Source organism: Rossellomorea marisflavi (assembly GCF_022170785.1).
In the GTDB taxonomy this organism is placed as follows: Bacteria; Bacillota; Bacilli; order Bacillales; family Bacillaceae_B; genus Rossellomorea; species Rossellomorea marisflavi_B.
This window is the reverse complement of the sequence record NZ_CP081870.1, coordinates 2199227-2256897: the sequence shown is the minus strand read 5'-3', so window position 1 is coordinate 2256897 and position 57671 is coordinate 2199227. Positions and strand designations below refer to the sequence as shown.

General features: G+C 45.6%; 60 protein-coding genes and 1 pseudogene (2 of these 61 running past the window's edge). 21 read left to right on the top strand and 40 right to left on the bottom strand.

From position 1 onward, the window contains the following. Positions 1-395, top strand: partial view of a glucose 1-dehydrogenase gene (locus tag K6T23_RS11790; RefSeq protein ID WP_056536419.1) — the 3' portion only. 391 nt of this gene lie to the left of the window's left edge; 395 of the gene's 786 nt are visible here — the last part of the coding sequence; the start codon falls outside the window, past its left edge; it ends in the stop codon at positions 393-395. A gap of 150 nt (positions 396-545) precedes the next feature. Here K6T23_RS11790 and K6T23_RS11785 read toward each other — a convergent pair whose 3' ends face one another. Beyond that, the gene (locus tag K6T23_RS11785; RefSeq protein ID WP_056536422.1) at positions 546-761 is read right to left on the bottom strand and encodes an IDEAL domain-containing protein; all 216 of its coding nucleotides are present in this window, start codon (positions 759-761) and stop codon (positions 546-548) included. A gap of 293 nt (positions 762-1054) precedes the next feature. On the opposite strand from K6T23_RS11785, the gene K6T23_RS11780 reads away from it, so the two are divergent. Further along, entirely contained in the window at positions 1055-1825 is a 771-nt protein-coding gene (locus K6T23_RS11780) for a PAS domain S-box protein (RefSeq protein ID WP_056536425.1), read from the top strand. 144 nt (positions 1826-1969) lie between these two features. On the opposite strand, the gene K6T23_RS11775 is transcribed toward K6T23_RS11780, so the two are convergent. Both K6T23_RS11775 and K6T23_RS11770 read right to left on the bottom strand, forming a co-directional pair. After that, on the bottom strand, positions 1970-2746 hold the full coding sequence (locus K6T23_RS11775; RefSeq protein ID WP_056536428.1) for a YibE/F family protein: 777 nt from the start codon (positions 2744-2746) through the stop codon (positions 1970-1972). Continuing rightward, complete coding sequence (locus K6T23_RS11770) at positions 2746-3867, bottom strand: YibE/F family protein (protein ID WP_238281125.1); 1122 nt, start codon at positions 3865-3867, stop codon at positions 2746-2748. The genes K6T23_RS11775 and K6T23_RS11770 overlap by 1 nt, the downstream gene beginning before the upstream one ends. A gap of 274 nt (positions 3868-4141) precedes the next feature. Here K6T23_RS11770 and K6T23_RS11765 point away from each other — a divergent pair, with 274 nt between their 5' ends. The 3 genes from K6T23_RS11765 to K6T23_RS11755 are packed head-to-tail and all read left to right on the top strand — an operon-like array spanning position 4142 to position 6135. Then, positions 4142-4300, top strand: coding sequence for a hypothetical protein (locus K6T23_RS11765; protein WP_164468452.1), 159 nt, complete (start codon positions 4142-4144; stop codon positions 4298-4300). Beyond that, positions 4297-5055, top strand: coding sequence for a YdcF family protein (locus K6T23_RS11760; protein WP_148984285.1), 759 nt, complete (start codon positions 4297-4299; stop codon positions 5053-5055). Before K6T23_RS11765 ends, K6T23_RS11760 begins: the two co-directional genes overlap by 4 nt. A 21-nt stretch (positions 5056-5076) precedes the next feature. Then, complete coding sequence (locus K6T23_RS11755; RefSeq protein ID WP_056536434.1) at positions 5077-6135, top strand: DmpA family aminopeptidase; 1059 nt, start codon at positions 5077-5079, stop codon at positions 6133-6135. Here the strand turns inward: K6T23_RS11755 and K6T23_RS11750 are convergent. Then, on the bottom strand, positions 6132-6617 hold the full coding sequence (locus K6T23_RS11750; RefSeq protein WP_056536436.1) for a hypothetical protein: 486 nt from the start codon (positions 6615-6617) through the stop codon (positions 6132-6134). The genes K6T23_RS11755 and K6T23_RS11750 overlap by 4 nt on opposite strands. 96 nt (positions 6618-6713) lie before the next feature. Between K6T23_RS11750 and K6T23_RS11745 the strand changes: the two genes are divergently transcribed. Next, the gene (locus K6T23_RS11745; RefSeq protein WP_156450645.1) at positions 6714-6869 is read left to right on the top strand and encodes a hypothetical protein; all 156 of its coding nucleotides are present in this window, start codon (positions 6714-6716) and stop codon (positions 6867-6869) included. 206 nt (positions 6870-7075) lie between these two features. On the opposite strand, the gene K6T23_RS11740 is transcribed toward K6T23_RS11745, so the two are convergent. Further along, a complete protein-coding gene (locus tag K6T23_RS11740; protein WP_238281124.1) occupies positions 7076-8530 on the bottom strand; it encodes a DHA2 family efflux MFS transporter permease subunit in 1455 nt (484 codons plus the stop codon). After that, positions 8527-9123 carry a TetR/AcrR family transcriptional regulator gene (locus K6T23_RS11735; RefSeq protein WP_056536441.1) on the bottom strand — a complete coding sequence of 199 codons (597 nt, stop codon included), beginning with the start codon at positions 9121-9123 and terminating at the stop codon, positions 8527-8529. The genes K6T23_RS11740 and K6T23_RS11735 overlap by 4 nt, the downstream gene beginning before the upstream one ends. A gap of 164 nt (positions 9124-9287) precedes the next feature. Between K6T23_RS11735 and K6T23_RS11730 the strand changes: the two genes are divergently transcribed. The 4 genes from K6T23_RS11730 to K6T23_RS11715 all read left to right on the top strand — a co-directional run bounded on the left by K6T23_RS11730 (position 9288) and on the right by K6T23_RS11715 (position 13478). Continuing rightward, positions 9288-10220 (top strand): aldo/keto reductase, encoded by a 933-nt coding sequence (locus K6T23_RS11730; RefSeq protein WP_238281123.1) that lies wholly within the window; start codon positions 9288-9290, stop codon positions 10218-10220. Between the two features lie 218 nt (positions 10221-10438). Next, a complete protein-coding gene (locus K6T23_RS11725; protein WP_238281122.1) occupies positions 10439-12568 on the top strand; it encodes a peptidoglycan D,D-transpeptidase FtsI family protein in 2130 nt (709 codons plus the stop codon). 159 nt (positions 12569-12727) lie between these two features. Next, complete coding sequence (locus K6T23_RS11720; protein ID WP_056536448.1) at positions 12728-13141, top strand: hypothetical protein; 414 nt, start codon at positions 12728-12730, stop codon at positions 13139-13141. Between the two features lie 106 nt (positions 13142-13247). Continuing rightward, positions 13248-13478 carry a hypothetical protein gene (locus tag K6T23_RS11715; RefSeq protein ID WP_056536451.1) on the top strand — a complete coding sequence of 77 codons (231 nt, stop codon included), beginning with the start codon at positions 13248-13250 and terminating at the stop codon, positions 13476-13478. A gap of 40 nt (positions 13479-13518) precedes the next feature. On the opposite strand, the gene K6T23_RS11710 is transcribed toward K6T23_RS11715, so the two are convergent. Continuing rightward, complete coding sequence (locus K6T23_RS11710; RefSeq protein ID WP_053427020.1) at positions 13519-14394, bottom strand: TetR/AcrR family transcriptional regulator; 876 nt, start codon at positions 14392-14394, stop codon at positions 13519-13521. 178 nt (positions 14395-14572) lie between these two features. Between K6T23_RS11710 and K6T23_RS11705 the strand changes: the two genes are divergently transcribed. Then, positions 14573-16111 (top strand): DHA2 family efflux MFS transporter permease subunit, encoded by a 1539-nt coding sequence (locus tag K6T23_RS11705; RefSeq protein WP_056536453.1) that lies wholly within the window; start codon positions 14573-14575, stop codon positions 16109-16111. Between the two features lie 136 nt (positions 16112-16247). Here the strand turns inward: K6T23_RS11705 and K6T23_RS11700 are convergent, their stop codons facing one another. The 3 genes from K6T23_RS11700 to K6T23_RS11690 form a co-directional block, all read right to left on the bottom strand. Next, on the bottom strand, positions 16248-16418 hold the full coding sequence (locus tag K6T23_RS11700) for a CsbD family protein (RefSeq protein WP_053427022.1): 171 nt from the start codon (positions 16416-16418) through the stop codon (positions 16248-16250). 422 nt (positions 16419-16840) lie between these two features. Next, positions 16841-17020, bottom strand: coding sequence for a hypothetical protein (locus K6T23_RS11695; RefSeq protein ID WP_056536456.1), 180 nt, complete (start codon positions 17018-17020; stop codon positions 16841-16843). Positions 17021-17242: 222 nt separating this feature from the next. Next, entirely contained in the window at positions 17243-17626 is a 384-nt protein-coding gene (locus tag K6T23_RS11690) for a VOC family protein (RefSeq protein WP_238281121.1), read from the bottom strand. Positions 17627-17736: 110 nt separating this feature from the next. Here K6T23_RS11690 and K6T23_RS11685 point away from each other — a divergent pair, with 110 nt between their 5' ends. The 3 genes from K6T23_RS11685 to K6T23_RS11675 all read left to right on the top strand — a co-directional run bounded on the left by K6T23_RS11685 (position 17737) and on the right by K6T23_RS11675 (position 20181). Beyond that, positions 17737-18213 (top strand): NUDIX hydrolase, encoded by a 477-nt coding sequence (locus K6T23_RS11685; protein ID WP_238281120.1) that lies wholly within the window; start codon positions 17737-17739, stop codon positions 18211-18213. 3 nt (positions 18214-18216) lie between these two features. Then, entirely contained in the window at positions 18217-18789 is a 573-nt protein-coding gene (locus K6T23_RS11680; RefSeq protein ID WP_238284421.1) for a DUF4256 domain-containing protein, read from the top strand. A 117-nt stretch (positions 18790-18906) separates the two neighbouring features. Continuing rightward, positions 18907-20181 carry a hemolysin family protein gene (locus K6T23_RS11675; RefSeq protein WP_148984278.1) on the top strand — a complete coding sequence of 425 codons (1275 nt, stop codon included), beginning with the start codon at positions 18907-18909 and terminating at the stop codon, positions 20179-20181. Positions 20182-21242: 1061 nt separating this feature from the next. Here the strand turns inward: K6T23_RS11675 and K6T23_RS11670 are convergent. From K6T23_RS11670 to K6T23_RS11660, 3 genes are all read right to left on the bottom strand, one after another. Beyond that, on the bottom strand, positions 21243-21713 hold the full coding sequence (locus K6T23_RS11670; RefSeq protein WP_238284420.1) for a staygreen family protein: 471 nt from the start codon (positions 21711-21713) through the stop codon (positions 21243-21245). A 76-nt stretch (positions 21714-21789) separates the two neighbouring features. Beyond that, positions 21790-22551: a hypothetical protein gene (locus K6T23_RS11665; RefSeq protein ID WP_148984277.1), complete on the bottom strand. Its 762-nt coding sequence runs from the start codon at positions 22549-22551 to the stop codon at positions 21790-21792. Between the two features lie 99 nt (positions 22552-22650). Continuing rightward, complete coding sequence (locus K6T23_RS11660) at positions 22651-23541, bottom strand: DMT family transporter (RefSeq protein ID WP_148984276.1); 891 nt, start codon at positions 23539-23541, stop codon at positions 22651-22653. 130 nt (positions 23542-23671) lie between these two features. Here K6T23_RS11660 and K6T23_RS11655 point away from each other — a divergent pair, with 130 nt between their 5' ends. Next, complete coding sequence (locus tag K6T23_RS11655; protein WP_238281119.1) at positions 23672-25048, top strand: aminotransferase-like domain-containing protein; 1377 nt, start codon at positions 23672-23674, stop codon at positions 25046-25048. A 72-nt stretch (positions 25049-25120) separates the two neighbouring features. Here K6T23_RS11655 and K6T23_RS11650 read toward each other — a convergent pair whose 3' ends face one another. The 5 genes from K6T23_RS11650 to K6T23_RS11630 all read right to left on the bottom strand — a co-directional run bounded on the left by K6T23_RS11650 (position 25121) and on the right by K6T23_RS11630 (position 33209). Beyond that, positions 25121-26542, bottom strand: a complete 1422-nt coding sequence (locus tag K6T23_RS11650) for an alanine/glycine:cation symporter family protein (RefSeq protein ID WP_238281118.1) — start codon at positions 26540-26542, stop codon at positions 25121-25123. Positions 26543-26819: 277 nt separating this feature from the next. Then, positions 26820-29252, bottom strand: coding sequence for a DNA topoisomerase IV subunit A (gene parC / locus K6T23_RS11645; RefSeq protein ID WP_238281117.1), 2433 nt, complete (start codon positions 29250-29252; stop codon positions 26820-26822). Then, positions 29252-31231, bottom strand: a complete 1980-nt coding sequence (gene parE, locus K6T23_RS11640) for a DNA topoisomerase IV subunit B (protein ID WP_162244133.1) — start codon at positions 31229-31231, stop codon at positions 29252-29254. The genes parC and parE overlap by 1 nt, the downstream gene beginning before the upstream one ends. Positions 31232-31450: 219 nt before the next feature. Continuing rightward, a complete protein-coding gene (locus tag K6T23_RS11635) occupies positions 31451-31858 on the bottom strand; it encodes a CoA-binding protein (RefSeq protein ID WP_056536490.1) in 408 nt (135 codons plus the stop codon). Between the two features lie 76 nt (positions 31859-31934). Next, positions 31935-33209: a purine/pyrimidine permease gene (locus K6T23_RS11630; RefSeq protein WP_148984272.1), complete on the bottom strand. Its 1275-nt coding sequence runs from the start codon at positions 33207-33209 to the stop codon at positions 31935-31937. Between the two features lie 197 nt (positions 33210-33406). Here K6T23_RS11630 and plsY point away from each other — a divergent pair, with 197 nt between their 5' ends. The 3 genes from plsY (at position 33407) to K6T23_RS11615 (ending at position 35684) form a co-directional block, all read left to right on the top strand. Next, positions 33407-33991, top strand: a complete 585-nt coding sequence (plsY, locus tag K6T23_RS11625) for a glycerol-3-phosphate 1-O-acyltransferase PlsY (RefSeq protein ID WP_056536496.1) — start codon at positions 33407-33409, stop codon at positions 33989-33991. Between the two features lie 142 nt (positions 33992-34133). Then, positions 34134-35288, top strand: coding sequence for a CapA family protein (locus tag K6T23_RS11620; RefSeq protein WP_238281113.1), 1155 nt, complete (start codon positions 34134-34136; stop codon positions 35286-35288). 102 nt (positions 35289-35390) lie between these two features. Next, positions 35391-35684, top strand: a complete 294-nt coding sequence (locus K6T23_RS11615; protein ID WP_148984270.1) for a HesB/YadR/YfhF family protein — start codon at positions 35391-35393, stop codon at positions 35682-35684. A gap of 33 nt (positions 35685-35717) precedes the next feature. Here the strand turns inward: K6T23_RS11615 and K6T23_RS11610 are convergent, their stop codons facing one another. The 7 genes from K6T23_RS11610 to acnA all read right to left on the bottom strand — a co-directional run bounded on the left by K6T23_RS11610 (position 35718) and on the right by acnA (position 40652). After that, the gene (locus K6T23_RS11610; protein WP_056536499.1) at positions 35718-36023 is read right to left on the bottom strand and encodes a hypothetical protein; all 306 of its coding nucleotides are present in this window, start codon (positions 36021-36023) and stop codon (positions 35718-35720) included. A 5-nt stretch (positions 36024-36028) separates the two neighbouring features. Next, positions 36029-36451 carry an acyl-CoA thioesterase gene (locus K6T23_RS11605; RefSeq protein WP_238281111.1) on the bottom strand — a complete coding sequence of 141 codons (423 nt, stop codon included), beginning with the start codon at positions 36449-36451 and terminating at the stop codon, positions 36029-36031. 109 nt (positions 36452-36560) lie between these two features. Beyond that, complete coding sequence (tlp, locus tag K6T23_RS11600; protein WP_079516114.1) at positions 36561-36770, bottom strand: small acid-soluble spore protein Tlp; 210 nt, start codon at positions 36768-36770, stop codon at positions 36561-36563. 22 nt (positions 36771-36792) lie between these two features. Next, complete coding sequence (locus tag K6T23_RS11595; RefSeq protein ID WP_053427041.1) at positions 36793-36936, bottom strand: acid-soluble spore protein N; 144 nt, start codon at positions 36934-36936, stop codon at positions 36793-36795. Positions 36937-37031: 95 nt separating this feature from the next. Further along, positions 37032-37178 (bottom strand): FbpB family small basic protein, encoded by a 147-nt coding sequence (locus K6T23_RS11590; protein WP_079516113.1) that lies wholly within the window; start codon positions 37176-37178, stop codon positions 37032-37034. A gap of 79 nt (positions 37179-37257) precedes the next feature. Further along, the gene (locus K6T23_RS11585) at positions 37258-37830 is read right to left on the bottom strand and encodes a peroxiredoxin family protein (protein WP_238281109.1); all 573 of its coding nucleotides are present in this window, start codon (positions 37828-37830) and stop codon (positions 37258-37260) included. Positions 37831-37940: 110 nt separating this feature from the next. Then, positions 37941-40652, bottom strand: a complete 2712-nt coding sequence (gene acnA, locus K6T23_RS11580) for an aconitate hydratase AcnA (protein ID WP_079516112.1) — start codon at positions 40650-40652, stop codon at positions 37941-37943. 518 nt (positions 40653-41170) lie between these two features. On the opposite strand from acnA, the gene K6T23_RS11575 reads away from it, so the two are divergent. Together K6T23_RS11575 and K6T23_RS11570 are read left to right on the top strand one after the other, a co-directional pair. Further along, positions 41171-41308, top strand: coding sequence for a small acid-soluble spore protein P (locus K6T23_RS11575; protein WP_063191536.1), 138 nt, complete (start codon positions 41171-41173; stop codon positions 41306-41308). Between the two features lie 103 nt (positions 41309-41411). Further along, on the top strand, positions 41412-41810 hold the full coding sequence (locus K6T23_RS11570) for a hypothetical protein (RefSeq protein ID WP_056536507.1): 399 nt from the start codon (positions 41412-41414) through the stop codon (positions 41808-41810). Between the two features lie 7 nt (positions 41811-41817). On the opposite strand, the gene K6T23_RS11565 is transcribed toward K6T23_RS11570, so the two are convergent. From K6T23_RS11565 to K6T23_RS11540, 6 genes and pseudogenes are all read right to left on the bottom strand, one after another. Continuing rightward, entirely contained in the window at positions 41818-43983 is a 2166-nt protein-coding gene (locus K6T23_RS11565) for a DEAD/DEAH box helicase (protein ID WP_238281107.1), read from the bottom strand. 77 nt (positions 43984-44060) lie between these two features. Further along, positions 44061-44690 (bottom strand): lytic transglycosylase domain-containing protein, encoded by a 630-nt coding sequence (locus tag K6T23_RS11560; RefSeq protein ID WP_079516110.1) that lies wholly within the window; start codon positions 44688-44690, stop codon positions 44061-44063. Positions 44691-44834: 144 nt separating this feature from the next. After that, a pseudogene (locus K6T23_RS11555) lies at positions 44835-44915 on the bottom strand (YjcZ family sporulation protein); the annotation flags it as partial. A 245-nt stretch (positions 44916-45160) separates the two neighbouring features. Beyond that, positions 45161-46741, bottom strand: coding sequence for a glycine betaine uptake BCCT transporter (locus K6T23_RS11550; protein ID WP_079516108.1), 1581 nt, complete (start codon positions 46739-46741; stop codon positions 45161-45163). A gap of 316 nt (positions 46742-47057) precedes the next feature. Further along, positions 47058-47636, bottom strand: coding sequence for a 3D domain-containing protein (locus K6T23_RS11545; RefSeq protein ID WP_056536514.1), 579 nt, complete (start codon positions 47634-47636; stop codon positions 47058-47060). Between the two features lie 225 nt (positions 47637-47861). Further along, on the bottom strand, positions 47862-48689 hold the full coding sequence (locus K6T23_RS11540) for a 3D domain-containing protein (RefSeq protein WP_079516106.1): 828 nt from the start codon (positions 48687-48689) through the stop codon (positions 47862-47864). Positions 48690-48936: 247 nt separating this feature from the next. Between K6T23_RS11540 and K6T23_RS11535 the strand changes: the two genes are divergently transcribed. Continuing rightward, a complete protein-coding gene (locus tag K6T23_RS11535; RefSeq protein ID WP_162838948.1) occupies positions 48937-49086 on the top strand; it encodes a DUF8096 family protein in 150 nt (49 codons plus the stop codon). A 44-nt stretch (positions 49087-49130) separates the two neighbouring features. Here the strand turns inward: K6T23_RS11535 and map are convergent, their stop codons facing one another. From map to K6T23_RS11490, 9 genes are all read right to left on the bottom strand, one after another. After that, positions 49131-49877 (bottom strand): type I methionyl aminopeptidase, encoded by a 747-nt coding sequence (gene map / locus K6T23_RS11530; RefSeq protein ID WP_053427049.1) that lies wholly within the window; start codon positions 49875-49877, stop codon positions 49131-49133. Between the two features lie 76 nt (positions 49878-49953). Next, entirely contained in the window at positions 49954-50640 is a 687-nt protein-coding gene (locus K6T23_RS11525) for an LrgB family protein (protein ID WP_222929121.1), read from the bottom strand. Beyond that, positions 50624-51001: a CidA/LrgA family protein gene (locus tag K6T23_RS11520; RefSeq protein WP_238281105.1), complete on the bottom strand. Its 378-nt coding sequence runs from the start codon at positions 50999-51001 to the stop codon at positions 50624-50626. The genes K6T23_RS11525 and K6T23_RS11520 overlap by 17 nt, the downstream gene beginning before the upstream one ends. 94 nt (positions 51002-51095) lie before the next feature. Continuing rightward, positions 51096-51755 (bottom strand): type 1 glutamine amidotransferase domain-containing protein, encoded by a 660-nt coding sequence (locus K6T23_RS11515; RefSeq protein ID WP_309300049.1) that lies wholly within the window; start codon positions 51753-51755, stop codon positions 51096-51098. Between the two features lie 113 nt (positions 51756-51868). Further along, positions 51869-54034, bottom strand: coding sequence for a DNA topoisomerase III (locus tag K6T23_RS11510; RefSeq protein ID WP_238281104.1), 2166 nt, complete (start codon positions 54032-54034; stop codon positions 51869-51871). Between the two features lie 97 nt (positions 54035-54131). After that, positions 54132-55226, bottom strand: coding sequence for a M24 family metallopeptidase (locus K6T23_RS11505; RefSeq protein WP_238281103.1), 1095 nt, complete (start codon positions 55224-55226; stop codon positions 54132-54134). 127 nt (positions 55227-55353) lie between these two features. After that, complete coding sequence (locus K6T23_RS11500; protein WP_079516101.1) at positions 55354-55785, bottom strand: DUF4064 domain-containing protein; 432 nt, start codon at positions 55783-55785, stop codon at positions 55354-55356. Between the two features lie 173 nt (positions 55786-55958). Continuing rightward, positions 55959-56798 (bottom strand): oxidoreductase, encoded by an 840-nt coding sequence (locus tag K6T23_RS11495; protein ID WP_238281102.1) that lies wholly within the window; start codon positions 56796-56798, stop codon positions 55959-55961. A gap of 218 nt (positions 56799-57016) precedes the next feature. Beyond that, on the bottom strand, positions 57017-57671 hold the 3' end of the coding sequence (locus tag K6T23_RS11490; protein ID WP_079516099.1) for a glycerol-3-phosphate dehydrogenase/oxidase. The gene runs 1007 nt beyond the window's last position; the window shows 655 of its 1662 coding nt (coding positions 1008-1662); its start codon lies beyond the right edge, outside the window — the gene reads right to left on this strand; the stop codon is at positions 57017-57019.

Here is a 57671-nt window from a genome sequence, read left to right as displayed (position 1 = left end):
GGGTTGAAAATGACATCAAAGGGAACGTCATCAACATGTCTTCTGTTCATGAGATGATTCCTTGGCCGTTATTCGTCCACTATGCAGCAAGTAAAGGCGGCATGAAACTGATGACAGAAACACTCGCTCTTGAATATGCTCCAAAGGGTATCCGCGTTAACAATATTGGACCAGGTGCCATGGATACTCCGATCAATGCAGAGAAATTCAATGATCCAGAGCAGCGTGCAGACGTTGAAAGCATGATACCGATGGGCTACATCGGTAAACCGGAAGAAGTATCATCCGTAGCGGCCTTCCTCGCTTCTGAGCAAGCAAGCTATGTGACCGGTGTAACACTGTTCGTCGACGGTGGAATGACAAAATACCCTTCTTTCCAAGCTGGAAGAGGCTAAATAGTAAAAATCCGAAACCTCCCTATTATATGGGGAGGTTTCGGATTTTTGTTTACACCCATAACAGCAATGGTATCGAAAAAAGGGAAAAAAGCAGCAAAGGGGCAATCTCATATGAGATTGCCCCTTATTAATGACGCGGGATGTATACTACATTGTATAACCGTATTGTCGATGGAGTTGATTTAATTCTTTACACAAACGTAGAAAATCGTCTTTGTTTTTCTCGCATAGCGCACGGTCAATTTCCTGTTCAATCTTCTCTTTACGGAAATTCAGCAGAGCCTCGTCCAGGATCATTTCAGCTAGTAAAGAGTGGATACTGCTTTCATCAGACTGCGGTGAGTTCAACAAATGCCTCTTCATGACTATCAGCTCCTTGACCTTTTTTCTATTATACAATAATTTTACATAATATTCAAACAAATTGATTCATATTCTATATAAGCTTAAAAAAGCCCATATCATCAATCACGCCCCTGTTCAGGGTCACGCTTTTAATATGAGCCCGGGAGGCATGGCTACACCTCCCATCATTTATACTACGATATGAAACGCGTTTCATAGCAAGCACCTTCATAATAAAATGAGAAACCGAGGGAACTTCCTTGCGTGGTCTTACGATAACCTGTATCGTTGAGGAAAAAGGAGTGAGGAACGTGAGTGAAGCCATATCCACTATAGACTATCGAGAGGTCATCGAATATTCACTCGAGCCTGTCATCATCCATACAGATTATCAGATCCTGTATATCAACCGTGCAGCAGAATCGTTCTTCAGGACGACGAAGGAAGGGGTTATCGGTCTGAGTCCCCTTGATATATTCCAGGATTCATCGAGGGAGGCAATAAAAGAACGGATCCAGTCTGCCTATAGCAAACCGGCTGAGGTCATTGAAGAGCTTCTTTATCGTATGGACGGTACCACGGTCGAAGCTGAACTGTATTGCCACCCTGTCACTGTGGCAGGCAAACAGGCAATTCAGTCCTACATACGCGATATAGGATGGAAACGCGAAGCCAATCAAAGGCAGGTTGAGTTGATCAAGGAAATCAATGAACTATCTGCGACTATCGTCCCCTTGCTTGATGATATCGCCATCCTTCCGATAACAGGAAAGATTGATCATGATAAAGCAGTGGCCCTGTTGGATCTCATTCCGGTAAAAGTCAGGGAGCAGCAGATTACACACCTGATCATCGATTTCTCCGGTATGTATTCTGTGGATAATCTTGTGATTGACACGCTGTTTAAAGTTCATTATGTATTGGGACTTCTTGGGGTCGGCACATTCATAACGGGACTGCGCCCCGAGCTCGTACTCGAAGCATTGAACCTGGATATCGATCTTTCAAGCCTGCCTGTTACAGGGAGCGTCAAAGAAGCCTTGGATATCCTGGAAGTCAAGCATGAGGTCCAGACGTCGTGAATCTGTGATAATCAAACTATAATATGATTAAATCAAATTATATAGGGAATACTGATAGTACATCTTGCTCAAACACATAGCAAAGCCCCGTGCATATACGGGGCTTTTTTTTATGAAGATGATGTTTAGGGAACACTCATTCATTCAATAGGATCTATTCCTACCTAGCTTCTTTTTATCAAGGAAATAAGCCGTTAAGGCAGCAGTGATGGGAATGGCAAGGGCCATGCCGATGGCAGAGGAGCCTATGAAGATCATTTCAGAGCTGAACACTTTCGAATTGACGATCTCACCCAGTGAGTACTTCAAATCCTTGAACCATAGTAAGAGGCCCATATATCCTCCAAAGAAGGCAAAGAATAGCGTATTCGCGCTTGTCCCTAGAATATCACGACCGATACTCATCCCAGATGCAAAAAGAGAACGGCGATCAATATCCGGATTATGATGCTTTATTTCCTGCATGGGAGAGGATATGGCAATGGTCAGATCGATGATGGCTCCGATCGTGCTCATGAGGATCATGGCTGCACCGATCTTGACGAAGTCCACCCCTACATAAAGAGAGTATGGTGCAAGTTCTTCAATTTCTTCTTCCCCGAACCCCTGAATCATCGCCTGATTTGTAAACAAAAGGATAAAGACGAGAAGGATGCAAGTGGTCACAATGGTAGCAAGGAAAGCAGTGATCGTCTTGGTTCCCCATCTGCTGATGTAGAATAACGTGATGGAACTGATCAGTGCGGAAGCAAATAAGGTGATGACGACAGGATTGGCTCCCGGGTTGTTCATGATGATGATTGAAAGGATCAGCACGGTGAAATTGAGAAAAAGGGCAACAAAGGATCGCGCCCCTTTTTTACCTCCCACAGCCGTCATGAGTATAAAGAGAATGACAGCAAGGATGAATTGAACAGTCATTATACGGCCCTCCTCTTATTGACAAAATAGATGGAGACGGCTATCCCGATGGGTATTGCAAGGACGATGCCAATCCCACCCGTCAGGGCACGGGCAAGCTCCAAAGAGAGATTCATCGACAAAGTGAAACCAAGCGGTGAGGCATTCTTGAAATAGAGAATCAGCATGGGCATAGCACCGCTGATATAGACAAAAAACATGATATTTGTCATCGTCCCCATGATGTCCCGTCCGATTTCCAAGCCAGCATCTTTTAATGCCTTTGTACTGATTGAAGGATTCTTTTCATAGAGGGTGAAAATGGATGAAGAAAGAGTAATGGCCACATCCATGATGGCACCTAGACAGCCCACAAGTATCCCAGCCATAAATACGGTCTCGGTCGGCCTGGTCAGAAACTGCATCTCCTCATAACGGAGCCCGTTTGCTGCTGTAGATTTGATGACAATGAAACTGATGACCAAGGTCACAAACGTGGCGACCAGCGTGGAAATGACCGCGGCATAGGTTTTCCGGTTAAACCCGTTTACCAACAGGAGCGAGATGGAACTGAACAGGACGACAGCCAAACCGCAAGCTGCAAGCAATCCGATCCGGTCATTGCTCAAATAGATATCAAGAGCGAATGAAAGGATGACGGCATTGATGCAAAGGGTTCCGAGAGAATAGAACCCTTGGCGCTTTCCGACCAGGACCATTAGGAAAATGAAAACCCATGCGATGATGATGAGGGATGTGTCACGCTTTACGTCATCTATGGACCCCTTTAATTGACCCTGTCCATCTGGATTGTTGATAGAGACAAACAAGTCATTTCCCGGTTTGTATTCTTGATCATACGCCTTGGAGGTCGAGAACGTATTGCTTAAGAGAATGTCTTTTCCTTTCTCTGGACCGTTCTTCACCGTTGCATGGACTTCCTGTTCATGCAGCCTATCTTTGTTCCCATTGGTGTCGGTGATATCCCGTGTACCGGTCACTTTCACATCGGTCACTTCCGCAATCGGTCGATCATAATAGTTTTCATTATGGTGTACAAAGTAGATGGACGTAACGCATAGTACAATTAAAGCAATGTAGAGTATCCACTTTTTTAGGTTGATTTGTTTTTTACGATTCATATTTCCTTCATCACTCCTGAGTTGAAAAGACGTCTATTATTATTCCACAACTTCTTTTTTCAAGCAAAGAAACATTCAGCGCTTGTAGGAAAGGGGGGAAAATGGACCTTACCCAACGGAGCTTTCGTCTATAGTCTGCCTGGGGACGGTAGATAAAGACTAGTCTACTTGTGACCGCGTTATCTGCTTGACAGACGTATAAATAATCATTGTCACATTGTAAGTGATTTGAAATAATGGATAGAGTTGAATGAGTGTTAGGGAGTGATGAATCGTGAGTAACAGATGGTATGGCTTCATTCTGCTAATTGTTGGAGTCTATTCTTTTTTTTCAGAGGAACTGGTGACATTTATTATGCTGTCCCTGATTCTGATCAGTTTGAATAATATCAATCATACGTTGAAAAAGCGTCAAAGCGGCCCTGAAGAATGAAGATGGCGGAGTTCAAGAATAAAAGGGCCCTGTTGATCTTGGCTCTTCTAGGCACTGTCATGGCGTTCCTGTTTTTCCGTGTGACGTTCGGCTTGTTATTCATACTGATAAATGGACTGATCATCTATGTATTGGTTGTTCTATGTTTACGTAAACGATTGTGGGCCTATCGCTTGATTGGTGCTGCCTATCTTATTTTTGTAGGAACTTTTGCAGGGGTTGAGGGGTACATCTTAAAAGAAGCTGACGAAACAGGGAACCTTTCAGACGACTATGGTGCGGTCCTGATCCTCGGTGCCGGATTAAAAGGAGAAGAACCTTCCAAAACGCTCCTGTCCCGCCTTGCTACAGGGGTAGAGATCCTGAAGATGCGGGAAGATCTTCCTGTAGTTGTATCTGGAGGACAAGGTCCGGGAGAGTCCATCAGTGAGGCAGAGGCCATGGGTCGTTATTTGGTTGGCCACGGAATTGATGAAAGCCGGATCATATTTGAAGATGCATCCACCAATACATATGAGAATATGCTGTATTCCCGGCGCGTCCTGGAAGATAGAGGATTGAAGGAGGGGAAAGTCTTGATCGTGACCAATGACTTTCACCTAGCCAGATCCAAAATACTTGCCCGGGATGTGGGACTTGATGCTACAGGGTATGCAGCTCCGACGCCATGGTTTGTGAGGGCCAACTATTACATACGTGAATATTTCGCCATGGTCAAAACATTCCTGCTCGGAAGAGGTACGTTGGATAGATAAATCACAAGGAGGAAGACTGACATGACGAGACGAATCCGGGACTACGGAGTCAAAATCGGGAGGATGCAAACCGGTGAAGACAATTCCATCACCGATGTAAAGGGAGTGACAGTCGGCCATACGACAATTGATGATGGACCTCATCAAACCGGTGTCACAGCCATCCTGCCCCATCATGGCTCACTTTTCAAAGACAAGCTTATAGCCTCTTCCCATGTGATCAATGGCTTTGGTAAAAGCATGGGGTTGATCCAGATCAATGAACTGGGCACACTAGAAACGCCGATCATCCTGACGAACACACTGAGTATCGGAGTAGCGGCTGATGCCCTGATTGATTACATGCTTGAACACAATCCTGAGATTGGCAGAACGACAGGGACGGTGAATCCGATCGTTTGTGAATGCAATGATATGCTGCTGAATGACGTCAGGGGCAAGGTGGTTCGGAAGGAGCATGTTCTCAATGCCATACATAATGCTGAAGAACAAGTAGAGGAAGGCAGTGTTGGAGCAGGGAGGGGTATGCTCTGCTATTCGTTGAAAGGAGGAATAGGTACTTCTTCTAGAATGATCCCCCTCGATCATGGTACCTACACCCTTGGCGTACTCGTACTCTCAAACTTTGGGATATTAAGCGATCTTAAGGTAGGAGGAAATCCTGTAGGGGAAAAGTTGAAACAGGCCATCCTTCAGGAGCGTGATGAAAGGGATAAAGGATCCATCATCATTGTAGTAGCAACGGATTTGCCCGTCTCTGAAAGGCAGCTGCATCGGATCATCAAACGATCCGTTACCGGTTTATCTCGCACAGGATCCATCATCACTACGGGGAGTGGCGAGGTGGTCATCGGCTTCTCCACCCACACCACCATTCCTCATCATCCAAGCGGAAAGCTTTTATCCATTCCGGTCATCCATGAAGAGGATATGGACATTGCATTCAGGGCTGTCGGGGAAGCAACAGAAGAGGCTGTCCTCAATTCCCTTGTTGCGGCTACCCATGTCATCGGTCGTGACGGGAACGAAAGACCTGCATTCAAGGATCTGATTAATAAATACGACATTCCGTTGGTTTAGTGTTGCTTCCGTATGATCCTGAGATGAATGGGCAGGATGAATCTGAATACGATCAGGTAGAAAATCGGCGATATGTAAAGAATGAGGGGAGACACCACTTTCATATATCCGACATACTCCATGCCAGCCTGTATGAGAAAAGATAACAAAGTGAACAAAATCGAATGTCTCCAACGTTTTTCATAAGGTGTCAGGTTCAGGTAAAGAATGGCGAGAGACGTAGGAACGAGTGTATAGCTAAGTACCTCGCCGATGCCTGTTATCTTCGCATCTCCCAGATCGACCCAGTCAAGGACCCTCATGACCAACACATCTGAAAGCCATGCAGCTAATCCGACGACGCCGAATGTTATATATAGTTCCACCCAAGATATCAATCGTTTCGGCTGAATCAACATGCATAGAGCCAATATCAGGCTGACAGTGAGGGGGAACCACAGCCCTTCGGCACCAAAATCCAGTCTGTGGATGATTTTTTCCATAATGATAGCAACTCCTTGAATCTTAGTGAGTTAGGGTACTATCGTATAGTATGATGAAAGGCCCTTCATCTTATCCGTCTGAAAGGAGGAAGGAAGATGACATTCAGCACCATTTCCATTCTGCTCGTGATCGGTCTCATTTTGATGGCATTGGGGGCTTGGCGTCACAGCATAGGGATCATCGTTCTGTCAATGATTCCATTTTTCATCGGATTATGGGGCATTTATTCCGTTTTTCTTAGCGGGATGTAAGCACTAGGGGGTGGTAGAGTGGGGACTTTAGGCATCCTAACATTATGTATGAGCATAGCGGGTCTCGTTGCCTTTGCCAACATGATTGTCTTATCAATACGATTGTCAAAGGTACAGGGGGACCTGGAGAGATTGAGAGAAAAAATGAAATAAAAAAGGTGCACGACTTCTTCTGAAGTCTGTGCACCTTTTCTGTTATGAAGAGCTCAGCTCATGGGGTGATCGACTTTCACCCGCTTGACGAACAGTCCGACGATGAATCCGACAACTGCGGCGATAATGGCAAATAGGAATGCATTTTGTACACCTGAAGTGAATGCAAGAAGCGGGGTCAACGGATTTGAGAGATCCGCACCGCCTTCCATGTAAGATTTCACGCCAGAAGAAAGAATCGAGATTGCAACAGCCGTTCCGATGGCACCGGCAACTTGTTGAAGGGTGTTCATGATGGCCGTGCCATCAGGATAAAGCTCAGGTGGCAGTTGATTCAACCCATTTGTCTGGGCGGGCATCATGATCATGGATACACCGATCATGAGCAGGATGTGCATCCCGACAATGAAGTAGGAAGACGTATCAAGGTCCACTGTATAGAAACCGACAAGTGATGCGATGACGATGGCAAGGCCAGGTATGACTAGCCATTTAGGACCGAAGCGGTCGAACAGGCTTCCCATGATCGGGGATAGCAGTCCATTGATGATCCCACCCGGCAATAAGAGAAGACCGGCGGCAAATGTCGTCATGGCAAGTGACGTTTGCAAGTATAGTGGAAGCAGGATCATGGATGACAGAATGACCATCATGCAGATCAATACAAGCAGCAATCCGACAACGAACATTGGGTATTTGAACGTCTTCAGGTTCAGCATCGGCTGAGCCATGGTGCGTTGTCTTAGACAGAAGACGATAAGGCCGATGACTCCGGCGGCAATGGAAATGATGACGACAGGTTCACTCCAACCTCCGCCTTCCCCAGCTGAACTGAAACCATACACGACTCCTCCGAATCCGATCGTAGAAAGGATGATGGATAAAATATCGATTTTTGGTCTGGTCGGTGTCGATACATTTTGCATGAAGAAAATACCGAAAACCAGTGCAACCAACAGGAATGGCAGGGATATCCAGAAAATCCAGTGCCATGTCAGGGATTCAAGGATCAATCCGGACAGCGTAGGACCTACCGCCGGTGCAAACATGATGACGAGTCCCATGAGCCCCATGATCTTACCGCGCTTGTGTGGCGGAACAATCAAGAGAATGGTATTAAACATTAGCGGAAGCATCAGAGCGGTACCCATTGCCTGCACGACGCGTGCCACCATCAGGAAACCGAAGTTCGGGGCGATGGCTGCAATGAAGGTCCCGATGATCGAGAAGACCAGTGAGACGACAAACAGCTGTCTCGTCGTGAACCATTGCAGGATCAGTCCGGAGACAGGTACCAAAATCCCAAGAGTGAGAAGGTAACCCGTTGTTAGCCATTGGGCGGTTGTTTCATGAATGCCAAAATCTTGGATCAAATTGCTCAATGCCATGTTCAGTGCCGTTTCACTGAAGAGGCCGATAAATCCGGCGATAAGAAATGATGTGAGGATCGGAAGAACCTTAAAGGGTCCCTCGCTTGATGTAGATGTGTTCGATTGACTATGACTCATATATGATTGTCCTCCTGTACTGAATTCTCTCTATGAAGTAGGATAGGTAGTTGCTCAGCAATGATGCGAAGAGTATCTCCGTTTCCGGCAATCAACGAAATGGTGGTCGCACCTTCTAGTAGCGCATTGATTGTAATGGCAAGTGTCCCTGCTGCTTTTTCGGGATACCCCCTTGAAATCAATGCATCGGCATAAAGCTCCTGCCATTCTTTAAAAGCAAGTTCACATGTAGATCGCAACTCTTCATGGGTAGCCGCTGTTTCGGAAGCAAGTGTCCCGATCTTAAGCCATTCCGTGTCGTTATCAGAATCGTAAAAGTCAGCGATATTAAGGATATGTCGTCGAAAGGCTTCGGATGCATCTTTATCCTGTTGAAGATCCAATTTTGTCTGTTCGACAATATGTTCTTTTACGAGCTTGATCGCTTCTTGGGCAATCTGCTCTTTCCCGTTCGGAAAATGGTAGTACAGAGAACCTTTCGGTGTCCCGCTTACTTCGATGATCTGATTGATACCGGTGCCGTGATAGCCCTGTTTTTGAAATAGCTGTGCTGCCGTTTCAAGAATCAGCCGTTTTGTAGGATTATTCTTCATTAAACGCTCACCTTTACTAAAAATTATAGAGATTGGTCTACATAAATATACTCAATCTTCCCTTCTGTAGTCAATCAAAAGAACCCAAATGTTTAATTTCGTCTTTTGAAAGGGAAAATGGAGGAGTGTATCATCAAGTGATTGAACTAAAGGAGTGAAGCAAGATGGAAAATAAGGTGAACCTGGGACATTCAGATGTGAAAGTCTTTCCCATTGGACTTGGAACCAATGCAGTGGGAGGGCATAATTTGTTCCCTCATCTTGATGAAGAAGAGGGGAAAAAAGTTGTCCGGACAGCTCTCGATCATGGAGTGAACCTGCTCGACACTGCATTTATCTATGGGCCTGAGCGGTCGGAGCAGTTGGTCGGAGAAGTTATCAAAGACTATAAGAGAGAGGACTTGGCCATCGCGACAAAAGCCGCCCATCAGCTGGACGGAGAGGGAAATGTCACCATCACCAACTCGCCCGCGTTTCTCAAACAGTCTGTCGATGATGCTTTGAAACGACTGCAAACAGATTATATTGACCTATTCTATATCCATTTCCCTGATGAAGATACGCCAAAGGATGAAGCAGTCGGTGCATTGAAAGAAATGAAGGATCAAGGAAAGATCCGGGCGATCGGTGTTTCGAATTTCGACCTTGGTCAGCTGAAAGAAGCGAACAAGGACGGTCATGTGGACGTACTGCAAGCTGAGTACAATCTCTTGAAACGATCAGCCGAGAAAGAACTGCTTCCTTATACAGATCAGCTTGGGATCACATTCATTCCGTATTTCCCCCTCGAAGCGGGGCTTCTAACGGGCAAATACAAGGAGTCTGACACGTTTGGGGATCTGCGAAAGGATATGCCGAACTTCCAGGGCAGCACGTTTACGTCCAATCTTCAAAAGGTCGACGAGCTAAGAAAGCTTGCTGATGAAAAAGGTGTGGAAATCAGCCAGGTCGTCCTAGCCTGGTATTTTTCCCGGCCATCCCTTGATGTGTTGATTCCTGGTGCGAAGAGAAGTGGTCAAGTCGTACGGAATCTCAAAACAGGGGACGTGACCCTTTCAGATAGCGAAATAGCGTTCATCGATCGGGTATTTTCCTGATTTACACATGACCCGGCAGCCCCTATAGCTGCCGGGTTTATCATTTTTTATGAGCTGACGATCTCTTACATCCCTTATATGATTCGAAGTTAAGGCTAGAAAAATAGAGAAATTTTCTATACACTAGATAATGTTACGTTTTTCACATAAAGGAAGTGTCGTAGAAAGTGAGAAAAAACAGCAAGAAATCCAAGAAAAAAAGGATCGTCCCCATGAGGATGAACCTGTTGTTCCTTTCAGTGTTCTTATTGTTTTCCCTGCTCGAGATGAGACTGGGTTTCGTGCAGATCGTCCACGGTGAAAACTATAAGAACGAAGTGGAACGCACGGAGGATGTTGTCGTCAAGACGAGTGTTCCACGCGGTAAGATTTATGACCGGTACGGGAATGTCATCGTTGACAACGTTCCGCTCAATGCCATTACATATACAAGGACAAGTACGACTTCTATCGATGAAATGATCGAAGTGGCTACTAACTTATCCAAGTACATCACGATGGATACGAAAGGCGTGACCGTTCGCGACAAAAAGGACTACTGGATCACCAAGCATCCGAAAAAGGCGGAAGCTCTCGTCGCAAAGAATGAAGTTCAGAAGCTTCAAGCTGATGAGGAACTGTCCACGGACGACGTGAATGATAAGGTCTACAAGATGCAGTTGGACCGCATCACGGATATGGAACTTGATTCCCTGACAAAGAAAGACCTTCAGATCATCTCGATCTATCGTCAGTTTGCCGGAGGGTATGCCCTGAACCCGCAAATCGTCAAAAACGAAAATGTCACGACTGAAGAGTTCTCTAAAGTCAGCGAACACTTGAGTGAACTTCCGGGAGTGAATACAACAACCGACTGGAAGCGGGCCTATGTATTCGACGATACGCTCAGGACCATCTTGGGGAATGTATCTTCATCTAAGGAAGGACTCCCGAAGAATCTGATCGATGCGTACCTCGCCGAAGGATACAACCGCAATGACCGAGTTGGGAAGAGTTATGTTGAACTGCAATACGAGGATGTTCTCCAAGGACAGAAGGAACAGATCCAGGACATCACGAAGAATGGAAGCGTCATTGATTCCAAACTCGTGCAGTCTGGTCATAGCGGGAAAGATGTTGTCCTGACGATCGACATGGACCTGCAACGGGAAGTGGAGAAGATCATTGAGGACGAGTTGTCCAAGCAGGTTGCCCACAGGGACGTGTCACCGAACCTTGACCGGGCTTTCGTGGTGATGATGAATCCCAACACGGGTGAAGTCCTTTCCATGGCAGGAAAACAATATGTAAAGAATAGCGAGACGGGGAAATACGAGCTTCAAGATGCCGCTCTCGGGACGTTCACCTCTTCCTATGAAGTAGGCTCAGCTGTTAAGGGTGCGACCGTCCTGACAGGGTATATGACAGGGAATCTGACCCCTGGAGAGACTCTGATCGATGAACCCCTTCATATCAAAGGGACACCCGTGAAGTCATCATGGTTCAACAAATACGGCCAAATGCCGATTGATGACCGATTCGCTCTCAGGATCTCCTCGAACTCCTATATGTGGAAAGTGGCTCTCAGAGTTGCCGGCGCAGAATATGTTCCGAATGAACCAATCGTGAATAACCCTCAGGCATTCTCTGTATTCCGTAACCACTTCGCCCAGTTCGGATTGGGTGTACAAACGGGACTGGATCTTCCTGGTGAATCATCTGGATTGAAAGGGACAGCAACAGATCCAGGTTTCCTGCTGGATTATGCGATTGGTCAGTTTGATACGTATACTACGATGCAGCTTGCTCAATATGTATCCACAATCGCCAATGGTGGATACCGTATAGAGCCTCATGTGATGAAAGAGATCAGGGAACCCTCTGAAGATAAGAAGCGGCTGGGATCCATCGTATATGAAGATGAGCCGAAAGTGTTAAATCGGATAGATGCCACATCAGCTCAGATCAACCATGTGCAGCTTGGATTCCACGATGTATACCATCTTCCGAGAGGGACTGCGTATACCGAGTTCAACAGCGCTCCATACGATGCGTCCGGAAAATCAGGGACCGCTGAAACGTATGTGAATGGTCAATTGAACTACAATACAACAATCATCGGATATGCACCTTCTGATAACCCTGAAGTGTCGTATGCCGTTGTCATCCCTTATTCACATATCCAAGCAAGCGGGGTAGTGGATCCCTACTTGGATAAAAAGATCGGGAAACGCGTGATGGATAAATATTTCGAACTGAAAAAAGAACGTGCAAAATCCTCCGACAACACGAATGCCGTGAATAAGAAGATTGAAAATGCCGCCGATGCTGAAAAGCAGACAAAACAAGTTAGAAAAGAAAGCAACTGATAATGGACCCCTTTCATGTGAAAGGGGTTTTTTTCAATCATACTTCTCACCTTTATAATCTTTACAAACTCTTCATGGAATCCTTACACACAAGGAGCTTGGCATCCGTTATAGTAAAGGTATGAAAGATAAGGACATTATCAATTGGAGGGATTCATCATGACCCATCTGACCGAATTGATCAACCACCACATCGTTACAGCGGAAGTGCTTTATAAGGATTGGAAAAAATCCAGGGATGTCATCGATCATCAAGTCGAACAGTTGGAATTTTTATCTCTCAAATATTATCCTGCATGTGAATGGTACTTCCAACACGATTATCCTTTCAAGCACCCTTCCATTGAAGCAGAAGCCTATTTCGGACCGATCCTTGGATATGATGAACAAAAAAATGATCTGTACGTATACCACGTCATGGATTTGAATGTAAAACGCATCAATCTCGATACAAACATAAAATCCGTTGTGTCATTTACAGAGCTGGTGAATGAAGGCTTTTATGAAGATGCATGCACTGGATTCAGTCATATCGAAGTTCTCACGGATTTTCAACTTGATCATCAATTGTAGAAGCCTTGGAGCCACGATGCCCCGGGCTTTTTTTATGCCTGCGTCCCGGGCCGAAAAAACACTGTGAAACTGTTCTGAATAGGATGGAGGAGAGAGGAGGGAACACATGCCCAGCATGGAATCCAAAGGTCCTTATTACGGGCAGGCGACGGCTCCCGATGCATCCTACGCCTATGGCCCGTTTTCCCTTGCTTCGTTCTATCCACCTGTCCCAAGACGGCCAGGCGCACCCGTTTTGACACCAAAGGGAGTGGGCTATGGTTGCTACACAGGACCAGGTCGATATGGAACGGTATTAGGTCAGGGAACCCCGTTTTTTTACGTCAGCTTGGCATAAAGAAAGCCATGCAGGATCAAACCTGCATGGCTTTTTGCATTTAATCAAAAAACGAGTGGATAAGAAGATTCAATTTGTCTAGAGCTTCCTGAGGGAATCGGTCATTTTGGCGTAATGTGTCCATCGCACTCTCGACAAGGAAGCGGCGGGGCTTCGGATGATGGAGCATTTCATCACGAATGAATTCAAGGAGCTCTGTATATCTAGGCGTATCACATAGCGGCTGCTGCTTCATGGAGAGGATGGCATGGTGGAGTTCTTTCTGGAAATCAGGATCCTGATCCCGGAAGTCTGGCATCCATTGATCGATCAACTCATAATCGAAGAGCTGCTCTCTGGACTCGGCGGCTTCCTCTACGACCCGGACAATGCGGTTGACGCTATACTGGACTACAGAATGCAGATTGGCATCGGACCCTTCGAAGGCGAAGGAATGATATTTGAGGTTCTGGTGAAGAATACCAATGAACATAATCGTACAATCGAGCAGATACGTCTTATTCTCCTCGCCGAACAAATCAATGAACCGCTGATAATACCAACGGAGCATGCGCAGCTGGCCGCGATGGAAGAACTCCTTCAAATCCTCATCATGGAGAACGACCACTTCATCGAATAACGTCAATAGCTTGTTCGAGCGGTTCGTTGCCACCTGTAGTTCGATCTGTTGGATGAATATATCGAGATCATCGGCACTCTGTCCGATGAGGAGATCGTTCCTCTCTTTTTCCAGCTTGATATATATGGATTTGAACAGTTCCATCAATAATTCATTCTTGGATGAAAAATAGTTATAGAATGTACCTTTGGAAATACCGCTGTAATTCAGGATATCCTGTATGCTCGTGGCCAGGAAACCTTTTTCGATAAAGAGCTGATGAGACATTTTTATCACGTGCAACTTACGGTCTTTCATACAATCATCCTTTATACATAAACTACCTGTCTAATTGTAATAGTACCGCAAATACACGGGTTCTACAAACCCTTACGCAACCCGGAATTTTATGATTGCAAATTATAAACCAGTGGTATATGATGTACTTTGTGAAACAGAAGTCTAATTAATTAGACCCGTAGTACAGGAGGAGAAAATGGAACAGAAAATTAATGCAACAGGTAAACGCCCCCCTTATGGAATCATTGCCATTTTAATGATTGGAGCTTTTATCACGTTTCTAAACAATACACTATTAAACATTGCACTGCCATCTATCATGAAGGATATGGAGGTACAACCGTCCACCGTCCAATGGCTGGCAACAGGCTTTATGCTTGTGAACGGGATCTTGATTCCCGCAACAGCATTCCTGATTCAGAAATATTCCGTACGACGCCTGTTCCTCGCAGCCATGCTGCTCTTCACAGCAGGTACGGTACTTGCAGGTACTGCTGAGATCTTCCCGGTACTGCTCGGCGGAAGGATGCTTCAAGCATCAGGTTCTGCCATCATGATGCCGCTACTCATGAACGTCATGCTCGTAAGCTTCCCGGTTGAGAAAAGGGGAGCGGCTATGGGTGTGTTCGGATTGATCCTCATGTTTGCTCCGGCAATCGGTCCAACTCTATCCGGGTGGATCATCGAGCACTATGACTGGAGGATGCTCTTCCACTTCATCACACCGATTGCTGTCGTCGTACTGCTGATCGGATTCTTCAGACTCAAGGATAAAAAAGAGAAGCTTGCCATGAGATTGGATCTTTTCTCATTGCTACTATCAAGTATCGGATTCGGTGGAATCCTATACGGCTTCAGTTCTGCAGGGGACAAAGGCTGGGATAGCCCATATGTATATGGATCGATTGCCATCGGGGTGATTTCCCTTGTCATCTTCATCATCAAGCAATCACGTCAAGAACGTCCAATGTTGAACTTTAAAGTGTATCGCTACCCGATGTTCGCCCTATCTTCAGCGATTGCCATGGTCGTCAATATGGCGTTGTTCTCCGGAATGATCTTGTTGCCGATCTATGTACAGACACTTCGGGGTATTTCACCGATGGATGCCGGACTTCTTCTGTTGCCGGGTGCCATCATCATGGCGATCATGTCACCGATCACCGGTCGTCTCTTCGATAAATTCGGTGGACGGATCCTTGCCATGACAGGTTTGACGATTACAGTGATCACGACCTATGCATTCAGCAAATTGACACTTGATACTACGTACACCCATTTGATCATCCTTTATTCCGTGCGTATGCTTGGAATGTCAATGGTCATGATGCCTGTATCCACAAATGGGTTGAATCAGCTTCCCGCACGCTATTATCCTCACGGTACAGCGATGAACAATACGCTGAACCAAGTGGCAGGTGCCATCGGTACGGCCTTGTTGGTGACAGTCATGTCCACACGTACCACGACACACGGGGAAGAGCTTGCCGCTGAAGCCCTTCAGAAGGCAACAAGTGGTCAACCGACGGCTGCAGCCATGGCCGAAATGAAAGCCCAAATCGGTATGCAGGCGATGCTCGAAGGAATCAATGATGCATTCCTCGTTGCCACCTTCATTGCCGGTGTAGCATTGATCCTTTCGTTCTTCATCAAACGTGCCACACCGTCTCCGGATCCGGAGGGGGCACCTCAGACGAACGAACCGAAAGCAACAACGAAGCTTGCTGAAAATTGATTTAAAAACCGGTGAACCTTTTGGTTCATCGGTTTTTTGTTGGATTTTGGAATGAGGGAAGGGAAGGAGAGGGCGCTGATGCGTAAAAAAGACTAAAGGGAACCTCCAAATGGAAGTTCCCTTTATGTATGTCTGCTTATTTTTTGAAGGATTCCTTCATATCACCATACGCTTCCTTCGCTTTCCCTTTCCCTTTTTCCATGCGGCCTTTTGTTTCAAGGGATTTATCATCTGTTGCTTTCCCCATTTGCTTTTTAGCTTCACCTTTGTCCTGTTCTACGTTTCCTTTTACTTGATCTTTATTCATGTCGATTACCTCCTTAATAAGATACATCTTATTTACCCCTTTTTTTAGATCTAAACCCTATTGATTGAAATTCTATCCGGGATCATGGCAAGAGTCATCTTGAAATGAAGATAGGAGTTGAAAAGGAGTTGTGATACACATAAAGCGCCGTAACCAGTACATATCACCGCTATTCGTTTCCGCCTTCTTACCCCAGTGTGGACGAGTGCCATCAGTGTATCTGTATATCCTTATATGTCCGAAAGCGCCCTTGAGCTAAGGTATTTTCCATTGACACGGATCCAGTGCAAGATGTTTCCCCGCTTCTCCGATAAACGCCGGGGATTCCGATGCAAGGAAGTGGGGATCGGTCGAAGAACCTTCCCGCCAGTTTTATACCTACGCTCTGAACAATTCATGCATGGCTTCAGAGCGAAGAAAGCTTAGAGAGAGAGGGCAGTGTTATTATAACCAGCCAGGTCTGTGGTGAGGCTGTAATAAAGGCTTCCTCTGTATCCATAGTCTTTCACGTCCGTGATTTCCACAATTGAACGGTTCCTCTTCATGAGCGGGACCGCATGGGCAAGTGTGATGAAATGGACATAAACGGCCTGTTTTTGCATTTAAAGCCTTTAGAGAGATCATGCTGCGTTATTTATTTGAAATTAATGTAAAAAATGTCATAAATAATGATTATTTTTAGCCTGAAACTGGGGAAAGTGCCGTTTTTACGGGGGAGGGAACATTTGTTCTGTGACGAGAAGAACAATCGAGAAGGGTGCCATGTTGCTTTTGCTTTGATAGAAAAGGATAGCTTGCTGACTGTCCCCATCCCCCTATGTAGGCTATTCGTCTATGTAGGTAGAGAGTTCAATCAGGTTGTTGTCCGGGTCACGTATGTAGATGGAACAGATGGGGCCAAGAGCGCCGGTTCTTGTCACGGGACCTTCTTCGATGGTTATTCCAAGGGCGGTGAGATGCTTTAGGAGGGAGTCTGGATCCAGACTGGTGATGAAGCACCAATCAGCACTACCGGGTGTCGGTTGGTCTGCTTTAGGCTCAAATTCATGTTTGTATTCGTGCAAGTTGATTTTCTGGCTACCAAACGTCAATGCTTTCCGGCCATTTCCGAACGTCATTTCCTCCATCCCCAATACCTCTGTGTAGAACCGAAGAGAATCTACTATACTTTTTACTGTCAGAACAACGTGATCCAATCGCTCACTCATAGTCGATCATCCTTTCTCTAGTAGATGAAGGCACTTTGACATGGCCTACACCAAAACGCTTTATTATCCAGTATAATATATAAATACGAGCAATATGAAGGGGGTATTGAATGGAGCATGTTAAAGAACTTCGAAAACGAGTTGGACACAGACCTCTTATCCTGGCAGGGTCGGTGGTGATCATTCTGAATCATCGCAAGGAAATTCTCCTTCAGCAAAGAACGGACGGCGACTGGGGGCTTCCGGGTGGACTGCTGGAACTTGGTGAAAGCTTGGAGGCAGCGGCGGTCAGGGAAGTAAAGGAAGAAACCGGATTGGAAATCGGGCAGCTCCAGCTGCTTGGAATCCACTCTGGGGAAGACTACTATTTCAAACTGGCAAATCAGGACGAGCTGTATTCTGTAACCGCCGTATACGAAGCGGGTGACGTGAGGGGAAGGATGGAGAAGGACGGAAGTGAATCCATCGATCTCAGGTATTTTTCACTTCAAAACCTCCCGATAGGACTTACCGATGAATATCTCAGCTACATAACACCCTATCTTGACCGTCTGCTTGCGGACAAAAATATGAACATGGAGGAATGAATGATGACAGAATCCACAAATGAACACAAGCACCTTTCTCATGAAGAGGTTGATAAGCTGATAATTACATTGAAGGATCGCTTCCATACCCATATGCACCGGCACGAAGGGATCGAATGGGAAGAGGTCGAGCAAGCCCTGAGGGAAAGGCCAGAAAAACTATGGTCATTGAATCAGATGGAGCAAACGTCGGGAGAACCAGATGTGATTGGAATTGAAGAGGGGGGCAGCTACGTGTTTTGCGATTGTTCAAAGGAAAGCCCAAAAGGACGGAGAAGTACTTGTTATGACCTAAAGGCACTTGAGTCGAGGAAGAAGCACAAGCCTGAGCACAATGCCATGGATTTGGCTGCTTTCATGGGAATCGACCTACTGACCGAGGATCAATATCGCTCCATTCAAAAGCTAGATGAATTCGACCTGAAGACGTCGAGTTGGATTCAGACTCCCCAGGATATAAGGAACCTTGGAGGAGCTTTATTCTGCGATCGTCGATACGGCAAGGTATTCGTTTATCACAATGGAGCAGAATCCTATTATGCTGCTAGGGGCTTCCGTGGCATCCTCTATATATGAGGGAGCGGCTTCACTAGTCAAATTACTGTACATGAAGTAAACCGATACGTATAATATGCCCTGAAGTTCATCCGAGGAGGATGAAAACGACTGATCCACTAGGAGAGTGAACGTTTTTTGGACGAATTACCTGTTTTATCAATTGTTATACTCATTGTGTTGATCATGCTTTCTGCCTTTTTTTCATCAGCAGAAACGGCTTTCTCAAGTGTCAACAAAATACGATTGAAAAACTTTGCTGACGAAGGAGTCAAGGGGAGTATAAAAGCCTATAAGATCGCAGAAGACTTCGACCGGGCCCTTTCCACCATCCTCGTTGGAAACAATATCGTAAATATCGGAGCCGCGAGTATATCGGCAAAACTTGCTAACGACCTTATCGGAGGGAACGCCGGGATATTGGTCAGTACGTTTGGAATGACGTTTTTGATTTTGACGTTTGGAGAAATCCTTCCAAAATCGCTGGCAAAAGAGCATGCAGAGCGGTATTCTCTGTCAATCTCAGGGATTCTTTATCTGCTGATCGTACTATTGACGCCTGTCAACTTTGTATTCATCAAACTGAAGGATGCTGTTTCGAAGATGTTTTCAAAGGGAGAAGGTCTGCCTTCGGTCACGGAAGATGAGTTGAAAGTGATGCTCGATATCGGTCAGGAAGAAGGCGTGATCGATTCTGAAGAGCGGGAGTTGATCAATCGATCCATGGAATTCGATGATATTGCTGTCACCGAAGTCCTCACGCCTCGCGTGAAGGTGAAAGCGGTGGACATCAATCAGCCGATTGAGGAAATCAAAGAACTCTTCTTTGAAGAACGCTTTTCACGAATTCCCGTGTATGACGGAGATATCGACACAATCGTCGGTATTCTTTCGGAGAAGGAGTTTTTCACCCATTTGCTTAAATACGGCGATGTCAGTGTAAAAGAGTTGATCCGGGATCCCAAGTTCGTTTTTGAAACAACCAAAATTTCTTCGCTGCTTCCAAAGCTTCAGAAGGAGAAGGTCCATTTAGCAATTGTTGTAGATGAATTCGGCGGGACGACGGGTATCATTACGCTAGAAGACATCCTTGAGGAAATCGTCGGTGAAATCTATGATGAACAAGATGAAGAAATCCAGCTCGTGACAAAAATATCTGAGCACGCATACAGCTTTGATCCACAGTTCCCGATCGATCAATTCTCCACCCTTTTCGAACTCGACGAACCAGAGACCACCTATCATACGCTAGGGGGTTGGGTAGCTGAAAGGTTTGGAGAAATACCGGCAGTAGGGAACCAATTCTCATATGAAAAGCTTACCGTCGTTATAGAAGACGTAGAAAATCGTAGAATAAAAAAATTAAAGGTAGAAGTGAACGAGATTTCCGAAGAAGAAACACATACAGATTGATTGATGATCTCGGCTCCCACCTCATAACACCCTTCGGCCATTACTGCTTAGCCAGTGGTGGCCGAAGGGTGTTTTTTACGTGAAGGGGAAAGGAATGATCCTCTTTTCAGTCATATAAAATATGTAATTAAGTCAAATAAAGGAAAAACAGAGCAGGGAGGAGAATAGTACATAACAAGTCATTAAATGAAGGAGTTTACGTGGCTCTTTGAACGATGCAATATAGGAGGAAAGCAAGATGGCTGATTCACCTCAACGATCAGAAAACGAAGGACAGTCACTTGAAGATTTTTTATACTTTATTGTCTTTACAATCGCTGTAGCGTTCATTCCTTGGATTAATTCGATAGTCGAAATCGTATGGATCCGGGTCATAATAGGAATTCTTTATGTTGTCATTTTGCTTCGAGTAGTCAAGGTTTTGACCAGCTATGGGATAAAACATGGTTTAAACCGGAAGTACACATTTTTTCCGCATTATATGATTTATATCGTGATTTATTTTGTGATCAAATACTGGTTAATAGAATAATACCTTATCGATCTTATTGTTTCTCGCATGGTAAAGGTTCATGGTGGATACAGTATTACATTCAATCACAGTCTAAGGACTTTATTTTTGAGATGAAATCCAGAACGGTATCAGGCATCTGCAGTATATGGTCAGTATAAGTGGGGGTGGTTGGGTAAGAGTCAGTCTTACTTTTTCTAGTTTACATAATATTTATTATAGGAAGTTGATTGGTTTTCGTTATTTCGGTCTCGTATCATAAGTATACTTATTTCAGTGAGACATAATAAAAATTTTGAAGTTCCGCTATTGAACCGTTTTTAGCGTTTATTGATGGCATTACTCAATGTTTATTACGTGACCATTATTCACAACGTTATCATGGAGTTTCTGACTCATCTTATCAAAATTTCTTTAAACAATCGCACCTGCTAGCATATTTTCTGATAACCATCGATTGTGGTTGCATCACTGTTGACATTTAAAGTTAAAACTAACGACAACAACGAATAATTCCCACTTCCTTCTAAAATGCAAAAAAGCATAAAGATCAGGAATCCTTATGCTCAGATTGCCATACATATTGTCTGGGAGTCCCAAAATAAACCATTTGATCATACTCCGGGAAAACCGATTCAAAATGGATCGTGATGGGTGCATCCAATAGCCATGGATGGTACGTGAAAAATCCAGCATCACCATTCACGATGGCTGCTAATGCGGTTCCCATCTCCCTTTTGAAGATCATGTAGCGAACCTGCGCCATCTGCCGGTCGAATTCCCCGCCGGTGATGTAAACGCGTCCGTTGAGCCGGTATTGCCCCTCCTCCCTCACCCACTCTGTCAATACTTCATCCCTCATATAGGGATTGATAGCTGACATATCGTATTCACAGCCGATCGTCACAAATAGCTCTCCCGTTGAATCTGAATGAGTTATTGTATATCGCCTGTGATCAATGGGTGCAAAAATGGATGCAGGCGGGCTGTATGTGACATGCAGACGTCCTGGATCGATCATATTCACAGCATAAGCCTCCTTGTGGATTGTTGGGCTCACTTACCTTCAGAATATGACGAATGGGCTTGTAGGGTGCCTAGCGATCCGTTTTCCATACAATCTTCATCAGGTTCCAGTTCCCATCTTCGTAATACCAATAGGAGGTGGCCGTACCGACCCCATCTGCACGGTAGGCTCCGCTGATCTGCTGATATCCTTTCAGCCCTTTTCCCTTCTTACCCCGTATCTTGGTTGGTTCAAAAAAGGCAATCGGTGCAACCATGAGCTCCGTAGGTTCATTCAGGATTCCTTTTGTAAAGATGCCAAGCCGCTCGTAATCATCTTTCCGATCCGAAAGGTCTACTGTATACGACTGCTGTGTGTCAGGGAAGGAAATGACTCCTTTATATTGATCTTCAAAATGTGCATCAATCGTAATTCCGGAGGGAAGATCCAATTCCTGAACCTTTCCTCCTTTCGCCGTATGAAGGGCATTCTCATACAACCCTCCACTTCCTCCAGTCGCCGCCCGGTATAAAAGATCTTTGACTCCGTCATGATTGAGATCAGCAAACGTTATTTCCGGTTCGTAGCCTCCCTCATAATCGATTCTGAGTTTACTGCCTTCTGATGGTGTGATCGTGGCCCATATTTGTTTTAAGAACAGCGCATCCGGCTCAAATGGGATGGCATTCAGTTTGATGATATCCCGTTTACCGTCTCCCGTTACATCTTTTTTGTAGGTTTTGATTGTCATGGTCTCCGTTTGAGGAGGGTCAGTCAGGCTGTTCCCTGCAATCGCATGCAGAGACATCAGGAAAAAGGCCCCGAATGCAAAAAGCAATTCTTTTTTCATCATTCATTCGCTCCCCGCTATTTATATTCCTTAGTATTTTCTCTCAATGCAGGGAAACTATGCGAACGATACAGAGCCTCTTTGGTCGGTAAAAGAATGAATTTATGAAGAGCGCGGCTTTATACCATTCACCGGTGCATCTTTTCCGATTGTGACGCATAGGACCACGATGATGGCAAAGGCGATGGTCAACCAGGTGACGGGTTCTCCTAAAAAAAGAAATGAAAATCCAATCATGAAGAAGGGCTGTGCATATTGGATTTGCCCTACTTTTGCTATGCCGCCCAAGGACATGCCCCCATACCATGCGACATACGCAAGGAATTGACTGATCACTCCAAGATAGAACAAGCTCAACCACGCCAATAGTGGTGCCTTCAGCATATCAACATGTACATTCAAGACTACTGGTATAAGAAAGAATGGTGCACCGATCAGAATGGCCCATGCAATCACCTGCCAGCTGCCCAGTTCCTTTGCAAGTTTTCCTCCCTCCGCATAACTCAACCCCAATATTACGACTGCAGACAATAGTGCCATATCCCCCATCTGGACGTGCCCAAAACCCAGATGGACTGCATAGAGGATGACGGTGGCGGCAGCAATCAAGCTGGCCGTCCAGTAACGTCTTGAAGGCTTCTCCCCTCCTCGCCAAATGGCGAATCCTGCAGTAGCGAGTGGTAATAGAGCGAGCTCGACAGCTCCGTGGGATACAGGCAACGATTTCATTGCGAATGTGGTCAATAGGGGAAAAGCCAGGACAGCACCTGCCGCTACAATCACTAAACTGGTTATGTGCTCTTTGGCAGGCAACGCCTGCTTCTTAAATGCAAAAAGAAGGCAGATTATGACCGCCGCTATGATCGTCCTCCCCAGTCCCACAATGGTTTGACCAAAATACGGAACCGCAAATCGGGTAGCAGGCAGCGTCAAACTGAAGGCAACGACCCCTATTAAGCCAAGAAGCATTCCCTTATTAAATGGATATTTCATCTTCATTCTCCTTCCCAAGTCCTTTGTAGTCCTTCATAATGCTAAGTACAAATGATTGTAATCCGCTTTGCTTATTTTTCATATGATGGAATTAGTCAACTGTCCTGGGACAGATGGGAGAAGCCGCAGCATGTCAGCGACAAAGTACATACACATCGTAGATTGGGTGATGCATGAATTGGACCAAAACCGGTTGCATTCTGGTATGAAACTACCATCGGTACGGTCCCTTGCCACTCAATTTCAATGCAGCAAGAATACGGTCGTCAAAGCATTAGAAGTGTTGAAACAAGGGCATATCCTGTATGCCAAGGAGAAAAGCGGTTATTTTGTTGTCGATGACTACAAGAAGCCGAATACGTCAAATGGCCAGATTGATTTTTTATCGGCTGGCCCCGATCCCGACGTACTGCCTTATGAAGATTTCCAGCACTGCATGAACCAAGCCATTGACCGTTATAAAGAGCAGTTGTTCACCTATAATGATGTCAAAGGGCTCCCTTCATTGAGGAATGAGCTCGTACGCTATCTGCAAAATATGCAAATATTCACCAAGACCGATCATATTGTTGTCACCAGTGGTTCTCAACAAGCCTTGCATATACTATCTTTGATGCCTTTTCCGAACGGGAAGAAGACGATTCTCATTGAAGAACCTACCTATTTCGGGATGATCGATGTTCTCACGCTCCACCAGATCCCGACCATCGGAATCGGCCTATCTAAGGATGGAATCGATTTCGAAGAACTTGAAAGAACGTTTAAAACAGGAGATATTAAATTCTTTTATACCGTACCTCGCTGCCATAATCCCCTGGGTCATCAGTATACGAATGCAGAAAAGAGAAAAATTGTGGCCCTCGCCAAAAAATACGATGTGTATATTGTTGAAGATGATTACTTAGGGGAACTCGATTCCGATCCAAAAGCCGATCCGCTCTATGCACATGATCAGAATGATTGCGTCATTTATGTAAAGAGTTTCTCTAAAGTGTTCCTTCCTGGATTGAGGTTGGCTGCTGTCGTTCTCCCGGAGGGACTCATCCCCTCCTTCTCACAATACAAATTCAGTGCGGATTTCAATACTTCCCCTCTGACTCAAGGAGCCTTGGAAATTTATTTACGAAGCGGGATGTTCCATTATCATATCCAACGGGCCAAAGAGGTATATGCAACGAAACTTGCCCTTGCCCTCGATGCCTGTAAAACGTATCTGCCTCTAGACGTACACTATACTGAGCCGGTAAACGGCTTTTATCTGACCATTTTTCTACCTGAAAAAATCAATGTTAATCGCCTGATCAGGATGCTTGCTGATAGGGATGTGCAGGTTGTCAGTACTTCCAGGATGTTCTTGCACTCCAATGGAAGCAATTCCATAAGAATCAGCATTTCTCAGGTAGATCAACAATCTATCAGTGAAGGGATTTTCCAAATTGCCGAGTGCATCAAAGCATTCCAACAGAAAGCTACATTCAATCCTTTATCACTAACCTTTAATCGATAATCCATACAAAAAAGGTCGATCCCGGAATGGATCGACCTTTTTAAGATGAGTCACGCACTAGAATGATGTCAGTTAATCTTTTTCTTGTTTAGGTTTAGGATCCCAGCTTTCGATTCCTTTCAGTCCTTCAATGGAATCGGAGTAGAAGACCGGATCTTTCCCTTCTTTCTTTTGCTGTCGGTAATCCCTCAGAGCCGCTATGGCAATCTTACCGAGCAGCGTAATGGCAATGAGGTTGATGATGGCCATCACACCCATGAAGAGATCAGCCAGGTCCCAAACAACCTGCAGGTCGACCATGGCACCGAAGATGACCATGCCGAGGACCGCTAATCGGTAAATGAAGAGTGTGACGGGACTGTACTTGATGAACTCGATGTTCGTCTCACCATAGTAGTAGTTTCCGATGATGGAACTAAAGGCGAACAGGAAGATGGCGATGGCAACGAACGTATTGGCCCATGCCCCGACATGCGTGGTAAGGGCTGCCTGTGTCAGCTGAATGCCATCCGTCCCACCCATGTACTCATTGGAAAGGATGATGATGAATGCTGTCGACGTACAGATGATCAAGGTGTCTGTGAATACCCCTAACGTCTGGATGAGTCCCTGTTTTGCTGGATGGGTGACCCCTGCGCTTGCCGCTGCATTCGGGGCACTCCCCATACCGGCTTCATTCGAGAAAAGCCCCCGTTTGATCCCCAGCATGATGGCTGCTCCGACCGAGCCGCTTGCGACTTCCCTGATACCGAATGCATTTTCGAAAATAAGGGCGATCATCCCCGGGATTTCCGTCACATTAAGGATCAAGATGTACAATGCGAGTAAAATATACAAGATGGCCATGACAGGTACAACAATCTGTGTCACACTGGCAATCCTCTTGACTCCACCGAAGATGATCACAGCCGTGAGTACAGCGAGGATGATCCCTATCGTCAAGCGATCGAACGAATAGGCCTCATTCATCGCCAGTGAGATCGTATTGGATTGAACCGAGTTGAAAACAAGTCCGAAACAGAATGTAATGATGATGGCAAATAGGATCCCCATCCACCTTGCATTGAGTCCCTTCTCCAAATAATAGGCAGGACCTCCGCGGAATCCGTCCTTCCCGTCTTTTACCTTGTAAATTTGAGCGAGTGTACTTTCAATGAAGCTGGTCGCTCCCCCCAAAAGGGCGATAAGCCACATCCAGAACACGGCCCCGGGTCCTCCTCCTGCAATGGCCGTGGCGACCCCTGCAAGGTTCCCTGTACCCACCCTGGATGCTGTACTGATCGTGAATGCCTGGAAAGAAGAGATGCCCCGCTTCCCTTCGGCTGAAACGGTGTTCTTGTCCGTCAACAGCCTTCCCATTTCTTTGATATATCGGAATTGTACGAATTTAGTCCGTATGGAAAAATAAATTCCTAGTCCGATCAAACCTGCAATAAGTATGTACGTCCAGATGATGTCACTCGTACCGGACATGATTTTGTTGAATAATTCCATCTAATTCCTCCCACATGTGATCTCAAAGTTGTTTTACCCTCATTCTTTTTGTCTAATCCCTTTCTACACAATTCTTCCATAAAACCAGAAAAAACCTAAAAGCGGGTGGGATGCCCTAGGTTTTTTTATAATTTACCTTATCCAACTTTATTAGTCCATGGTAATTCAGTCCAGAATGTGTACAATATCTGTGACTTATGTACTCTATCGTTATAAAAAATCCACCTGGAAGATGGTCAAGCCCTCTTTCAGGTGAATCTGGTTTAATGAAATTTTATTATTCTTGATCAGGTGCTGGCACTGACCAAAGCTTGGTAACCGCTCCACTGTCTCCTTCATCAATGACAAATGAGCCATTTGAGTATCGGTCATTGAACCGGATGGATGATACCTGTACCGTTTCAAGCTTGCCTTTACTGGTGAGTAGAGTAACGGTTTGCTTGTCGGAGACGATTTCAGCGCCTGATACGCGGTGGGGATTCGATTTGAGTTCCCTGAGCATGATGACGCCGCGCTTGGCCCTGCCTGTTTTTTCGAACTCTGAGAGTTTCATCTTCTTGATGGCCCCGCGATGAGTCGCGAGTACGACCGCTTGTTTCTCCGGAGTCGTGATGATCTTGCCTGATACGACGAAATCGTCTTCTTTCAGGTTGATTCCCTTCACGCCCGCTGCACGCGGTCCGACCGTGTTGACTTCTTCTTCTGCAAACCAGAGTCCATAGCTGCTGTTGGTGGCAAGGAAGAGATCATGAGTCCCATCCGTTACATGCACATCCACGAGTTCATCGTCCCCTTTTAGATTGATGGCGACAAGTGGACGGGAGTAGCGCTGTGCCTTATACTGCAACATCTCCGTTTTCTTTACCATTCCGTTCTTCGTGATGAACATGAGATACAGGGACGGATCGAATTCTTTAACCGGTACCGCTTTTAGGACCTGTTCATCCTTATCGATCGGTACGATATTGCCGATATGCTGTCCGAGATCCTTCCAGCGGATATCCGGGAGTTCATGAACAGGGCAGTAAACGTAATTCCCTTTATTCGTGAATACAAGTAGCACATCCGTCGTATTCATCTCATATTGCCCAAGGAGCCTGTCGGTTTCCTTCATGGCAAGGTCCTGTCCGTTGGATGCCGAGTAGGAGCGGAGACTTGTACGCTTGATGTACCCGTCGCTCGTGACGGTCACCATGACATCTTCGCTTGCAATCAATACCTCGAGATTGATTTTCAACTCCTCAATCTGATCTTCGATGATCGTACGGCGGCCATCGGCAAACGTCTTTTTGATTCCTTTCAGCTCTTTCTTGATGACATTTGCGAGTTTGGATTCACTGGCAAGAATCGCGCTCAGTTCTGTGATCAGCTTATCAAGCTCCTCAGCTTCTTTTTGAAGAGCCGTTATATCCGTGTTGGTGAGGCGGTATAGCTGGAGGCTTACGATGGCTTCTGATTGGGCCTCTGTAAAGTCGAATTCACTGATCAGATTGTTTTTAGCGTCCCGTTTATCTTTGGATGCCCGGATGGTTGCAATCACTTGATCCAAGATCGACAGTGCCTTCATCAATCCTTCTACGATATGCTGGCGGTCCTTTGCCTTATTCAAGTCATACTTTGTCCGGTTCGTCACCACTTCTTTCTGGTGAGCGATATAGGAATCAAGAAGCTGTCGGAGTCCCATCAGTTTAGGGCGTCGATTCGAGATCGCCACCATATTGAAATTATAAGTGATCTGCAGATCGCTGTTTTTGTATAAATAATTCAGTACACCCGTCGCGTCCGCATCTTTTTTCAGTTCAACCACCACGCGCAGCCCTTGACGGTCCGTTTCGTCCCGCACTTCAGCAATACCTTCCACTTTACGGTCGACCCTGAACTCGTCCATTTTCTTGACGAGGTTGGCTTTATTGATTTCGTATGGAATTTCCGTAATGACGATCTGCTGTTTGCTCCCGCGGATGCTTTCAATCTCCGCTTTTCCGCGAACGACAATTTTCCCTTTCCCTGTTTCATAGGCTTTCCTGATCCCGTCGATGCCTTGGATGATTCCTCCGGTTGGGAAATCTGGCCCTTTCATGACGGTCATCAATTCTTCCACCGTACTGTCAGGGCGATCCATCCTCATGATGGCCGCATCAATCACTTCTCCGAGATGATGAGGAGGGATATCCGTCGCATACCCGGCCGAGATTCCTGTTGAACCATTCACCAAAAGATTCGGGAATCGTGAAGGAAGGACGGTGGGCTCTTCGGACGTGTCATCGAAGTTCGGAATGAAATCGACGGTCTTTTTGTCGATGTCCCTTAAAAGTTCCATGGAAATGGCGGAAAGCCTCGCTTCTGTGTAACGCATGGCAGCGGGAGGATCGCCATCGATGCTCCCGTTATTCCCGTGCATTTCAACAAGATACTTCCGGACCTTCCATTCCTGGCTCATCCTCACCATGGCATCATAGACTGATGTATCTCCGTGGGGATGGTAGTTACCGATGACATTACCGACCGTTTTGGCCGATTTTCTGAACCCTTTTTCCTGTGTGTTACCATCCACATACATCGCATAAAGGATCCTGCGCTGTACCGGTTTCAAACCGTCCCGTGCATCGGGAAGGGCACGTTCCTGAATGATGTATTTACTGTAACGACCGAAGCGGTCTCCGATGACCTCTTCAAGAGGCAGATCTTGATAGCGTTCCACTGATGTCATTATTGCCCCTCCTCTGCGACCATGATGTTCTCATTTTCAAGGATGCTTCCTTCTTCTTCAAGACCGAAGGCGACATTGCTTTCGATCCACTTCCTACGTGGCTCGACCTTATCACCCATCAGAGTGGTGACACGGCGTTCCGCTCTGGCTGCATCATCGATCTTCACGCGGATGAGAGCCCTGGTTTCGGGATCCATCGTCGTTTCCCACAGCTGATCGGCATTCATCTCACCCAGTCCTTTATAGCGCTGGATCATATACCCTTTTCCTATTTTGGCGACTGCACCCTTCAGCTCTTCATCTGTCCATGCATATTCGATCTTTTCCTTCTTTCCGACGCCTTTGCTCACTTTATAGAGAGGTGGAAGGGCTATATACACCTTTCCTGCTTCTACAAGAGGCTTCATATAGCGATAGAAGAACGTCAATAAGAGAACCTGTATATGGGCACCGTCTGTATCGGCGTCAGTCATGATCACGATCTTATCGTAGTTGATATCATCGACATTGAACTCAGGCCCCACTCCTCCACCGATTGCATGAATGATCGTGTTGATCTCTTCGTTCTTGAAAATATCCGCAAGCTTGGCTTTTTCCGTGTTGATTACTTTTCCTCTTAGGGGAAGGATCGCCTGGAATTTCCGGTCCCGACCTTGTTTCGCTGATCCCCCTGCGGAATCACCCTCCACAAGATAAAGTTCATTCCGCTCGGGATTCCTGGATTGCGCGGGTGTCAATTTGCCGGATAGTACGGTTTCGGACCGCTTACGCTTTTTGCCATTCCTTGCTTCTTCTCTTGCCTTACGGGCTGCTTCACGCGCCTGTGCCGCTTTGATGGCTTTCTTGATCAGCAATGAGCTGGTGTCGGGATTTTCTTCAAGGAAATAGAGCAGGTGCTCGGAAACAACAGCATCCACTGCGGAGCGTGCTTCACTTGTCCCTAACTTCCCTTTTGTCTGGCCTTCGAACTGAAGGAGTTCTTCCGGTATGCGTACCGAAACGATACTTGACAGTCCTTCCCTGATATCGGATCCTTCAAGATTTTTATCACGCTCTTTCAGGATGCCTGCTTTGCGTGCGTATTCATTGAACACCCTCGTCATGGCCGTTTTGGCCCCCGCTTCATGTGTTCCGCCGTCCTTGGTGCGGACATTGTTGACAAATGAAAGGATGTTTTCTGAGAATCCATCGTTGAATTGGAAGGCAAATTCAACTTCGATGGTGTGATTCTCTCCCTCGAAGAATGCGACTTTATGGAGGTTGTCCTTCTCTTCATTCAAGTACTCCACGAACGCCTGTATCCCACTTTCGTATAGGAATACATCTCTTTGATCATGTCTCTCATCAATAATCTCGATTTTAAACCCTTTAAGCAGGAAAGCTGATTCCCTAAGACGCTCACAAAGGGTGTCGTAATTATAGGTGGTTGTGCTGAAGATGGTCGGATCGGGCTTGAAGTGGATCTTAGTACCCGTCTTTTTTGTCGTACCGATCTTCTCGAGCGTTGTCTCAGGCTTCCCACCGTTGATGAACGTTTGTTGATATTTCGTTCCATCTCTTTCAATCGTGACGGTCAGCCACTCTGAAAGGGCATTGACGACGGATGCACCGACGCCATGGAGTCCCCCGCTTGTTTTGTATCCGCCCTGTCCGAATTTCCCTCCGGCATGGAGGACAGTCAGGATGACTTCCGGAGTCGGTTTTCCGGAACGGTGCATTCCCGTAGGCATCCCGCGACCTTTATCCTGCACGGAGATGCTATTATCTTTATGTATGGTGACAATGATTTCGTTACCGAAACCGGCTAACGCCTCATCCACCGAATTATCAACGATTTCATAAACCAGATGATGAAGTCCCCTTGTATCGGTGGACCCGATGTACATCCCCGGCCGTTTTCTTACGGCTTCGAGGCCTTCCAATACTTGAATGGCATCATCATTGTAATCCATGGTCTTTTTCTGACTGGCCACGAACATTCCCCTTTCAACACTTTCACTTACTTGTCTATGTACTACTATACCATAAGAACGCATGTTCGTTCACCCGCAAAATGGTGAACCACTATGCTTTATTTTAGCGTTATATTTGAAATTCGCAAATGAAAATCCCTGAATTTACATAATCCCGGATAACATTTTTCTGCAGAAATGTCACAGAAAAAACAAGCGGCATCATTCGCCGCTTGCCTGTGAATCCTATCTGGTTAAGGCATGTTCCACTTTGATACAACGATCCATGATGACCGTATACCCTTTTTCTTTGAGGAAGGAATAGGCCTCCTCATTCACAACACCGAGCTGGGACCAGAATACTGGCGAATCGATCTCATCAAATTCGCGGGCAATTTCTGGTAGGAATTCAGAACGTCTGAAGACATTGACGATATCGACAGGACCCTCGATGTCTTTTAAACTGCTGACAGCCTGCACCCCGAGAGCGGACTCGATCGTTGGATTAACAGGGATGATTTCATAACCGCTTGCCTGCATCGCCTGGGAGACGGTATAGGAGGTCCGAGCGGGATTATCACTCAGTCCGATGACTGCTATCCGCTTCGACCGTTTCAAGATGCGACCGATCTCTTCTCTACTTGGATTCTCCATGGTTGATAACCTCCTTTAGACATCACTATTCCCTTAATTCTCCACCCTAATCTCCGATTCCTTTTTGATTCAACAATTAGCTGCTTTTTTTCATCAGGATCTGTTCGGTTATGATTGCTACGATCGTGCCAAGAATAAGACCGTTATTCAGGATCGACGCAGCGATGACTGGAAGGCCTTCAAAGGCACTGGCCGGTACCCCCATGGCGCCTACACCGATGATCAGCGCGATTCCTGCTGTAAAGTGGACACGCTCCACCTCTTTTACCTTTCTATATTCGTCCAGGGCTAGTCCGACCATCTTGATGAAGATGACGGTGGTGACGGCGTATCCGACGGGTGCCGGGAGGCTGGCAAATACATTCATCACTTTCGGTACGAAGCTTGCGACGACGATGATGATGCTTCCGAGAATGAACGGTAGCGTAGAGAAAAGTCTGGTAGAAGCAACAAATCCTGCAGCTCCTGAAATCGGGACGGAGCCGATTGCGGAGAAACCTCCACCAAGAAGCTGATTGATACCCGCAGCAATACCACTTTGCGTGTAGCGGACCGGGACCTCCTTCCCGCTTTTTTTCATCACTTCTTCCATGACCCGGATCGAAGCGATCATGTTCGTCGTCAACAGGAAGGTGATAAAGATGGCCGTCACAATGATACCCGAATCAAAGACGGGTTTTCCGAAAGCAAACACCTCCGGAAGGGAAAACCAGCTGCTAGAAACCGACGTGGTCTTGGTCAGTCCTAAAAGCCCAAAGATGATCCAACCGCCAATCAAGGCGAAGATGATCGAATATCGCCGGAGCCATTGAACCTTATGCCCCTGCAGGAAGAGAGCGATGAGGATCGTAAGGGCGCTGCCGAGAAGCACGAGCCAGTTGAACGGCTGCCCCTCATGTTGGATGCCGAACATCCCCTTGATGAACGAACCGCTCAGCTGAAGGATCAGAAGCATGAGGTAAATAAATGTGATTGTAGGGGTGAATAGAGTGGTCAATTTTTTCAATAAACCTGTTAAGGACAGGATAATAAAGATGATTCCGCTTACAATCATCCCCCCTTGAAGTACGCCCAACACTTGACTGTGTGAATCGTACAACGTACCGGCAAATCCCGCATAAATGGTGAACACACCCCACCATAAACCGGCTGGTCCTTCATTGATCGGGAGTTTATGCCCGATGAGCGCCTGAATCAGACTTGCGGCACCTAATACGAAAATGGTTCTCTGGATGAATCCAGCCGTCTCGACCGGAGACAGTTGGAATAGGTCGGCAATCGCAATGGGAGCGGCAATGGATCCTGCGATCATGAATGCCATCCACTGGAGTGCGGCTAAAACGAGTTGCATGTTGACACCTTCATTTCTATTTTCTAGTCTAACGATTCATTTTAACATATCTATGACACTGTGAATCATATGTTATAGAAAGGCACTCACTATCTACTTTTAAGAACAGGTACTAATTTTTGCAGTATTTTTCCACAACAAATAGGTAAAACATGTTACTATAAGAGTGGATTAGTTATATCAAAGGAGAAATGAATATGATCTTAGCCCTTATACTCGTGCTATCCTACCTACTGGGCTCCATCCCTTCAGGACTATGGATTGGAAAATCCTTTTACGGAATAGATATACGCGAACACGGAAGCGGAAATCTTGGCGGAACCAATACCTTCAGGGTGCTGGGTAAGAAAGCCGGGATGACTGTGACCGCCATGGATATCCTTAAAGGAACGGCTGCAACGCTCATCCCTTTGCTTTTTGCCAGTACACATGACTATCAGCTCTTGGCGGGAGTCGTAGCCGTCGTGGGTCATATGTTCCCCATTTTTGCAGGGTTCAGAGGTGGAAAAGCAGTAGCCACATCTGCAGGCGTCCTCCTTGGCTATGCCCCGCTGGTGTTTGTCATCCTTTTGGTTGTTTTCTTCATCAGTCTTTACTTGAGCAAATATGTGTCACTTTCCTCGATGATGGCAGGGGTGTTCGCCTTCATCTATACGTTGATCATCTGGGATGTTCCCCTTATCATCGTGGTAGGCGTGCTCACAGCTTTTGTGATCTACAGACATCGAAGCAATATAGCCCGTATCAAAAATAAGACTGAACCGAAAGTCACATGGATTTGATGCATCAAGAAAAAGCCCATATCAGGGCTTTTTCTTTTGTTTTCGACGACTCAACCATGCTGAATCATGCATGAATTTAAAAAATTTCGCCTATTCGCTTCATTTTTGTGTAAAATAGGGTGGAGTCAACTAGTTAAAAAGGATGATGAATGTGAATAAAAAAATGATCGGACTCGCGATTGCCTTTCTATTACTGATTGCAGTCGGTGGTCTTTTGAGCATGCAGTTTAATGATGCAAGCACGAAATCAGATGCAATTACTTCTGAAAAGCACGTAGTCAAACAGCTTCAAGTGAAGGATAAGTCCATCGAAACAAGCGCCACCATTGCTGGGATCGGGGACATCCTTCTGCATGACCGTGTGTATGAAGATGCGGAAAAGGATGGTTCATACGACTTTGCGCCCATGTTTGCCGGTGTTAAAGACATTCTCAAAACCCCTGATTTCCTTATTGCCAATCAGGAGTCGGCGCCTGGTGGCACCGAGATCGGATTGTCCACTTATCCGTCCTTCAACAGCCCCCATGAAATCGTCGATACCCTCCAGGACGTTGGTGTGGACGTCGTGACAACGGCAAACAATCACTCCATCGACCGTGGTGAGAAAGGTCTCTTGAGTGCCATCGATTATTATGAGAAGGTGTCCATGCCATATGTGGGAACGTTTAAAAATCCGGAAGATCAGGCAAAAATCCGTACGTTCAATGTCAATGGCATCAAATTCGCTCTCTTATCGTATACATACGGAACAAACGGCATCCCTGTGCCTTCCGGAAAAGAGTACCTCGTCAATCTGATCGATGAAAACAACATGATCAATGAAGTCAAAAGGGCAAGGGAACTTGACGTGGATATGGTCGTAATGAGCCTTCACTGGGGAAATGAATATGAACGTTTTCCAAATGAAGAACAGAAGCGGCTGGGGAAACTCATGACAGATAACGGTGTCGATATTATCTTGGGTCACCATCCTCATGTACTGCAGCCCATCGAGAAAGTGAAGACAGAAGATGGACGTGAAGCGGTCATCGTATACTCATTGGGGAATTTCCTTTCAGGTCAAAAGGATGATTACAAGGATATAGGCGGCATGGCTGTTATAACGGTGAATAAAACGATTCAAAATGGTCGTGTGTCCCTCTCTTATCCATCAGTGGACTTCGAACCGACGTATGTGTCCGAACAGGGGTATTCAAACTACCGTCTACACCCCCTTTCAGAGGCGCATAAAAAAGGCTTGATCTCGAACTCTGCAAAAGAAATCAACACGCATATGTTTGATGGAATTGCCCAATAAGAAGGACGCACACGAGCGCATGACTAGTGGTTTCCCTTTGTTCAAGCTATAATAAGGGGGAACCTGAAGGTTGAATACATATAAGGAAGGGAGTCTCGGTCGATGAAGATACATCTATCAGATGAAGCACTTGCCTGGTTTAAAGACGAAATGCTCGTAGAGGAAGGCGAGTATGTCCGCTTTTATGTGCGATACGGAGGATCCAGTCCTTTGCATGATAGCTTCTCACTCGGAGTCAGCAAGGAAGAACCGATTGAAGCAGTGGAAACGTTGGAAAAGGCTGATCGGACATTCTTCATTGAAGAACGAGATCTATGGTTCTTTGACGGGCATGACCTGTTCGTGGAGTTTGACTCAAAAAGACAAGAACCTGCTTACGAATATAAAAAAGCATAAGAAAAAGGCTGGCCTTCAAGGTCAGCCTTTTTCTTATTTCATATGGAACCGTTCAATATGGTCCTCTAGCCCTTCGGCCAGGAGAACCTGCAGTTGTTTGTCACCAAGGAGGTCAAAATGGGGATAGCCGCTATGACGATGATCGATCCATTCAGGCTTCAGACCATACCCTATCCCCCACTCTATGAGTGCGTTCAAATTGGAGCAACCCGCCTTCGTGACGGTTTTTGCATTTGGGAATCGGGGATCCAGCCAATAGTGTGTTAAAAAGGCGATTTCTCCTTGTTCCACCCGAGCTTTCCATTGGTTCAGTTCTGAACGGTTGATGCCAAAGGCCATATCGATCAGCCCTTTTTCTTCGCCTTCTCGTATGCTTCATGCCATTCCGGGAACGTCTTCCGAATAGACACCGGACGGAAGGATTCTTTTTTGACGCAAGCATGTCTTGACTCACCGCTCAGGGCGAGCTTATTATCGCCATTATAGATTTCGTATCCGTATGTAACACGAATGCCATCATATTCTTCAATCCATGTTTTGATCAATGCTTTTTCCCCGTATCTGACTGGTGTCTTGTAAGCGACGTTCAAGTCGATGACAGGAGACAGGATTCCCTGTTGTTCCATCTCTACATATTGAAAGCCCAGGTCTTCAATGAGTTTCGTTCTGCCGAGTTCCATCCACACGAGATAATTGGCGTGATACACGACACCCATTTGGTCCGTTTCTGCATAGCGTACTTCAATGGTTTTTTCTGATATCTGCATAGTAATAGCACCTCTTTTTAAAGTCCATCCCATTTTAACATAACATGGGAAAGGAATGAATTGTGGTGCTTAGAAAGAAAGCCACCCGTTAACTACGGGTGGCTTTCTATTATGACTGCGATTCATCTTTGATTTCTTGACGGAATGACTCGATACTTTCCTTCCGTCTTTCATTCTTCTGACGAATGGACTCGAGCTGTTCCTCACTGTCTGTAAAGGCCATGGATTCTTCAGCCTTATCGATGTTCTCCAGCGTATTCTGGACCATACTCTGAAGCTTCTGTGCGTTGTCACGTCGATCGTCTGGACGATGATTCATACCAAGTTCCCCCTTTTTAGCTTTACTCACCCTTTGTTTGAATCACTTGTGCATGTTTACCTGATGTATCCTGCATCTGTTTTCCTTTATTACCTCCGGCAGCCCTCTGCTGGGTACCGATATGGTTAGGAACAAACTGTTTGCTGTTGCGCTTTGGATTACTCATGAAAATCCCCTCCTTACCCATTAGTCTGTCCATTCCTTTTGATCGAAACAGTCAAAAATTTTGGCAGGAAAAAGACAAAAATAAAAAGCCGATGGTTACTCGGCTCTGTCTAATGAACGCTTGATCTCATAACGTGCATCGATTCGTTCCTCAATGGCATTCATGGCATCCTGATCAAGCATCAGCTGCTTTTTATTTTCGTTAACTAAATCAGTAAAGCTTCTTTTCCTTGGTCTTCTCATGGTACACCGCCTTATCATCAATGAAGTTGTATAAACAGTATAGCCAATTATCAGACTGTTTAAACTTCATAAGGCATGTTCAGTCCGTTGCTTTCTCCAACTCCTCCAGAGAGGTGAAGGCTCCGACCTTCTTGTGAATGATCACGCCTTTTTCATCAATAATGAATGTTGTGGGAACGGTAAGAATATCGTAGGCAGAGTTGATTTTATCATCTTCATCGAGTAAGACGGGAAATGTGATTCCCATATTGTCCTCGTACTGTTTTACATTGTATTGTGGATCGATGTTGACCGCCAGCATTGTCACGTCTTCTTTCTGCTTATCATGAAACTGTTGAAAAATCGGTATTTCATCCTTGCAAGGAGGGCACCACGTGGCCCAAAAATTCAAGATCACCTTTTTTCCGCGTAATTCAGATAAGGTGACCGTCTTGCCTGCTGTGGTTTTTAGTGTAAAGTCAAGCGCCCTGTCCCCTACGTTCGGTCCTGGATAATGCTCTACCGGAACCTCCCCCGGATCACCTTCTTCAATATCGATCAATTGATCGAATCCCTGTTGTTCTGCCAATAGGGCGGATGGTCGGGATTGATTTTCAACATATAGGCTGTAAACCAATAGGGCGATGAGTAATAAACCGAAAAATGATTTCATTTTAATCCCCTCCATGGACATCCTCTTCTAACGTTATGCAGGCATGTCCATATATATGAGGGGAAAAGCATACAAAAAGCCCCCGTACAGGACGGGGGCTTTCATTTGAATTATGATTGAAGCTTGCCGCGAAGGACCATTTGCAGGATTCCACCGTGACGGTAGTAATCCACTTCCACATCAGAATCAAATCGAGCAAGTACGTCGAATTCTACTTTCGTACCATCTTCTTTGATTGCTGTCACTGTAAGGATATCACGAGGCTTGACTCCATCGGTGATATTTACCGAGATGGCTTCCTTACCTGTCAATCCAAGGGTTTCAGCACTTTCGCCTTGTTTGAATTGAAGCGGAAGGACACCCATCATGACAAGGTTGGAACGGTGGATACGCTCATAACTTTCAGCGATGACCGTTTTGATGCCAAGAAGGTTCGTACCTTTAGCTGCCCAGTCACGTGAAGATCCCATGCCATAATCTTTACCGGCAAGGATCGCAAGACCTGTGCCATCTTCTTGATACTTCATGCACGCATCATAGATCGGCATGATCTCTTCCTCAGGCCAGTAGGTTGTGAATCCACCTTCTGTACCAGGAGCGATCTGGTTACGGATACGGATATTCGCAAATGTTCCGCGCATCATGACCTCATGGTTCCCACGACGTGAACCGTAAGAGTTGAAATCACGAGGCTCTACACCATTGGCACGAAGATATTTTCCGGCAGGTGTATCTTTGCCGATTGCGCCTGCAGGCGAGATATGGTCAGTTGTAACAGAATCTCCGAACTTCCCTACAACGCGAAGACCATCAAGTCCTTGGATGGCTTCAGGCGTTGGAGCAAGGCCCGTAAAGAATGACGGATTCTGAATATACGTCGAATTATCATCGAAGCTGTATAGAGGCTCATTGCTTGTCTGAATTTCATTCCAACGCTCATTCTCTGTGAAGACGTGCTCATATTCCCTGCGGAAAAGCTCAGGTGTTACGGTCGATTTCACGACATCTTTGACTTCATCCTGTGAAGGCCAGATATCGTTGAAGAAGACATCGTTTCCGTCTTTATCTTTTCCGAGTGAATCTTTTTCAAGGTCGATATCCACTGTACCTGCTAGTGCATAAGCCACAACAAGTGGAGGCGAAGCAAGATAGTTTGCTTTTACAAGAGGATGGATCCGTCCTTCAAAGTTACGGTTTCCGGATAGGACGGAAGTCAACAGTAAGTCTGCATCAGATACGGCCTTCTCGATTTCAGGGCGAAGTGGGCCGGAGTTACCGATACAAGTCGTACAACCATATCCGACCAGGTTGAATCCAATTTCCTCAAGATAAGAAAGCAATCCGGAGTCTCTCAAGTATCCCGTTACGACTTTTGAACCTGGTGCCAGGGAAGTCTTGACGTAATCTGGAACGTTCATACCGAGTTCAACGGCTTTCTTGGCCACTAGTCCCGCTCCAAGCATAACGTATGGATTGGATGTATTCGTACAAGAAGTGATGGCAGCGATTCCGATGGCACCTGTCGGCATTTCGACATCCTTGCCTTCAGCTGTGGAATATTTTGCAGTCTTCTTGAATTCAGCTTGGTCCAAACCGAATCCTTGAACACCTTCTTTAGCCGTTACAGATTGATGGAACGCTTCTTTCATATCAGCAAGCGGAATCAAATCCTGTGGACGTTTCGGTCCTGAAAGGTTCGCACTTACAGTAGATAAATCAAGTTCCACTACATCAGTGTAAGTAGGCTCTTCTTTTTCAGGCGTGAAGAACATATCATTTTGCTTCAAGTATTCTTCCACCATGGAGATATGAGCTTCGTCACGACCAGTCAGACGCATATAGTCAAGTGATTCGGAATCAACAGGGAAGAATCCGCATGTCGCACCGTATTCCGGAGCCATATTGGCAATGGTTGCACGGTCTGCAAGAGGCAGTGTTGCAACTCCTGGTCCGAAGAACTCAACAAATTTGCCTACGACACCTTTTTGACGGAGCACCTGAGTAACTTTGAGGGCAAGGTCTGTTGCCGTTGCACCGTTTGGAAGTTCACCTGTGAATTTGACACCGATGACTTCTGGGATCGGGAAGTATGAAGGTTGACCAAGCATACCTGCTTCTGCCTCGATTCCTCCTACACCCCAGCCAAGAACGCCGATTCCGTTGATCATGGTCGTATGGGAGTCTGTTCCTACGAGTGTATCCGGATACGTTTCAAAGTCGCCTTCCGTTGTTTCGACGGCATGGACTACACTAGCAAGGTACTCAAGGTTAACCTGATGGACGATCCCGGTTGCCGGTGGAACGGCACGATAGTTTTCAAATGCTTTTTGAGCCCAGCTAAGGAACTGGTAACGCTCTGTATTACGTTCAAACTCAAGATCCATATTGGCTTTAAGTGCTGTAGCCGTGCCATACTGATCCACTTGGACAGAGTGGTCGATTACGAGATCGACCGGGATTTCCGGGTTGATCTTCTGTGGATCGCCACCGATGTCAGCCATGGCTTTACGCAGGGATGCAAGATCGACAACAGCCGGTACACCCGTGAAATCTTGAAGGATGACGCGTGATGGTTTGAATGGAACTTCCGCATCCTTTACTTCGGAAGATCCCCAGTTCGCTAAGTTTTCAATGTGCTCTTGATTGATGACACGTCCGTCGTATTGACGCAGGACGGATTCGAGTAGTACTTTCACGCTGTAAGGTAAGCGGTTGATTTTTGTCACGCCTGCTTCTTCAAGTGCTTTAAGACGGTAGTAATGATAACGTTTACCATCAAGCTCAAATGAAGTGCGTGCATTGAATACATCATTCTTTGCCATAGTTAGTTCCCCCTCTGACTGCTTGCGTACTTTGACGCAGAAAAGCTGTAAAAATGGTCAAACTTTTCTCACACTAATTATCATATTACAAGCGATTACATAAGTAAATAACAATAAAGTTATTGTTTTTGATAAGTTTTGCTTATCAAAAACATGCAACACTCTTCATTATCGGTGAGAATATTGTCAAATCAAGGATTTGCACCGTGTCGTAACATGTCGGCATCTTCAAAATATTATGCTGAAAAAATGAATATGGTGGCTCTTCCCTTCAATAGAAGCTTCCCAATTGAGGCATTCTAATTACATGGGAGGTGTTCTCATGGGAATGAGAATAACCGAACAGATTTTTAGCGGCACAATTGCCACCGAATTCATGAAGAACTCTCCACTGAGCCGCTGACCGAGAAGCAAAACGGTACACTTATACGAAATACCAATTGATGAAAGGGAATTCACACCAATACACTACCCTTTTCATTCACAGATAAACATTCGGATCAAGGAGGCATATGAAAATGGAAAAACACACACCGAAAGACATCAGGAAAAATGCTCCCGAACAATCCGGACAACCCAAGCCATTAAGTGGTTCCCACAAAGTGAAAAATCGGAACCATTCACGTCAAAAGCATAATCAGCATCACGATATGTAACAAGCAGGCCGGGCATCAAAGCCCGGCTTGTATCTGATTCCTCACCTTTTCTTTAAGCCCCGAATATACTGTGCTGAAAGAGATCAGTGGGGGTCGTAGTCACATGGGGAAGGAAAAAGAGGATTTTCGCCTTGAAAGCTGGGAAGAGGACATGAAGAGCTGGTTCCTCGATCCTGTCAATGCGCAGCTTGATGAAAAGGAATTCCGTTTGGAGTTCTTCGAATCAACGGCATCCTTTATCCTTGAAGTCGATACTGAACACATACAACCGGAGGCCGTGATCATTATGAAAGAGGGTCACCGTCTCCATATTATCCTCAACCTGAAGGATAGGAAATGCAAGCGGTCGGTGACCTTTCCATTTTCTTTGGATCACCATCCTATTTCATACACTGTTGGACACCTTTCCATCGAAATTATGATCTTCAAGAAACAGTCCGGATCCTTCACTCAGGATCGCTATATCATTGATTGCAAAAACGATCAGGACTCCATGTCCTGATCGTTTTTCACTCGCTGTTCAATTCCAGATATCGGGTACATATGGCCTTTGAAAAGAGTCGCAAATGATATGGAAACGCCACTTGTTCAAACGGGTTGATCCATAATATCTTTTGATCAATGATCAGGGAGGTCCCTCCAATATGGTCATCGAACGTGACTTTAATTGTACGGCTGGCTGCCTGGAGGAGGGTCATGATGCTTGTCGGGATTTTTTGTTGGTCCCTGATAAAGACGTGGATCGAGCTCTTTGAAGAAGCGATGTCCTTTACTAGCTTCATTTCATCTTCACGGGCAAACCATTTGATGCGCTTGGCAGAAACCGGTTCTATTTCTTGAAACGCTGTGTTCCTCCCTGTGGTTTCCAAATGGTCGATCAGCTGTCGCAGGGGCATGGACTTGCCCACTTTTCTCTTCATGAAGCCGTGATCTCCCATCAGGATGAATTTCCCCCTTGCTCTCGTTACGGCTACATTCACCAGACGATCACTCGATTTCCCTGTCAGCAGTCGTCCAGGACGTTCGTGATTCGGTCCGTCCACTACATCAAAAATCATCATATCGTTCTCTGATCCTTGAAATCCGTGAACGGTTGAGGCATATAGTTGAAGAGCCGGACCCTCCCAATCCCTCAAAATCCCTTCTTCAATAAGGATCTTGATCCACTGTGCCTGCGCCCTGTAAGGTGTAACAATCCCGAGGGAAGTCACCCCATCTTTAATGGCTTCAAGGGCAAGGGAAATCGAGATGATCCCTGATAGCGGATTCCACCGAGATCCTTTATGAGTCAATCCCCATTGACATATTTCTGGAACGTCTAGCAAGATACCCCCATCTCCCATGAACGGACGCTTCATGACAATCGGAGCCCTGGCGTCCGCTACGGAAGGATGGTCATAAACCCGAGAATGATAAATGTATCGATTGGTAAATGAGGAGATGCTAGGGTGCATCCTGCGCTGTTCCGGCAGGAGAAGTAGCTGGGGGTGGTGTCCACCGGCTTCAATCAACTTCGCTACACCTGAACGGTGGAATATATCCTCATTCAGCCACTTTTTCACAAGGGGATGAAATGATGTGGAAATTGGCGGGAGCTGCTTGAAGTCTCCACAGATGATGATCCGCTTTCCCAAAGTGGCAGCGAATGCGAGCTGTGGTATATAGGCCATGCTGGATTCGTCAACGATGACCAGATCATACTCATTATCATAGATTAAAGAGTCGATGGCTGCCTTGGATAGGGTGGTCCCGACGACGCTTGCTTCTTCGAGTACCGTCCCCTCCCTCCTTTTTAGCTTTTCCTTGATTTTTTGGTAATGCATCTCAAGCCGACTCAAGCGTTCTGAGTCATAAGTGGAAAATTTCTTTGTCAGTTTTTTCTTCAGCTTCATTCGGTATTTTTCTACCTTCCCACGCTCCTCTGACAGCTTGGGATCTTGGAGTTCGAGAAGCTGGGTCAAGCTGACGTCACGGGCTTCGGCAGAAAGTGATTTCCGATTTTGACCGTAACGGACGACTTCACCCGGGGTCCAGCGATCATTTTCTTTTAAAAAATGATGCATTTCTTCTATTAATACATCAACGGCTGCATTGCTGTGTGACAAGATGAGAATCTTTTTGCCTTCCGTATAATGGTAAGCGGCCACCCGAGCGAGTGTGTAGGTCTTTCCCGTACCGGGTGGTCCCCATATATATGTCACATCATTGTATTTACTTCTAACGTAGGCTTCATGCAGGAGATGCTTACCCGGCGGGTGATGCGTCACTTCGGAGGGCTCGATTGTACGGAGTGCACGTGAAGATTTACCATGGCGTTCTTTGACATCTTCCAAGCGCTGCCACAGCTTCTCCAGCAGCTCCCAGGGCTCATAGATGATACGGGCTAGACTGAGTATATCCCCCAGGTATTCATCCACTTCAATGATACATTCCGTTTCTTCCGATGAAATCACGATCCCTTGGAGGTTCTTCTGATGATACTCCAGCTGAATGGACCCGCCTTCTGGGAATGAACGGGGATAAGGAAGGGTAAACCAATAAACATAGCTCCCTTCTTCTTTCTTAATGCATCGACCGTTCTCAACCCTTATTCCCCCGTTTTGCTTTTTTTTCATTTGAAGGATTTCCATATCAAGGGCATCCTGCCATTCGCTTATGATTTCTGTATGCTTCATTAAGGTCCCCTTTCTTGACGCATGTTTCATATTCAAATCAATCAATGCTCAGAACGAAAAAAAGCCCAGAGGGCCTTTTACATCGAAGTTTTATCATCTTCTTCTTCTTTTTCAAGGAATAGATCTGCATAATACATCACATCTTCTACATATTCGTCACTTTGATTATAGGTTAATACTGCCTTCTCAATTTCACCATCGGCAGCTCCATTGTGAGCGAGGAAATTCGCTGCACTGAATATGGCATCTTCGATATCAAATGGATCTGCTTTCCCGTCCCCGTTTGCATCGACCCCATAGCCGCCATACTTAGCAATCACATCAGGATTTACTTTATCTTCTTCAGGGATATCCCCTTCCCCAAGTCCCGAGCAGCTAGGATGTGACCACCCTACCCATGTACATGGCATAAACTGCATATGACCTTCGGCACCTACGGGAGATATCATTGTCCTCATAGTCGAAAATCTCGTCTCTACTTTATGGTGGGCAGCCAGAAGATACCAAGGAACACCATACTCTTTTTCGGCCGCTTTATAAATGGGCATATACTCCTCAGGTACATCCGTTTGCACAATTGAAGACAGCTTGTACGGATATTCATAGTAGAGAACGGTATAAAGCCCAAGAATGAGTAATGGGATCGCCAGGATCACAAGGATAGAAATTCTTCTCTTCTTTTTAGATTTTCTCTTTTGTTTAGCCATATCACTGGTCCTTTATGTAATGATTGTCGGTTCTCCTCACTGTATCTTAATACAGAAGACTACTTCTGACAATCAAAAAAGAAAACCCGGGACCACCGTCATCTATTTGTAATGGTGGTTCCGGGAACCTTTTATGTTATCTTATTAGCAAACAAATGCTGCTCCAACGATAATTAATAGGATGAACAATACTACGATTAACGCAAAGCCTCCAGCGTATCCGCCTCCGCCACCGCAGCCATATCCATAACCAGGGTATCCGTATCCGTACATCATCAGTCACCTCCAAGTATCTTACTACGATATCAATGTATGTAGAGGACAACTTGTAGGTTAATATCATATTTGTATTTTTTTCTCGTTGCATTCATTCACCCCTATTTACAAAGGGTTAGGACTATTGCAAGAAGAAAAAATGAGTCAAATGACCAGAAAAAGGACATTCCGGTTAAGGAATGTCCTTTTGAAAGTTACGATTCAGTTTTAGGCTCATCAGCCTGTTCGTGCTTACGTCTTTTTTCTTTATGAGGTTTAGGTTCCTTCGGTTTTCTAGGCTTTGGCTTGATATACAATCCAAGTTCCTTCTTTTCCCTGTTCAAGGATTTATACAGGGATGCCATCATCAGGGCGATGATGACTGAGAAAGGAAGAGCGGCAATGATCAGTGCATTCTGAAGTGCATCGAGCCCCCCGCTGTACAGAAGGATAAGCGCAACGATGGATTGTGCAATTCCCCATGTAAGCTTCACGTAGTTCGGCGGGTTGTTGGATCCATAAGTGGTTTGCATCCCAAGAACGAATGTCGCAGAGTCGGCAGACGTGATAAAGAATGTACCGATCAAGGCGATAGCGATGATGGCAAGGATCGTTGTACCCGGCATTCCGTTAAATACGGCGAACAGGACCTCTTCTGTATTCAGTTTGGAGATGTCGTTGCTGACGGCTTGTTGGACATCGATGGCAGTACTACCGAATACGGCAAACCAGAAGAAGCTGACAAGGGATGGTAGCAATAGCACACCGATAAGGAATTCCCGGATCGTTCTTCCTTTTGATACCCTGGCGATGAAGATACCGACGAATGGTGACCAAGAGATCCACCATGCCCAGTAGAAAATGGTCCATCCATTGATCCATTCGCGGTGCTCTGCATTCAGCGGAGCGATACGGAAACTCATGGATACGATATTTTGCATATAGGAACCAAGCGTATCAGTAAACAGGTTCAGGATAAGCAATGTTGGCCCCATTATGAAGACCAGGATGAGCAATGCAACGGCAAGTACCATATTTGTATTGGATAGGTATTTGATTCCTTTGCTCAAACCTGACCAGGCGGAAATCATGAAGAGTACCGTGACGACAACGACAATGATGGTTTGAACCGTAATATTGTTCGGGATGCCGAACAAATAGGATAATCCACCATTGATCTGTGCTGCTCCAAAACCAAGCGTGGTAGCTACACCGACAACCGTTGCAAAGACGGCAAGGACGTCGATGATGGTACCAATTGGCCCCTTTACCTTATCTCCGAGTATCGGGCGGAGAGTGGAAGAAATCAAAGCAGGTTCATCTTTCCTGAAGTTGAAATACGCAAGGGCGAGTGCGACGATGGCGTAAATTCCCCAAGCGTGTATCCCCCAGTGGAAGAAGGTATAACGTAGCGATTCCTTGATCGCTTGATCGGTGCCTCCTTCGGCAAGTGGAGGCGTCATATAATGAGAAAGAGGCTCTGCTGCTCCCCAGAATACGAGTCCGATGCCCATTCCGGCGCTAAACAACATGGCAAACCATGTACTTCTTGAGTATTCCGGACGGTCATCCGGTTTCCCAAGACGAATGGTCCCAATCGGACTGACGATGAGGAAAATACAGAATATGACGATGACGCTGACGAGTATGAGATAATACCATCCAAAACTAGTTGTTATAAATGATTGCACATTGGCTGTTGCCGTTTTAAATGTGTCTGGAGCAAAGGCCCCGAATCCCACGGCAACTAAAACGATTGCCAGGGTGATCCAAAACACGCTTGAAATTCTCTTCATAAAATTCTCCCTTTCGAATAAAGTGGTAGGTATGTACGAAAAACTCCCATGTAACACTAACAGAGGACGTTGACAATTTCAAATGAAAGCTTTTTATCAACTAGTGAAACAGATTTCCTTTGTGATTTTTGACACAAGGAGTAATACTTCTTACCCATTCCCGTTTTTCGACATGGATAAACCACGATTAAGCGAATGGTGTCGAGGTTTGTACTATTAGTATGAGTGTTTTTAATGAAATCATTCCTTCATGAAGCCTCTTGAACACCTTTGTCGCTACATGAAAGGAGGATGCCGAATTGGCATCCTCCCTTGATCAATCGATTATCTTGACTTCTATACCTTCCTTTACTCCATAGGCAAGTGCATCTTTTTCATGTTCCATATAGATATCAATCCGGTTTCCCTTGATAGCGCCTCCGGTATCTTCAGCTTTAGCATACCCATATCCTTCTATATAGACCTTTGATCCCAGAGGAATGACTGAGGGATCGACGGCGATTACCCTTTCATCCGGGTTTGCCAACAAGTCCACTCCTGTTTTGGTGATCCCGATGCATCCTTCACAATGCGCGGTGTAGGCAGTCGCTTTTACGGTTACCGTCTTTTCTATATTCTCTTTTTTTGTTTCGGCTTTCGGCTTTGAAGCAGACTTTTTTTCCTTTTTGATCTGCGGTTCGTTCCGGACTCCTTCTTTTATGAGAGATTTTCGGTCCTTTACTTCATCAACGGAATCCTCATGGCGTTCAGCGAGATCTGTGAAATAGTTATCCTGATCTATATGTTGGATATCAGCCAGTGCTAATTCCTTGGAATTCCCTTTGGCCGATACTTCTGCAAGTCCGATGGAGAAAATAGAAGCGAGGGTAAATGTGGAAATGATCGCTTTTATCATAAATGTTTGATTCCTCCTTAGTCGTGGTCCTAATGAACCAACCAGAGGAAATAGTAACATAGTCATGCCTCATCTCCATAACAAACTGTTTATAACTCTATGACAGTTAGATGACAGAGATGTAATAATGGTAATTGTTATAAAACAGAGTATAAATGAGGAAAACGGGGTACCATAAAAAGAAAGAACCATCCATGATTTGGATGGTTCCCGATTGACTTTCTATTAGTCTAAAACTTTTACCGTTACTGTTTTACGTCCAAAATCTCTTGCTTGGTCTTCAGAAGGGATGAATACGTCAATTTTATTTCCTTTGATAGCACCGCCTGTATCTGCTGCAGTCGCATAACCATATCCTTCAACGTATACTTTAGATCCTAGTGGGATCACGCTTGGATCAACGGCGATTACTTTTTGATCAGGATTATCCTTCAGGTTGACACCAGTAGCCGTCACACCTGAACATCCTGCACAGTCAGCAGTATATGCAGTGGCTTCCACTGAAAGTTCTTTTGCCACGCTCTCTTCTTGAGCCGGCTCAGTTGAGGCTTCCTTGGCAGGTTCTTCTGCTTTAGGCTCTTCAGCTTTAGGAGCTTCTGCCTTTGGTGCTTCAGCTTCTGGAGCTACCTCTGCTTTTTCTTGGGCAGGTGCTGCCTCATCAGAAGTATTTACAGGGGCTGAAGGTGATTTATCTTCAAAGTTTATAACGAGCTCTTGGCCCGGAACGATTAAATCGCTATCCAGTGCATTCCAGTTCTTAAGGTTTTCTACTGAAAGACCATAATAAGAAGAGATGCCCCAGAGTGTGTCTCCTGATTTCACTGTGTAGTATTCTTTAGAAGATACCGTAAGCTTTTGATCAGGGTAAATATAGTCACTGGAAATGTTGTTCCATTTTTTGAGTTGATCAACGGATGTACCATACTCCTTCGCTATTCCCCATAACGTATCTCCCTTTTTGACATCGATATCTTGTGCTGATGCGCTGGCACCACCGGCAACCGCGAGTGTGGTGAAAGCTGCTACAGAAATGATCGATTTCTTTAGTTTCATGAAAAATTCCTCCTTATGTAGCTAGCGAGTTTGTATTAGCTAACAGTGACCATACTAACATAGTAAAATCTCATTTCAATAACAGGAACTTTATAATAATAAGTCAAGAATATTTCAGTAATGTAATAGAGAGCGTTTTCCAGGTGTATTTTGGTGTATATGGAAATGAATTGAAATTATGTTCAACTTAACAATATTGGGGACTTATATTAGAATGAATAGGAATGAGCATGAGGAGGAAGATGTTATGTCTGAGGAAAATATCGTTTTATATAAAGACGAACCCGATGAACACAGCGGTCGCTGCGAATGTGGCAACAATGTCTTCAAATCAAGAGTCGAAGACGGGAAGTTCTACCGTAAATGCCAGGAGTGCGGCAAAACCAAAATTGTCTAAACAGGAAAAGAGCGATCCCCTTTAATAGTAGGATCGCTCTCTTTTTATAGTTGCGTAAGGATGATCGGCTCACCTTTGGTAATGACGATGGTGTGCTCAATTTGAGCTACTTTGCTGCCATCAGGAGTGATGTATGTCCAACCATCCCCTTTTTCGATGACGTTTTGTGCTTCGGTTGAAACGAAAGGCTCGAACGCAAGAACCATCCCCTCCTTAAGAAGAGCGTTATCCCATGGGTCGAAATAATTCAACACATGATCCGGCTTTTCGTGAAGGGATTTCCCCACTCCATGGCCAGTCAGGTTCATGATGACGGTGAATCCATTCTTTCTTGCTTCATTGTGTACGGCCTTTCCGATTCCATTGAGCTTGGATCCTGCTTTTGCTTTACGCAGTCCAGCTTCGAATGATTTGATTGCCGTTTCGCAAAGCTCTGTCAAAACGCCTTCTCCTTGACCAACCACAAATGAGATTCCGGTATCGGCATAGAAACCGTTCTTAGAGCCCGATACATCCACATTCACGAGATCCCCTTCATTTATGATCCGGCTGCCTGGGATGCCATGAGCTACTTCTTCATTCACGGAAATACATGTGTAACCTGGAAAATCATATTCTCCTTTTGGTCCTGAAAGGGCTCCCGCTTCTTCAAACATGCGTCCTGCAATCTCATCGAGTTCCTTGGTCGTCACACCAGGTTTCGTTTGGTTTCTCAATTCATCACGGATCTCCGCGACAATCCTGCCTATTTCTTTAAGTGCATTCAGTTCTTCATCATTACGTACTATCATACAATCTTCCTTTACTATTTATATATTCTCCATCCTTTATCATACCTAAAGGGTGACGTTTTTAAAAGCGATAGGATCAGGAAAAAAGGAAAAACACAAGAGGAATGATGACGGATAGTACCATGGACGTCAGCGCCATCGCGGCTCCGCTAACGGCTCCCTCCACTTCCCCCTCTTTAAGGGCCCTTGCCGTGCCAACTCCATGAGAGGTGACGCCGAAGGTCAGACCGGTAACGATGGCATCGTCTATGCGCAGGATTCTCAGAAGTGGAATAATGGCCATGGCTCCAAGCATACCTGTTATGATGACGACTGATGGGATGACCTCGATCTTTGCCCCGATGATATCCCCCACCCCAAGTGCGACGGGAGTGGTGATCGTTTTGATCATGACGGCAAGGTTCCAATCTTCTGGAAGGCGTAGGAATTTCCCCATATAAAACGAAATCGTCATTTGTGCCAGGCTCCCAATCACCAAACCGAGTACAATCGGAAGTGCATAGGCTTTCAAGTATCTCCTCTGGTGATACAGGGGATACGCAAGAGCAACCGTTGCCGGTCCTAGAAGATAGGTGATGCCCCTGGTCCATTCAGCATATTGAGCGTACGGAAGCTCGATGAATAGTAGTCCCCCGATGATCACCAGTGTGGAGGTGAAGATTGGTAGCAGGAGCGGATAAGTCCATTTTTTATACAAGAGATTGGCTAATAGGAAAATTATCGCACTGGCGGATATGGCCACGATCTCACCGGTCATCGTCATGGGAAGCACTTCCTTTCCGTACGACATGCATAGCAGGGATTGCAGTGGCCACAAATCCTATGAAGCTTGAGGTGATGAGTACCAAAAGAATTTTCCACCCATATAGATCCATGAATGGAATCAGTACGATGGCACTGACTGACAAAGGAAGGAACAGGAACGAAAGATATTTCAAAAGAATGGATGCCCCTTGTGCCAACAGTTGATCATGAACGACTCCCGTCGATAGGAGTAGAAATAAGATCCCCATTCCTAAAATCCCACCGGGTATAGGGAGATGGAGTGTGGCTGAGAGCCATTTTCCTGTCTCGAACAGAACGATCAGTCCCAAAATTTGTGAAGCGACCCGCAAGAAGTGCATGAATGATCCCTCCTGGATTAGTAAGAAAATTTTAACATATCCAGGTGGTGGTTTGGGCAAAAAAAGCCAAGGGTTACGCCCCTTGGCTTTTGGATCATGATAATGCTTTAATGAACGCTTCTGCCGTTGATTGGCTGGACTGAGGATTTTGTCCGGTAATAAATTTACCATCTGTTATCACATAGTCACTCCACGGTGCCGATTTTTCAAACTTCGCACCCTGTTCGCGAAGGCGGGATTCAAGAAGGAACGGCATCAGTGAGTCAAGCCCTGTCTGCTGCTCTTCTTCGTTCGTGAATCCGGTCATGTTCTTCCCTTCGACGAGCCATTTACCATTTGAAAGCTTCGTACCGACAAACCCAGCCGGTCCATGGCATACAGCGCCGATCACCTTATCGTTGTCAGCGAAATGAGCAAGCGCCGACTTCAATTCAGGACTGTCTGGAAGATCGAACATCGTACCATGTCCTCCCGGAAGGAAGATCCCTACATATTCCTCCATGTTGAGCTGAGATAAGACGAGGGTTTGATCAAGCTCTTTCGTGACACCCTTCCATTTTTCGACGAGATCGCCGTCTTCAAGGCTATTCGGATCGAGGGGGATCCTTCCGCCTTTAAGGCTGGCCACGTCTACACCATATCCCTGATTCGTAAATTCTTCATATGGTTCAGCAAACTCTGAAAGCCAGAGTCCCGTTTCATGTTCATCATCAATTTTACTTGCATTGGTCAATACCATTAAAATCTTCTTCACATTAAAACCTCCAAGTTTGATCTTTCTCTTATGTTTTATCCACTTTCGTTTGAATTAAACATTGTTTTCAATCAAACCATCATGATATAGGGAGGAAATGGATGGAAGATAGGTCACTCTACGTCAAATAGGAACTGTATATTCCTAGCCTGGGGATCCCAACCAAGATAGGCAGAGAATTCTTTTTCTCCTTTTTTGAAGCCGTCAATCCGGTCCGTACGTCCATCTTTGAGAAGCTTCTTCACCTGGGCTTGAGGAATCGTTTTCGAAAGGATCTTTTTTGAAATGCTGAAGCTGCATTTTGTTTTACTATACTCGCTGCATCCATAGAATTTCCCTTTGGGTATGACTTTCCCTCCGCACTTAGGACAGGTGCCGACCGGGGTCTTCACCCTGCTTTTTCCCTTCCCCTTCCCTCTTTCCCTTTGGATGGAAGATGTATCAAGGTCGTTGAAATCCCAGCGATTTGATTCTTCTGTGGCCTGTTTTACAAGGCTCGCACTTAGCTTTTTCACTTGCTCCATGAATTCAGGTGCGGAGGCTTGTCCTTTTCCGATCTCCTGCAGTCTTTGCTCCCATTTGGCGGTCATCTCGGCGGAGGCAAGTACATGATGGCCTACCGCTCTGATCAGCACCCTGGCCTTGTCGGTCGGATAGACAATATTCTTTTGGATGAAGATGTACTGTCTATCTTTCAGCATCGTGATGATACCCGCCCGTGTAGCTTCCGTTCCAAGTCCTTCGGTTGCTTTCAGGACTTTTTCAAGTTCATCATTTTCAATGTGTTTTCCGGCAGTCTTCATCAGGGTGATCAACTGGCCTTCTGTATATCGCTTGGGAGGCTGGGTCTTCCCTTCTTTAACAGAGGCTCTTGTCACCATTCCCTTTTGGTTTTCTGAAAGAGGAGGCAGGATGACGTCGTTGTCTTTTTCAGTCGGGACGATGACCTTCCGCCAGCCCTCTTGAATGATTTGTTTTCCTTTTGATGAGAATTCTGCTCGTTCCTCTACCAGCGTGGACACAGAAGTGTAATCAATGATTGCCTTATCATGATGGGCGGCAATCAGCCTCCTGATCACCACATCATAGATTTTTCGTTCTTCCTCGGAAAGTTTGGCGGGATCTTTTACTTGTTCCGTTGGAATGATGGCATAGTGATCGGATACCTTTTGATCATTCACGAAACGTTTATTGTTCATGAGGCTGGGCGGTGATTCCACGATCCATTCGGAGTAAGGCTTGAATTGACTCAGCTTTGAAAGGATTTCCGGAAATGCTTCCGCCTCACCTTTCGTGACATGCTGGGAATCGGATCGTGGATAAGAGACGATTCCTTTTTGATAGAGTTTCTGAAGGATATCCAATGTCTTTTTGGGAGAGAACTTATACATTTTATTGATGGTAGCCTGCAGTGAGGATAAATTGAAAAGCATCGGTGGTGCAAATTCTTTTCTCTCTGTCTTCACTTCTTTTACACGGGCACTGCCCTTTTGGCAGAACGCGGCAATTTTTTCAGCCATTTCTTTCGACTGGATGCGTGTGTTCCCATCCTTGACCCAGGTCCCTTCGTAAAGGTTTCCTTCCATATTGAAGGTGGCCTTCACTTCCCAGAAGGGTTCACTTTTAAATCGTTCAATCTCTTCTTCCCTTTTTACGATCAAAGCAAGAGTCGGGGTCTGGACCCTGCCGGCTGAAAAGACATCCGACATCCCCTGCCCCTGCAGAAGGAGACTATAGGCCCTCGAAGCATTCATACCAACAAGCCAGTCCGCGCATGCCCTTGAGTAAGCTTCATGGTAAAGACTTCGCGTTTCACTTTCATCTTTCAGATTCTGAAAACCTTGCACAATGGCTTTCTCCGTTAAGGAAGAGATCCACAATCTTTTCATCGGTTTTCTAGCTTTTGCCATGGTAGTGATATTACGGACAATCAGTTCTCCTTCCCGTCCTGCATCTCCCGCATGGATGATTTCAGACACTTCATCTTTTTGAAGGAGACTTTTAATGACATTGTATTGTTTCGATTTGCTGCGTTGGACTTCATATTGGAAGCGGTCAGGTACGATGGGGAGGGTATCGAGGGACCATTTTTTCCATGATGATTCATACTTTTCAGGAGACTTCAATTGAAGCAGATGTCCTACGGCCCATGTCACATAGGCTCCGTTCGGAAAAATCGGGTTTGGCTGGATCTCGATATATCCCTGCCGTTTCTTATGGGGGAAAGGTTTTGCCAATGTGGCACCTTGATCGGGTTTTTCGGCAATTACAAGTTTCATCGGCCTATCCTTTCTTATGGAATATTTCCTCCTATTATATCATGCAGCGCTGAGATAAATATGAAAAACCAGCAGGATGTTACCTGCTGGTAAAAGGTCATTCAATGATCTGCAGTTCCTTCGGATAGGATGTGAGCGTTTCACAGCCGTCCTTCGTGATCAGCACATCATCTTCGATTCGCACACCACCGATTTCAGGAATATAGATCCCAGGTTCGATGGTGTAGGTCATTCCCTCCCGAAGGACTCCATCATTGGTATGGCTCATGGAAGGGAACTCATGGACATTGATGCCAAGACCATGGCCGATGCGGTGTGGGAAGTTTTCCCCATATCCTGCATCTGTAATGATGTGACGGGCGATTGAATCAAGATCCCCAACACGGTTGCCCGGTTTACTTGCTTCCAGTGCAGCAAGTTCCGCTTTCAGTACTGTTTCATACATTTCCCGTTGTTTGTCCGATATCGATTTGAAGGCAACGGTTCTTGTAATATCAGACGTATAGCCATCAAGTACCACGCCTAGATCAAAGAGGACGAGATCACCTGACTTGAGCCTACGGTCTCCTGGATTTCCATGGGGATCCCCGCCTTTTTCACCGAACAGGACCATCGTGGCGAAAGACATTTCACGGACGCCCTGTTTTTTTAGTTCGTACTCGATGGTGGCAAGGACCTCCATTTCTGAAATTCCTTCTTTAAGTGCAGCAACTCCGATTTCCACACCGTAATCGGCCATCTTCGCTGCTCTTCTCATGATTTCGATCTCTTCAGGAGATTTGCAAACGCGCATGTCATTCAACCGGTCTTCAGCATTGATGATTTCAGGTGCATCGAAGAGATTGAGGAACGCTTCACTTCGTGCATAGGTGACCACTTCTTTTTCGAAGCTCACCTTTTTGGCTTTGATGTTCCTCTTTTCCATAGCTTTTCCTACAAAGTCCCAAGGGTCTTCATGATCGGAGTATCCGATCACTTCATATGGCCACCCGGCTTCTTTCACCTGGCGTACTTCCATTCCCGGTGCAATGACGAATGGTTCCGCTTCAGGGAATACAAAGACCCCGACGAGGCGCTCATGTGGGTCAGTTAGAAATTTACTTAAGTAAAATACATTTTCACTTGAATTGATGAATGCTGCATCAATTTGTTCGTGCTGCAGCCATTCTTTGAATTGTTCCAATCGATTCATGCTTCTTCCTCCAGTGCTGGTTAAGGTCTTTCCTTCTCTATGCTACCATATTTGGCGGTTTGATTGAATGGTTTGGGATTTGATGAAAAAAAAGAGCACCCCTTTAAGGGATGCTCTACTGTGGGAATTATAGTGCCGTGTCCATTGGTTTTGGTTTACGGACAAGGGCCATGATACCAGCAATTAGGTATAGTAGACCTGGAACAAATCCTGCTCCAATCGTACCAATACCGATAATCAATGCTCCTACTATAAATAGAATGCCTGAAAGAACAGGTTTCTTATTTTTTGTAATGAAGATGACTGCAAGAATCCCAATGATACCTGCTATGATACCCAACCAGATCATCCCTGTTCCAAGTGATTGCATGACGCCAAGGAATAAGTCAGCGTCTTCCGAAGTAAGTGTAGGATCATTTTGTGTAAAGCTTTCTTGGAATGAAGATGAAAATTCATCGTTGTTGGCCCCTGCATTGAAAAGTACGCCCAGTACAGTGAATCCAAACGAAAAGATAATTGCAAATATCCCCATTACGACTTCTCCAGTACGTTTTACCATTCTTCTCTCTCCTTTAAAAACAATAAGTATAATTTGTGCATCTTATTATTCTTCTCTAATTAGTATGTAAAGACAATGACTTTTATTCTACTATAGAAAATCATACAAGCTCTGCACGTTTTTCATTCTACCATGAAAATTCCACCATTTCTATAAAGAACTTGGAAGGAATGTCAGCTAAGCTTGTGGAGTATTATTCGCTCAATGATCTTCCAAGGCAGGAGCGATTTAAGTGTGATCGTGATCCCTGTCCCCTTCCCGACCTGATACCTGAATCTTCGATTACGGCCAGTGGCGATCCTTACGACCAGATTCGAGACATCCCTTGGGTCCCCATACGTTTCCTCTGATTCAACTAAATGGGCATTCAGCTTTTTCATTTGTGCATGATAAGGGGATTCTGATTGCAAGGATCGCTCTGTAATTTTCTTTCCTGTTGACCAGATGCTTGTTTGAAATGAGCCGGCTTCAATCAGATGGACATCGATCCCGAATGGCTTCACTTCGAGTCTTAGACTTTCTGAAAGGCCAGCCAGCGCATGCTTCGATGACACATAGGGACTCAGACCAGGGAACCCGATCCGACCGCTGATGCTGCCGATATTGATGATTTTTCCCCTGCCCTGTCTCCTCATATACGGCAGAATCAGCTGACTCACTCCGATGACTCCAAATACATTCGTTTCGAATTGTTGACGGAACTCTTCCAAACATACTTCTTCGAGGAAACCTCCCTGTGCAAATCCTGCGTTATTCACGAGAACGTCTATTCTATCCAAAGACGTCAGGAATTCCTTGAACGATACCAGGGACGATGCAGAGGTTACGTCGAGTTCCTTGATGAAAATACGGTCTTCAACCTGCAAAGATGATGCTCTCTTCAGCAAACCCTCTTTCTTGGCGGTGTCCCTCATGGTGGCAATCACTCTGAATCCACATTTGGCGAGCTCTACCGCCGTGAGAAGGCCGAATCCGCTATTGCTTCCTGTCACGATGGCCACTTTGTGATTCATACAATCCCTCCCTTTGTATTCAAGTATATCAAAAAAAGAACGGCTCCCATCACGGGAACCGTTCTTTTCTATGAGGGTCAATTTCATTCTTAATGGTATACACTTTTTCCGATGCGTTCAATATCCTTTTAAAGCAATAAAGCTTTGTTTAGAGTAATGAGACGCTCGGATTGTCAGAGTCTTTAACACAAATGACCTTTTTTATAATTCTAAGCATATTACTGCTGATCGATTGGTACGACAGCATTTTTCAATTCTACTTTCAAATCATTGGTGAATTTCTCTTTTTGCTCAGGTGTCCAATTGAGTAATCCATTCATCATCTCAATCACAGGCTCATGCCACTTAACGACCCATGCACGATCAAAGAATAACGCGCCTGTACGACGGATGAAGAAATCGACCGGTGTAACCGTCATCTCTTCTTGGATGGAATAGAGCAGTTGAGCATAAAGGGAAGCGGGTACCTCTTTGTCTCCTGAGGTTCCAGTATATGCATGGGCAAGTTTGAACAGCTGATCTACATTGGAGCCGTACATGGTCGCCAGTTTGCGTCCTTCTTCTTCAGAAAGACCGTAGCGTACCGCTTCCTTCGCTTTCTCGTCGACGAATGCTGGGAAGTTCTTGGACCCACCCACATGTCCACCTGAAATCGGCATATGTTTGGTAGTGGACTCTGGGAATTTACGCTTCGCTTCTTCCTTCAATCGTTTTGCGACGAGATCTACAACCGTTTCACCCATCTTGCGGTATCCGGTCAATTTACCACCGGCAATGGTGATCAGACCGCTTTCGGCTTCCCAGATTTCATCTTTACGTGAGATTTCTGAAGGATCTTTCCCTTTTTCAAAGATCAGCGGTCGTACACCAGCC

Excerpts from the sequence above, each read along its gene's own strand:
- K6T23_RS11540 (WP_079516106.1), bottom strand. The coding sequence starts at position 48,689 with ATGAAACTAAAGAAATCGATCATTTCTGTAGCAGCTTTCACCACACTC.
- K6T23_RS11595 (WP_053427041.1), bottom strand. The coding sequence starts at position 36,936 with ATGAGTAATCCAAAGCGCAACAGCAAACAGTTTGTTCCTAACCATATC.
- K6T23_RS11620 (WP_238281113.1), top strand. The coding sequence starts at position 34,134 with ATGATGAATGTGAATAAAAAAATGATCGGACTCGCGATTGCCTTTCTA.
- K6T23_RS11525 (WP_222929121.1), bottom strand. The coding sequence starts at position 50,640 with ATGACGATGACCGGTGAGATCGTGGCCATATCCGCCAGTGCGATAATT.
- K6T23_RS11585 (WP_238281109.1), bottom strand. The coding sequence starts at position 37,830 with ATGAAATCATTTTTCGGTTTATTACTCATCGCCCTATTGGTTTACAGC.
- K6T23_RS11665 (WP_148984277.1), bottom strand. The coding sequence starts at position 22,551 with ATGATGAAAAAAGAATTGCTTTTTGCATTCGGGGCCTTTTTCCTGATG.
- K6T23_RS11680 (WP_238284421.1), top strand. The coding sequence starts at position 18,217 with ATGACAGAATCCACAAATGAACACAAGCACCTTTCTCATGAAGAGGTT.
- map (WP_053427049.1), bottom strand. The coding sequence starts at position 49,877 with ATGATAGTACGTAATGATGAAGAACTGAATGCACTTAAAGAAATAGGC.
- parE (WP_162244133.1), bottom strand. The coding sequence starts at position 31,231 with ATGTTCGTGGCCAGTCAGAAAAAGACCATGGATTACAATGATGATGCC.
- K6T23_RS11615 (WP_148984270.1), top strand. The coding sequence starts at position 35,391 with ATGAAGATACATCTATCAGATGAAGCACTTGCCTGGTTTAAAGACGAA.
- K6T23_RS11610 (WP_056536499.1), bottom strand. The coding sequence starts at position 36,023 with ATGGCCTTTGGCATCAACCGTTCAGAACTGAACCAATGGAAAGCTCGG.
- K6T23_RS11655 (WP_238281119.1), top strand. The coding sequence starts at position 23,672 with ATGTCAGCGACAAAGTACATACACATCGTAGATTGGGTGATGCATGAA.
- K6T23_RS11715 (WP_056536451.1), top strand. The coding sequence starts at position 13,248 with ATGCCCAGCATGGAATCCAAAGGTCCTTATTACGGGCAGGCGACGGCT.
- K6T23_RS11575 (WP_063191536.1), top strand. The coding sequence starts at position 41,171 with ATGGAAAAACACACACCGAAAGACATCAGGAAAAATGCTCCCGAACAA.
- K6T23_RS11685 (WP_238281120.1), top strand. The coding sequence starts at position 17,737 with ATGGAGCATGTTAAAGAACTTCGAAAACGAGTTGGACACAGACCTCTT.
- K6T23_RS11560 (WP_079516110.1), bottom strand. The coding sequence starts at position 44,690 with ATGGCTAAACAAAAGAGAAAATCTAAAAAGAAGAGAAGAATTTCTATC.
- K6T23_RS11735 (WP_056536441.1), bottom strand. The coding sequence starts at position 9,123 with ATGAAGAATAATCCTACAAAACGGCTGATTCTTGAAACGGCAGCACAG.
- K6T23_RS11695 (WP_056536456.1), bottom strand. The coding sequence starts at position 17,020 with ATGCAAAAACAGGCCGTTTATGTCCATTTCATCACACTTGCCCATGCG.
- K6T23_RS11500 (WP_079516101.1), bottom strand. The coding sequence starts at position 55,785 with ATGGTAAAACGTACTGGAGAAGTCGTAATGGGGATATTTGCAATTATC.
- K6T23_RS11690 (WP_238281121.1), bottom strand. The coding sequence starts at position 17,626 with ATGAGTGAGCGATTGGATCACGTTGTTCTGACAGTAAAAAGTATAGTA.
- K6T23_RS11590 (WP_079516113.1), bottom strand. The coding sequence starts at position 37,178 with ATGAGAAGACCAAGGAAAAGAAGCTTTACTGATTTAGTTAACGAAAAT.
- K6T23_RS11605 (WP_238281111.1), bottom strand. The coding sequence starts at position 36,451 with ATGCAGATATCAGAAAAAACCATTGAAGTACGCTATGCAGAAACGGAC.
- K6T23_RS11750 (WP_056536436.1), bottom strand. The coding sequence starts at position 6,617 with ATGGAAAAAATCATCCACAGACTGGATTTTGGTGCCGAAGGGCTGTGG.
- K6T23_RS11550 (WP_079516108.1), bottom strand. The coding sequence starts at position 46,741 with ATGAAGAGAATTTCAAGCGTGTTTTGGATCACCCTGGCAATCGTTTTA.
- K6T23_RS11495 (WP_238281102.1), bottom strand. The coding sequence starts at position 56,798 with ATGAATCACAAAGTGGCCATCGTGACAGGAAGCAATAGCGGATTCGGC.
- plsY (WP_056536496.1), top strand. The coding sequence starts at position 33,407 with ATGATCTTAGCCCTTATACTCGTGCTATCCTACCTACTGGGCTCCATC.
- K6T23_RS11770 (WP_238281125.1), bottom strand. The coding sequence starts at position 3,867 with ATGAATCGTAAAAAACAAATCAACCTAAAAAAGTGGATACTCTACATT.
- K6T23_RS11565 (WP_238281107.1), bottom strand. The coding sequence starts at position 43,983 with ATGAAGCATACAGAAATCATAAGCGAATGGCAGGATGCCCTTGATATG.
- K6T23_RS11760 (WP_148984285.1), top strand. The coding sequence starts at position 4,297 with ATGAAGATGGCGGAGTTCAAGAATAAAAGGGCCCTGTTGATCTTGGCT.
- K6T23_RS11545 (WP_056536514.1), bottom strand. The coding sequence starts at position 47,636 with ATGATAAAAGCGATCATTTCCACATTTACCCTCGCTTCTATTTTCTCC.
- K6T23_RS11510 (WP_238281104.1), bottom strand. The coding sequence starts at position 54,034 with ATGAAACTTGTAATTGCCGAAAAACCCGATCAAGGTGCCACATTGGCA.
- acnA (WP_079516112.1), bottom strand. The coding sequence starts at position 40,652 with ATGGCAAAGAATGATGTATTCAATGCACGCACTTCATTTGAGCTTGAT.
- K6T23_RS11670 (WP_238284420.1), bottom strand. The coding sequence starts at position 21,713 with ATGATCGATCCAGGACGTCTGCATGTCACATACAGCCCGCCTGCATCC.
- K6T23_RS11785 (WP_056536422.1), bottom strand. The coding sequence starts at position 761 with ATGAAGAGGCATTTGTTGAACTCACCGCAGTCTGATGAAAGCAGTATC.
- K6T23_RS11570 (WP_056536507.1), top strand. The coding sequence starts at position 41,412 with ATGGGGAAGGAAAAAGAGGATTTTCGCCTTGAAAGCTGGGAAGAGGAC.
- K6T23_RS11775 (WP_056536428.1), bottom strand. The coding sequence starts at position 2,746 with ATGACTGTTCAATTCATCCTTGCTGTCATTCTCTTTATACTCATGACG.
- K6T23_RS11520 (WP_238281105.1), bottom strand. The coding sequence starts at position 51,001 with ATGCACTTCTTGCGGGTCGCTTCACAAATTTTGGGACTGATCGTTCTG.
- K6T23_RS11635 (WP_056536490.1), bottom strand. The coding sequence starts at position 31,858 with ATGGAGAATCCAAGTAGAGAAGAGATCGGTCGCATCTTGAAACGGTCG.
- K6T23_RS11720 (WP_056536448.1), top strand. The coding sequence starts at position 12,728 with ATGACCCATCTGACCGAATTGATCAACCACCACATCGTTACAGCGGAA.
- K6T23_RS11630 (WP_148984272.1), bottom strand. The coding sequence starts at position 33,209 with ATGCAACTCGTTTTAGCCGCACTCCAGTGGATGGCATTCATGATCGCA.
- K6T23_RS11650 (WP_238281118.1), bottom strand. The coding sequence starts at position 26,542 with ATGGAATTATTCAACAAAATCATGTCCGGTACGAGTGACATCATCTGG.
- K6T23_RS11535 (WP_162838948.1), top strand. The coding sequence starts at position 48,937 with ATGTCTGAGGAAAATATCGTTTTATATAAAGACGAACCCGATGAACAC.
- K6T23_RS11725 (WP_238281122.1), top strand. The coding sequence starts at position 10,439 with ATGAACCTGTTGTTCCTTTCAGTGTTCTTATTGTTTTCCCTGCTCGAG.
- K6T23_RS11755 (WP_056536434.1), top strand. The coding sequence starts at position 5,077 with ATGACGAGACGAATCCGGGACTACGGAGTCAAAATCGGGAGGATGCAA.
- parC (WP_238281117.1), bottom strand. The coding sequence starts at position 29,252 with ATGACATCAGTGGAACGCTATCAAGATCTGCCTCTTGAAGAGGTCATC.
- K6T23_RS11705 (WP_056536453.1), top strand. The coding sequence starts at position 14,573 with ATGGAACAGAAAATTAATGCAACAGGTAAACGCCCCCCTTATGGAATC.
- K6T23_RS11730 (WP_238281123.1), top strand. The coding sequence starts at position 9,288 with ATGGAAAATAAGGTGAACCTGGGACATTCAGATGTGAAAGTCTTTCCC.
- K6T23_RS11660 (WP_148984276.1), bottom strand. The coding sequence starts at position 23,541 with ATGAAATATCCATTTAATAAGGGAATGCTTCTTGGCTTAATAGGGGTC.
- tlp (WP_079516114.1), bottom strand. The coding sequence starts at position 36,770 with ATGAATCATCGTCCAGACGATCGACGTGACAACGCACAGAAGCTTCAG.
- K6T23_RS11700 (WP_053427022.1), bottom strand. The coding sequence starts at position 16,418 with ATGAATAAAGATCAAGTAAAAGGAAACGTAGAACAGGACAAAGGTGAA.
- K6T23_RS11710 (WP_053427020.1), bottom strand. The coding sequence starts at position 14,394 with ATGAAAGACCGTAAGTTGCACGTGATAAAAATGTCTCATCAGCTCTTT.
- K6T23_RS11745 (WP_156450645.1), top strand. The coding sequence starts at position 6,714 with ATGACATTCAGCACCATTTCCATTCTGCTCGTGATCGGTCTCATTTTG.
- K6T23_RS11740 (WP_238281124.1), bottom strand. The coding sequence starts at position 8,530 with ATGAGTCATAGTCAATCGAACACATCTACATCAAGCGAGGGACCCTTT.
- K6T23_RS11505 (WP_238281103.1), bottom strand. The coding sequence starts at position 55,226 with ATGAATCGATTGGAACAATTCAAAGAATGGCTGCAGCACGAACAAATT.